64 protein-coding genes, 5 pseudogenes and 3 riboswitches are annotated in these 55035 nt (G+C 46.0%); of the genes and pseudogenes, 46 read left to right on the top strand and 23 right to left on the bottom strand.

The genetic code is table 11. The annotated features are described in order from the left end of the window. Nucleotides 1–303 precede the first annotated feature (303 nt). Nucleotides 304–582 (top strand): hypothetical protein, encoded by a 279-nt coding sequence (locus H4Q31_RS02885; RefSeq protein WP_041052590.1) that lies wholly within the window; start codon nt 304–306, stop codon nt 580–582. Between the two features lie 140 nt (nt 583–722). Here H4Q31_RS02885 and H4Q31_RS02880 read toward each other — a convergent pair whose 3' ends face one another. Continuing rightward, on the bottom strand, nt 723–962 hold the full coding sequence (locus H4Q31_RS02880) for a helix-turn-helix domain-containing protein (RefSeq protein WP_041052592.1): 240 nt from the start codon (nt 960–962) through the stop codon (nt 723–725). Between the two features lie 373 nt (nt 963–1335). Between H4Q31_RS02880 and H4Q31_RS02875 the strand changes: the two genes are divergently transcribed. The 15 genes from H4Q31_RS02875 (at nt 1336) to H4Q31_RS02805 (ending at nt 13877) form a co-directional block, all read left to right on the top strand. Beyond that, entirely contained in the window at nt 1336–1695 is a 360-nt protein-coding gene (locus tag H4Q31_RS02875) for a response regulator (protein WP_041052594.1), read from the top strand. Between the two features lie 29 nt (nt 1696–1724). Beyond that, nucleotides 1725–3593 carry a flagellar assembly protein A gene (locus H4Q31_RS02870; protein ID WP_185177556.1) on the top strand — a complete coding sequence of 623 codons (1869 nt, stop codon included), beginning with the start codon at nt 1725–1727 and terminating at the stop codon, nt 3591–3593. Then, a complete protein-coding gene (locus H4Q31_RS02865; RefSeq protein ID WP_311771669.1) occupies nt 3590–4597 on the top strand; it encodes an HD-GYP domain-containing protein in 1008 nt (335 codons plus the stop codon). Before H4Q31_RS02870 ends, H4Q31_RS02865 begins: the two co-directional genes overlap by 4 nt. A 249-nt stretch (nt 4598–4846) precedes the next feature. Then, entirely contained in the window at nt 4847–5131 is a 285-nt protein-coding gene (locus H4Q31_RS02860) for a hypothetical protein (RefSeq protein WP_185177555.1), read from the top strand. Between the two features lie 49 nt (nt 5132–5180). Further along, nucleotides 5181–6131, top strand: coding sequence for a DUF3991 domain-containing protein (locus H4Q31_RS02855; RefSeq protein ID WP_185177554.1), 951 nt, complete (start codon nt 5181–5183; stop codon nt 6129–6131). 161 nt (nt 6132–6292) lie between these two features. Beyond that, nucleotides 6293–6583 carry a type II toxin-antitoxin system Phd/YefM family antitoxin gene (locus H4Q31_RS02850; protein WP_041052551.1) on the top strand — a complete coding sequence of 97 codons (291 nt, stop codon included), beginning with the start codon at nt 6293–6295 and terminating at the stop codon, nt 6581–6583. Continuing rightward, the gene (locus H4Q31_RS02845) at nt 6561–6878 is read left to right on the top strand and encodes a type II toxin-antitoxin system RelE/ParE family toxin (protein ID WP_185177553.1); all 318 of its coding nucleotides are present in this window, start codon (nt 6561–6563) and stop codon (nt 6876–6878) included. The genes H4Q31_RS02850 and H4Q31_RS02845 overlap by 23 nt, the downstream gene beginning before the upstream one ends. A gap of 283 nt (nt 6879–7161) precedes the next feature. Further along, the gene (locus H4Q31_RS02840; RefSeq protein ID WP_185177552.1) at nt 7162–7521 is read left to right on the top strand and encodes a plasmid mobilization protein; all 360 of its coding nucleotides are present in this window, start codon (nt 7162–7164) and stop codon (nt 7519–7521) included. A gap of 14 nt (nt 7522–7535) precedes the next feature. After that, nucleotides 7536–8960, top strand: coding sequence for a relaxase/mobilization nuclease domain-containing protein (locus tag H4Q31_RS02835; protein WP_185177551.1), 1425 nt, complete (start codon nt 7536–7538; stop codon nt 8958–8960). After that, nucleotides 8869–9765 (top strand): PcfB family protein, encoded by an 897-nt coding sequence (locus H4Q31_RS02830; RefSeq protein ID WP_185177550.1) that lies wholly within the window; start codon nt 8869–8871, stop codon nt 9763–9765. The genes H4Q31_RS02835 and H4Q31_RS02830 overlap by 92 nt, the downstream gene beginning before the upstream one ends. Further along, nucleotides 9762–10670 carry an ArdC-like ssDNA-binding domain-containing protein gene (locus H4Q31_RS02825; protein WP_185177549.1) on the top strand — a complete coding sequence of 303 codons (909 nt, stop codon included), beginning with the start codon at nt 9762–9764 and terminating at the stop codon, nt 10668–10670. Before H4Q31_RS02830 ends, H4Q31_RS02825 begins: the two co-directional genes overlap by 4 nt. Before the next feature lie 47 nt (nt 10671–10717). Further along, entirely contained in the window at nt 10718–10909 is a 192-nt protein-coding gene (locus H4Q31_RS02820; protein ID WP_054819089.1) for a hypothetical protein, read from the top strand. A 100-nt stretch (nt 10910–11009) separates the two neighbouring features. Continuing rightward, complete coding sequence (locus tag H4Q31_RS02815; protein WP_245347212.1) at nt 11010–12665, top strand: VirD4-like conjugal transfer protein, CD1115 family; 1656 nt, start codon at nt 11010–11012, stop codon at nt 12663–12665. 5 nt (nt 12666–12670) lie between these two features. Next, nucleotides 12671–12970: a glutamyl-tRNA amidotransferase gene (locus H4Q31_RS02810; protein ID WP_425351434.1), complete on the top strand. Its 300-nt coding sequence runs from the start codon at nt 12671–12673 to the stop codon at nt 12968–12970. A 67-nt stretch (nt 12971–13037) separates the two neighbouring features. Then, on the top strand, nt 13038–13877 hold the full coding sequence (locus H4Q31_RS02805; protein WP_185177546.1) for a VirB6/TrbL-like conjugal transfer protein, CD1112 family: 840 nt from the start codon (nt 13038–13040) through the stop codon (nt 13875–13877). Between the two features lie 2 nt (nt 13878–13879). Here H4Q31_RS02805 and H4Q31_RS02800 read toward each other — a convergent pair whose 3' ends face one another. Beyond that, entirely contained in the window at nt 13880–14131 is a 252-nt protein-coding gene (locus H4Q31_RS02800; protein WP_041052544.1) for a helix-turn-helix domain-containing protein, read from the bottom strand. A gap of 169 nt (nt 14132–14300) precedes the next feature. Between H4Q31_RS02800 and H4Q31_RS02795 the strand changes: the two genes are divergently transcribed. From H4Q31_RS02795 to H4Q31_RS02780, 4 genes are read left to right on the top strand one after another with little or no spacing between them, the layout of a single operon-like run. Further along, entirely contained in the window at nt 14301–14486 is a 186-nt protein-coding gene (locus tag H4Q31_RS02795; protein ID WP_185177545.1) for a Spo0E family sporulation regulatory protein-aspartic acid phosphatase, read from the top strand. Between the two features lie 28 nt (nt 14487–14514). Next, nucleotides 14515–14868 carry a hypothetical protein gene (locus tag H4Q31_RS02790; protein WP_185177544.1) on the top strand — a complete coding sequence of 118 codons (354 nt, stop codon included), beginning with the start codon at nt 14515–14517 and terminating at the stop codon, nt 14866–14868. Between the two features lie 34 nt (nt 14869–14902). Next, entirely contained in the window at nt 14903–15268 is a 366-nt protein-coding gene (locus H4Q31_RS02785) for a PrgI family protein (protein ID WP_185177543.1), read from the top strand. Beyond that, complete coding sequence (locus H4Q31_RS02780) at nt 15261–17585, top strand: VirB4-like conjugal transfer ATPase, CD1110 family (protein ID WP_185177542.1); 2325 nt, start codon at nt 15261–15263, stop codon at nt 17583–17585. The genes H4Q31_RS02785 and H4Q31_RS02780 overlap by 8 nt, the downstream gene beginning before the upstream one ends. A 170-nt stretch (nt 17586–17755) precedes the next feature. Here the strand turns inward: H4Q31_RS02780 and H4Q31_RS02775 are convergent, their stop codons facing one another. Together H4Q31_RS02775 and H4Q31_RS02770 are read right to left on the bottom strand one after the other, a co-directional pair. Then, nucleotides 17756–18208, bottom strand: coding sequence for a putative iron-sulfur cluster-binding metallochaperone (locus tag H4Q31_RS02775; protein WP_185177541.1), 453 nt, complete (start codon nt 18206–18208; stop codon nt 17756–17758). A 51-nt stretch (nt 18209–18259) separates the two neighbouring features. Beyond that, nucleotides 18260–18982: pseudogene (locus H4Q31_RS02770) on the bottom strand (IS1595 family transposase); the annotation flags it as partial. An 826-nt stretch (nt 18983–19808) separates the two neighbouring features. Next, nucleotides 19809–19894, top strand: a riboswitch (cyclic di-GMP riboswitch). A gap of 88 nt (nt 19895–19982) precedes the next feature. On the opposite strand from H4Q31_RS02770, the gene H4Q31_RS02765 reads away from it, so the two are divergent. The 6 genes from H4Q31_RS02765 to H4Q31_RS02740 all read left to right on the top strand — a co-directional run bounded on the left by H4Q31_RS02765 (nt 19983) and on the right by H4Q31_RS02740 (nt 25745). After that, nucleotides 19983–20696 (top strand): response regulator, encoded by a 714-nt coding sequence (locus H4Q31_RS02765; protein ID WP_185177539.1) that lies wholly within the window; start codon nt 19983–19985, stop codon nt 20694–20696. A gap of 231 nt (nt 20697–20927) precedes the next feature. Further along, on the top strand, nt 20928–21485 hold the full coding sequence (locus H4Q31_RS02760; RefSeq protein ID WP_185177538.1) for a hypothetical protein: 558 nt from the start codon (nt 20928–20930) through the stop codon (nt 21483–21485). Nucleotides 21486–22095: 610 nt separating this feature from the next. Continuing rightward, nucleotides 22096–22515, top strand: a complete 420-nt coding sequence (locus tag H4Q31_RS02755) for an RNA polymerase sigma factor (RefSeq protein WP_185177537.1) — start codon at nt 22096–22098, stop codon at nt 22513–22515. 117 nt (nt 22516–22632) lie between these two features. Beyond that, on the top strand, nt 22633–23040 hold the full coding sequence (locus H4Q31_RS02750) for a DUF6075 family protein (protein ID WP_185177536.1): 408 nt from the start codon (nt 22633–22635) through the stop codon (nt 23038–23040). 32 nt (nt 23041–23072) lie between these two features. Then, a complete protein-coding gene (locus H4Q31_RS21325) occupies nt 23073–25040 on the top strand; it encodes a C40 family peptidase (protein WP_209703534.1) in 1968 nt (655 codons plus the stop codon). A 276-nt stretch (nt 25041–25316) separates the two neighbouring features. Then, entirely contained in the window at nt 25317–25745 is a 429-nt protein-coding gene (locus H4Q31_RS02740; protein WP_185177535.1) for a hypothetical protein, read from the top strand. A 146-nt stretch (nt 25746–25891) separates the two neighbouring features. Here the strand turns inward: H4Q31_RS02740 and H4Q31_RS02735 are convergent, their stop codons facing one another. From H4Q31_RS02735 to H4Q31_RS02720, 4 genes are all read right to left on the bottom strand, one after another. Beyond that, nucleotides 25892–26686, bottom strand: coding sequence for a GGDEF domain-containing protein (locus H4Q31_RS02735; RefSeq protein ID WP_185177534.1), 795 nt, complete (start codon nt 26684–26686; stop codon nt 25892–25894). Continuing rightward, complete coding sequence (locus H4Q31_RS02730; protein WP_185134752.1) at nt 26683–27036, bottom strand: hypothetical protein; 354 nt, start codon at nt 27034–27036, stop codon at nt 26683–26685. The genes H4Q31_RS02735 and H4Q31_RS02730 overlap by 4 nt, the downstream gene beginning before the upstream one ends. 45 nt (nt 27037–27081) lie before the next feature. Next, on the bottom strand, nt 27082–27897 hold the full coding sequence (locus H4Q31_RS02725; RefSeq protein WP_245347211.1) for an EAL domain-containing protein: 816 nt from the start codon (nt 27895–27897) through the stop codon (nt 27082–27084). Further along, nucleotides 27878–27961: riboswitch (cyclic di-GMP riboswitch) on the bottom strand. It overlaps the preceding gene by 20 nt. Before the next feature lie 278 nt (nt 27962–28239). Further along, on the bottom strand, nt 28240–28584 hold the full coding sequence (locus H4Q31_RS02720; RefSeq protein WP_079913921.1) for a helix-turn-helix domain-containing protein: 345 nt from the start codon (nt 28582–28584) through the stop codon (nt 28240–28242). Nucleotides 28585–28771: 187 nt separating this feature from the next. Here H4Q31_RS02720 and H4Q31_RS02715 point away from each other — a divergent pair, with 187 nt between their 5' ends. Continuing rightward, nucleotides 28772–29089, top strand: a complete 318-nt coding sequence (locus H4Q31_RS02715; RefSeq protein ID WP_079913920.1) for a hypothetical protein — start codon at nt 28772–28774, stop codon at nt 29087–29089. A 132-nt stretch (nt 29090–29221) separates the two neighbouring features. Here H4Q31_RS02715 and H4Q31_RS02710 read toward each other — a convergent pair whose 3' ends face one another. From H4Q31_RS02710 to H4Q31_RS02695, 4 genes and pseudogenes are all read right to left on the bottom strand, one after another. Beyond that, complete coding sequence (locus H4Q31_RS02710) at nt 29222–30376, bottom strand: Ger(x)C family spore germination protein (RefSeq protein WP_185177533.1); 1155 nt, start codon at nt 30374–30376, stop codon at nt 29222–29224. Further along, nucleotides 30373–31932 carry a spore germination protein gene (locus H4Q31_RS02705; protein WP_185177532.1) on the bottom strand — a complete coding sequence of 520 codons (1560 nt, stop codon included), beginning with the start codon at nt 31930–31932 and terminating at the stop codon, nt 30373–30375. The genes H4Q31_RS02710 and H4Q31_RS02705 overlap by 4 nt, the downstream gene beginning before the upstream one ends. A gap of 6 nt (nt 31933–31938) precedes the next feature. Beyond that, nucleotides 31939–33021: a GerAB/ArcD/ProY family transporter gene (locus H4Q31_RS02700; protein WP_185177583.1), complete on the bottom strand. Its 1083-nt coding sequence runs from the start codon at nt 33019–33021 to the stop codon at nt 31939–31941. Between the two features lie 94 nt (nt 33022–33115). Next, a pseudogene (locus H4Q31_RS02695) lies at nt 33116–33461 on the bottom strand (MarR family winged helix-turn-helix transcriptional regulator); the annotation flags it as partial. 210 nt (nt 33462–33671) lie between these two features. Here H4Q31_RS02695 and H4Q31_RS02690 point away from each other — a divergent pair. The 3 genes from H4Q31_RS02690 to arsC are packed head-to-tail and all read left to right on the top strand — an operon-like array spanning nt 33672 to nt 35516. Further along, nucleotides 33672–33995: an ArsR/SmtB family transcription factor gene (locus tag H4Q31_RS02690; RefSeq protein WP_185177582.1), complete on the top strand. Its 324-nt coding sequence runs from the start codon at nt 33672–33674 to the stop codon at nt 33993–33995. A gap of 16 nt (nt 33996–34011) precedes the next feature. Continuing rightward, on the top strand, nt 34012–35067 hold the full coding sequence (gene arsB / locus H4Q31_RS02685) for an ACR3 family arsenite efflux transporter (RefSeq protein WP_185177531.1): 1056 nt from the start codon (nt 34012–34014) through the stop codon (nt 35065–35067). A 20-nt stretch (nt 35068–35087) separates the two neighbouring features. Then, nucleotides 35088–35516, top strand: coding sequence for an arsenate reductase (thioredoxin) (arsC, locus tag H4Q31_RS02680; protein ID WP_185177530.1), 429 nt, complete (start codon nt 35088–35090; stop codon nt 35514–35516). 702 nt (nt 35517–36218) lie between these two features. On the opposite strand, the gene H4Q31_RS02675 is transcribed toward arsC, so the two are convergent. The 3 genes from H4Q31_RS02675 to H4Q31_RS21885 all read right to left on the bottom strand — a co-directional run bounded on the left by H4Q31_RS02675 (nt 36219) and on the right by H4Q31_RS21885 (nt 39988). Then, nucleotides 36219–37979 (bottom strand): SulP family inorganic anion transporter, encoded by a 1761-nt coding sequence (locus tag H4Q31_RS02675; protein ID WP_185177529.1) that lies wholly within the window; start codon nt 37977–37979, stop codon nt 36219–36221. Between the two features lie 175 nt (nt 37980–38154). Continuing rightward, complete coding sequence (locus H4Q31_RS02670; RefSeq protein WP_036684721.1) at nt 38155–38484, bottom strand: ArsR/SmtB family transcription factor; 330 nt, start codon at nt 38482–38484, stop codon at nt 38155–38157. Nucleotides 38485–39649: 1165 nt separating this feature from the next. After that, nucleotides 39650–39988 (bottom strand): phosphatase PAP2 family protein, encoded by a 339-nt coding sequence (locus tag H4Q31_RS21885; protein ID WP_376698202.1) that lies wholly within the window; start codon nt 39986–39988, stop codon nt 39650–39652. A gap of 285 nt (nt 39989–40273) precedes the next feature. Here H4Q31_RS21885 and H4Q31_RS21880 point away from each other — a divergent pair, with 285 nt between their 5' ends. The 10 genes and pseudogenes from H4Q31_RS21880 (at nt 40274) to H4Q31_RS02610 (ending at nt 45028) form a co-directional block, all read left to right on the top strand. Continuing rightward, nucleotides 40274–40549, top strand: coding sequence for a sulfurtransferase TusA family protein (locus H4Q31_RS21880; protein ID WP_185177527.1), 276 nt, complete (start codon nt 40274–40276; stop codon nt 40547–40549). 15 nt (nt 40550–40564) lie between these two features. Further along, nucleotides 40565–40792: a sulfurtransferase TusA family protein gene (locus H4Q31_RS02655; protein WP_185177526.1), complete on the top strand. Its 228-nt coding sequence runs from the start codon at nt 40565–40567 to the stop codon at nt 40790–40792. A gap of 298 nt (nt 40793–41090) precedes the next feature. Beyond that, the gene (locus H4Q31_RS02650) at nt 41091–41882 is read left to right on the top strand and encodes a sulfite exporter TauE/SafE family protein (RefSeq protein ID WP_185177525.1); all 792 of its coding nucleotides are present in this window, start codon (nt 41091–41093) and stop codon (nt 41880–41882) included. Between the two features lie 123 nt (nt 41883–42005). After that, nucleotides 42006–42482, top strand: coding sequence for a DsrE/DsrF/DrsH-like family protein (locus H4Q31_RS02645; protein ID WP_185177581.1), 477 nt, complete (start codon nt 42006–42008; stop codon nt 42480–42482). A gap of 69 nt (nt 42483–42551) precedes the next feature. After that, nucleotides 42552–42818, top strand: coding sequence for a metal-sensitive transcriptional regulator (locus H4Q31_RS02640; RefSeq protein WP_185177524.1), 267 nt, complete (start codon nt 42552–42554; stop codon nt 42816–42818). A gap of 36 nt (nt 42819–42854) precedes the next feature. Then, nucleotides 42855–43172: a rhodanese-like domain-containing protein gene (locus H4Q31_RS02635; protein ID WP_185177523.1), complete on the top strand. Its 318-nt coding sequence runs from the start codon at nt 42855–42857 to the stop codon at nt 43170–43172. A 30-nt stretch (nt 43173–43202) separates the two neighbouring features. After that, on the top strand, nt 43203–43553 hold the full coding sequence (locus H4Q31_RS21875; RefSeq protein WP_376698201.1) for a rhodanese-like domain-containing protein: 351 nt from the start codon (nt 43203–43205) through the stop codon (nt 43551–43553). A 28-nt stretch (nt 43554–43581) separates the two neighbouring features. Next, nucleotides 43582–43971 carry a rhodanese-like domain-containing protein gene (locus tag H4Q31_RS02625; RefSeq protein ID WP_185177521.1) on the top strand — a complete coding sequence of 130 codons (390 nt, stop codon included), beginning with the start codon at nt 43582–43584 and terminating at the stop codon, nt 43969–43971. Nucleotides 43972–44023: 52 nt separating this feature from the next. After that, a pseudogene (locus H4Q31_RS21505) lies at nt 44024–44560 on the top strand (class I SAM-dependent methyltransferase). An 80-nt stretch (nt 44561–44640) separates the two neighbouring features. Further along, nucleotides 44641–45028 (top strand): annotated as a pseudogene (locus H4Q31_RS02610) (DUF302 domain-containing protein). A gap of 60 nt (nt 45029–45088) precedes the next feature. Here the strand turns inward: H4Q31_RS02610 and H4Q31_RS21870 are convergent. The 6 genes from H4Q31_RS21870 to H4Q31_RS02585 form a co-directional block, all read right to left on the bottom strand. Continuing rightward, nucleotides 45089–45247, bottom strand: a complete 159-nt coding sequence (locus H4Q31_RS21870; RefSeq protein ID WP_338043641.1) for a rhodanese-like domain-containing protein — start codon at nt 45245–45247, stop codon at nt 45089–45091. 15 nt (nt 45248–45262) lie between these two features. Further along, a complete protein-coding gene (locus tag H4Q31_RS02605; protein WP_185177518.1) occupies nt 45263–45520 on the bottom strand; it encodes a phosphatase PAP2 family protein in 258 nt (85 codons plus the stop codon). A 24-nt stretch (nt 45521–45544) separates the two neighbouring features. Continuing rightward, on the bottom strand, nt 45545–45904 hold the full coding sequence (locus tag H4Q31_RS02600; RefSeq protein WP_185177517.1) for a fluoride efflux transporter FluC: 360 nt from the start codon (nt 45902–45904) through the stop codon (nt 45545–45547). A gap of 6 nt (nt 45905–45910) precedes the next feature. After that, complete coding sequence (crcB, locus tag H4Q31_RS02595; RefSeq protein WP_185177516.1) at nt 45911–46336, bottom strand: fluoride efflux transporter CrcB; 426 nt, start codon at nt 46334–46336, stop codon at nt 45911–45913. Between the two features lie 30 nt (nt 46337–46366). Further along, nucleotides 46367–46429, bottom strand: a riboswitch (Fluoride riboswitch). A 406-nt stretch (nt 46430–46835) separates the two neighbouring features. Then, a complete protein-coding gene (locus H4Q31_RS02590; RefSeq protein WP_185177515.1) occupies nt 46836–48746 on the bottom strand; it encodes a DEAD/DEAH box helicase in 1911 nt (636 codons plus the stop codon). A 302-nt stretch (nt 48747–49048) separates the two neighbouring features. After that, nucleotides 49049–49909, bottom strand: coding sequence for an Abi family protein (locus H4Q31_RS02585; RefSeq protein ID WP_245347222.1), 861 nt, complete (start codon nt 49907–49909; stop codon nt 49049–49051). Between the two features lie 216 nt (nt 49910–50125). Between H4Q31_RS02585 and H4Q31_RS02580 the strand changes: the two genes are divergently transcribed. From H4Q31_RS02580 to H4Q31_RS02565, 4 genes are all read left to right on the top strand, one after another. Next, a complete protein-coding gene (locus H4Q31_RS02580) occupies nt 50126–50464 on the top strand; it encodes a helix-turn-helix transcriptional regulator (RefSeq protein WP_245347210.1) in 339 nt (112 codons plus the stop codon). A gap of 114 nt (nt 50465–50578) precedes the next feature. Continuing rightward, entirely contained in the window at nt 50579–50767 is a 189-nt protein-coding gene (locus H4Q31_RS02575; protein ID WP_185177513.1) for a hypothetical protein, read from the top strand. A gap of 91 nt (nt 50768–50858) precedes the next feature. Then, complete coding sequence (locus H4Q31_RS02570) at nt 50859–51017, top strand: hypothetical protein (protein ID WP_185177512.1); 159 nt, start codon at nt 50859–50861, stop codon at nt 51015–51017. Between the two features lie 98 nt (nt 51018–51115). Further along, nucleotides 51116–52549, top strand: a complete 1434-nt coding sequence (locus tag H4Q31_RS02565; RefSeq protein WP_185177511.1) for a DUF5067 domain-containing protein — start codon at nt 51116–51118, stop codon at nt 52547–52549. A 7-nt stretch (nt 52550–52556) separates the two neighbouring features. Here the strand turns inward: H4Q31_RS02565 and H4Q31_RS02560 are convergent. Next, nucleotides 52557–53514, bottom strand: a pseudogene (locus tag H4Q31_RS02560) (IS30 family transposase). Nucleotides 53515–53880: 366 nt separating this feature from the next. On the opposite strand from H4Q31_RS02560, the gene H4Q31_RS02555 reads away from it, so the two are divergent. Together H4Q31_RS02555 and H4Q31_RS02550 are read left to right on the top strand one after the other, a co-directional pair. Continuing rightward, nucleotides 53881–54345: a hypothetical protein gene (locus H4Q31_RS02555; RefSeq protein WP_185177510.1), complete on the top strand. Its 465-nt coding sequence runs from the start codon at nt 53881–53883 to the stop codon at nt 54343–54345. Between the two features lie 2 nt (nt 54346–54347). Further along, nucleotides 54348–54671 (top strand): hypothetical protein, encoded by a 324-nt coding sequence (locus tag H4Q31_RS02550; protein WP_185177509.1) that lies wholly within the window; start codon nt 54348–54350, stop codon nt 54669–54671. Between the two features lie 103 nt (nt 54672–54774). Here H4Q31_RS02550 and H4Q31_RS02545 read toward each other — a convergent pair. Continuing rightward, nucleotides 54775–55035: transposase (locus H4Q31_RS02545; RefSeq protein ID WP_185177508.1), on the bottom strand; the 261-nt coding region annotated here is incomplete at its 5' end.

The following is a 55035-nucleotide window of genomic DNA, read 5'->3' as shown; positions in this document are numbered from 1 at the left end:
CAGATTGAAAGCGCTAGCGAGGAGATATACGTGCGATTTTTCCAGCAGTAAAATTATCTCCGAAATATTCCGATGATGGCGAGTTGGGGGTTGCACCATCAACCGATGATCTCAACAATACTACTCTCTCTAAAGCTCCATTGGTGAGGATGCCGTATGAAATTTGGTTCAAGGAACTGTTGGAGATGGAGAGTTAAGAATCAGGAAAGTAAACTGTAAACATAGAAGAGTTCCAATAATTACTTGAGATACCCCTCCTGTCGCTGTAACATCGGTACATTCTGAATGAAAGGAGGGTTAAATATGCATCATATAGGTCCAGAATGGTTAAGACCAGCTTTTGATCAACGCTTTATTGAAGTTGCTAAGGAAGCTGGAAGTCAAATGGAGGTTGAACAATTCCGATTTAGGCAGAACGAAATACAAAAGCTGCTTAAGGATGAATTATCACAAGCCCATTTGGATCTTCTTCTCGAGTGGGAAGACATTTTTAACCATCGGTGTACACTTGAAAAAGAGTGGGTATATTTTGCTGGTCTAAAGGATGGAATGCAATTATTGCGGAGATTCAGTAACATCTAAGTCGATCTACCGGTATAAGTAAGAAAATCGCATTGTCGGGGTATCAATTCCCTACAATGCGATTTTTTTACTAAGGAACACAGGGGGCAGAGTCAAATCTTCGATCTTCTTGTTGTACTCAAATGCGTTTATTATTGCTGTTATGATTCATTCTTATTTTCGCATTCAAGCTCGACAAGTTGAATTATCACGGAAGCTTTGATGTTTAGAGCTTTTGACAAGGCAAATAAAGTGGAAATGGTCGGCTGATGAATACCTCTTTCCAACATTGAGATGTAAGTTCGATCAAGATTACTTCTAAAGGCAAGTTCCTCTTGGCTCAACTTATTATTAATCCTCAACGTTTTTAGAATTTTAGCAAACGATAGTTCAATTGCCATAGTTGCCCCCCTTTAAAGCTTTATCTTTAGTTAGTATGGGGGGGATTACTACGGAGTATACTCTACAAAATGGGTTTATTTAGATGAATATCTGTAGTAATATTGAACCATACAAATATTACGTCGATTCTTGTCGTTTTTGTGTTAGGTGATGTTAAAACTATACTTGGATTTTGACAAATTTTTGAGCTGTTTTCGTTTTGTAAATATAAAAGCTAACTTTAAAGTTCTCATAAACGAAACGGAAACGCTATTGAAAAGAAGGGGGTGAAATTTTGGGACTAGGGAAGACAATTCTACGGTAGCCAAGTTACCGAAGGTGAGTTGAGCCTCTAAAACATTACTTTCTTGATTTTCTATTGGAGGGATGCCTATGGCGAGAATTATGATCGCAGACGATAATCCTTCTGTTCGATTATTGATTTCAGCCCTAGTTACGGATGCAGGTCATGAAGTCGTTTTACAAGCGAAGAACGGTCAAGAGGCATTAAACGCTTATTTCAATGCAAAACCCGATTTGTTGATAGTCGATTATCGAATGCCAGTCATGGATGGCATTTCACTTATAGAAGAAATCACAAAAGTTGATCCTGAAGTCAAAGTCTTGCTGTGCACTGCTTCCACTGATGCGTTAGGAAATGATTCTAGATTGATTAAAGGCATTGCGGTTATTTCAAAACCATTCGACAACAATGAATTTTTAGGATTAGTTACAGTTGCTCTAGAAAATTAGTTCTCACTGCTGTCGATGAGGTGATTCGTATGTCAGACTTTATCAGTGAGCAAGAAGTATTGAAGCTAATGAAGAAACTCGACCAAGATTCCCAAGAGTCGGAAAGTGAACGGATGGGGTCATCTTCTGTAAGGGGGATTAACAATGGTCAAGTAGTGGATGGATATATCAGAGTTGAACACGGTAAAATCATCGTCGTAAATCCCTTAAATGGGGGTAAGATTCCGACTATCGAGGCCCATTCACCTGTGATCCTATTTGTGGATGGTCAAGAGATCCACAAAAGGATTAAAGTATCATCAGAAAGCGTCATTGAGTGGAAGATTGAAGAAAAGCCATTATTCGAGATTGAAGTTTCAGAAGATAAGTTAACAGCGTATTTAATTGTTCATCGTCCACAGAGGTATGCGTGGGTGTTATCTGATAATACCTCAACTTTAGATTTGACCCTTACTGCCAAAGAAGATTCAGCGATTATTTTGGAAACACTAAACTTGCAGGATATTCTCGCGGTTGTTGAAAACATGAATATCAAAATGAATCTTGATGTTGCAGTTATTCAAACCGAGATTATTCAACCTACATATAGACCAGTGACCATCGCCAGAGGAAAAGCTCCGGTGCAGGGTCAAGATGCTCGTTTAGATATTTTCTTTTCGGAAAATATCGAGAACATATTTACAGAGGTAAGAGGTTTTGTGGATTTTAAGAATCATTTGAATATTCCTTCTGTCAAAAGCGGAGATGTAATAGCAAAGAAGACACCCCCCGTAGACGGTCAGGCAGGGTATGACGTCTTTGGAAATATATTACTTCCTGAACCTGTTCACGATATTCGCATTGCTGGGAAAGAAAGTGTTGAAATAACACCAGACGATATCGTGATTGCTCGGAAAGAAGGAAGACCGCGAATAACTGGTAACAAGATAAAGTATTTCGATATTAACACCGCCTTCATTGTACCAGGGAATGTTGATTTGCAAACAGGTAATATCGTTTTTGCTGGAGACGTTATTGTGTATGGCGATGTCATGGACAACATGATTATTGAGTCACTTGGGAACATTTATATATCTGGCAGTGTCTTCAACTCAACCTTAACGGCCACAGGAAGTATTGCAGTGAAGGGTAATGTAATTGGAAGCAATCTTTATTCGGGATATTTCGGCATGCTTTTCAACAGACTTTATAACGGTTCCAAACAGTTGTTGGGTTTCCTTGAAAAAATGGCAGAAAGTGTAAAGTTGTTAATGAATGAAATTAGTAAAAAGAAACTACAAGTTAAGTATGGACAAGTATTATTGTTAGTAATTGAGAGCAAATATCAGCAGGTTTGGGAAGTTGTGAAGGAACTGCTTGGCGTTATTTCCAGCCTTCAGACTTATAATAAGGACGCTATGCAGCAATTGAAAGATTATTTGGAATTATTCTTGTTGCCGACTAAGATTGTTGAAGTGATGTCAGCTCCAAGAATGGAAGATTTCATTCGAGTATTGAAAGAAGCGTACATGAGAGTTGTGTTAAGCCAAGAATCACAAGTTCAGATAAATATTAACCAAGCTCAAAACTCTACATTAAAGTCAAATGGGGATATTTTGATTCGAAGAGAAGGTGTTATTCAATGTGATCTCTATTCAGCGGGCAATATCGTATTCTTCCTAGATAACTCTGTATGTAGGGGATCAAAACTGGAGGCTGGAGATACCATTTCTGCAATGTATGTAGGTGGATTCACTGGAGTTGGGACAAGCCTAAAAGCAATAAATAAGGTAATTGTAAAGAAAATGTTTGAAGGCAGAGTAACTGTTGATCGGTATAGTACTGATATCTTTGAACCAGTAGAAGAAATGACTTTTGATCGTACTAGTATCAAGCGACTGGCTCAGGAAAGTGGGTGATTCTTATAGACAATGCATCTTTTATTGGGAGAAAATTAAATAACAATATTTATTCTAAGCAAGGCAGTTTGCTTTTACCAAAGAACAGTGTATTAAGTGACCATAATCTTGACCTATTGTATCAACATGGTATTAATTTGTTGGACGAGGACACCCAACTTGTTACCGAATTTATAATAGAAGAAACAATCTCTGAGGTTCAATTTATATACGAAAAGATAAAACATAGCACCGAGAAGCCTTCAAATCAAATGATTCGTCAGAAGGTAATGCCAAAGATCCAGGAATTGTGTTCCAATTATAATTTTTCAAATGTAATATTGGGTTTAAGAAAGAAAGATAATTATACGTATCGACATTGTATTGGCGTTTCAGTGCTATCTTATTTTATTGGAAAATGGTTAGGCCTGAAAGAGAAGGAGTTAAATGACCTTGCTGTTGCGGGACTGTTACATGATGTAGGTAAGACAAAAATCTCTGACTCCATTTTACTAAAGGCAGGTAAATTAAGTTCGGATGAGTATGCTGAAATGCAGCTTCATACGGTGTTCGGGTATGAGATGATTCTTAGACTCCCAAACATGACGGATCAACAAGCTCTGGTTGCCCTACAACATCATGAACGAGAAGATGGTAGCGGCTATCCTTATAGGAAGTCTAGTGAAGAAATAGAATATTTTAGTAAGATTGTGGCTGTTGCCGATGTGTTTCATACGATGGTTTCAGAGCGGGTATATAAGAAAGCAATCCCATTATTCCAAGTATTACAGGAGATTTATCAAAGAGCATTCGGATTGTTTAACCCTGTGATCGTACAATGCTTCATTACTAACTTGATGAACAGAATGATTGGAGATTCAGTTCTGTTGTCAGACGGTAAAGTGGCTCGAATTGTGATGCTCCATCCAGATGACCTGATCAATCCGTTGGTTGAATCGCAAGGGAAATATTATGATTTAAGGCTGTCTAAAAGTAAAATTATGGACTTTGCCAGTATCCAATAATAATACAGAAACTAGTTTATTTTGATAGGTTCATTTAGAGATGTATCTTTCGTGCTTTTCGACCTAAAACCGGATACATAATTTTAGAAAGCTTGTTGCGCTTCATCGCGCGGCAGGTTTTTTTGTAGTTTGGGGAATTATGACTTCGATGCGTAGCATTTACAGGTCGAACATAGGTCACTTGTTAAAATCACATGACGAAATGGACTCCGATTTTGGGGTCCTTTTCTCATTTCTGGAGGAATGAACATGTTGTATGCCATCCCAAGCGGCGGATGCTTTTGTCCTATTCTACCGCCTTTTTGTTATGGAACCGGCTTGATCGAGGAGGGAGAAGCCGTGCCAACATTGGAGTTGATATCCAAAGAGAAGAACGGATTTGGCGACACGTATTATTACATCCGCGACTCAAACGGGGTGACCAGTCAAGTTTATGAAGGCGATTTAGACGCATTCATGAAAAAGAATGGCGTTACAAAGTTGAAGGAAGGCAGCGCTTATACGTACCCCAAAAAGCGGGGGAAGGCACGATGAACAATATACCCATCGGACGCTGCTTGGATTTCCAAAAGGGGCTGCGGCAATGAGCTACGTAAACAAGGAACAGATTGAACGTGCAAAAAGATTGGATTTGCTCACGTATTTGCAAATGTGCGAGCCTGCGGAACTGGTACGTTGCTCCCGCAATGTCTATACCACCCGAACAAATGACAGCTTGAAAATTTCCAACGGCAAATGGTACTGGTGGTCAAGGGGAATCGGCGGGCGCTCGGCGCTGGATTACTTGATCAAAGTGCGCGGCATGTCTTTTCCCGATGCGGTGCTTCGGATTGAAGGCGTTCATCCCGGCAAAATTCTTATGGTTTCGCAATCATGCCAACAACGCACATCTACGGCGCGGCTGGAGCTTCCAGAACCGTATGAAAACTCTCATCGCGTCATCGCTTATTTGAGTAAACGAGGCATCCACCGCTCGGTGATCGACTACTGTCTGGAAACGGGAAGGTTGTATGAAAGCCGCCGTTACCACAACGCGGTATTCGTCGGATTTGACCAGGAAGGGACGCCGCGCTATGCGGCGATACGCGGTACGACAAGCACCCGTTATATGGGGGAAGCCGCCGGCAGCGACAAGCGGTATTCGTTTTCCATTTCGGCCCCGGGAAACTGTACGGAACTGCATCTGTTTGAGAGCGCCATTGATCTTTTATCTTACTGCACGCTGGAACATCTCGCAGGCCGGGATTGGCGGCAGGCGCATAAGCTGTCGCTGGCCGGCATATACAGGCCCAGGACAAATGGGGAGGACTCTACTCCTCCTTCTGCCCTAACGCATTACTTGCAGTGCTTTCCCCAGGTGAATCGACTTGTCTTGCATCTGGACAATGATGAGCCGGGGCGATTGGCGGCAGCCACGATACAGAAGCTCCTCTCCCCCGCCCTTCTCATATCCGATGAGCCGCCTAAGTTCGGAAAGGATGTAAACAACGAATTGATGGAATTCCGGCGAAGACGCGGTGAACCATCCCGATAGCGGTAGACGCTGAACGGTCAATGTCTTTTTTGGGGTTGCGAAATTTTTCACTGTATGTGGATAAGATGTGAATAGATTGAGGATAAGCGCAACCGCATTGATTGTATAGCATGTAATAGGTATAATAAAATCAATATACAGCTATGCAAGGAGTGACCAAGATGATTATCAAGCCTTCCGCCAGTATCCGGCAAAACTATAATGAAATCGCCGATCTATGCAAATCTTCCGGGGAACCGGTGTATCTGACCAAGAACGGTGAAGGCGATCTCGTCGTGATGGACATTGAGACGTTCTCCCGTCGCGAGAAGATGTTAAAGCTGCGCGAAGAACTGCTCGCTGTGCAAGAGGATCGTTTGGCGGGCCGTGCTGGTGTGACGCCGGATGAACTGGACGCTTACCTGGAGGGCATTATTGACGAGGTTCAGCATGGAAAAGATGCCCCGATATAAGATCGTCGTTTCCGATCGCGCCCGCCAAATGCTGGCGACTCATGTGCGATTTCTCGCGGAGAAACATCCGGATGCGGCGCGAAGAACGAAGAACGAATTGCTGAATGCGATACGTTCCTTGGCGCGATTGCCGGAACGCTATCCTTTTCTGGAAGCGGAATTTATCCCGTCAAACAAGTATCACAAGATGTTCGTGGAAAAATGGTATTTGGTGTTGTATCAAATTCAGGATGAAATCGTGTATGTCGATTTCATTGTAGACTGCCGCCAGGATTACCGCTGGTTGGTGAGATAACAAAAAAGTATTGCGGAAGACGCCCGAGCGGATCGGCGTCTTTTTTGTGTTTTTGGGGTCCTCCCTATTTCCCGGCAGGTGCTTTTGAAGGCAACGCGAGACGACTGTCTCGTGTTGCAGCAAGCACTGAATTTGGCTAGCCAAATTCCTTGTTAGGGGCAGCGCCCCTAAGACCCCTCCGTTTGAACGCAAATGTTTCATGACTAGATGGTGGGTTAGACGTATTGCTTTATCAACGAGCAGGATTGTTTTACAAAGCCGATATCCGGATGGAGGTCATGCGATGAGGAAACGCAGCATCCCAGTTTTGGTTCGTCTTAATGAAAAGGAGCAGCAGTACCTCGCGAGCCAGGTGAAAAAGTCGGGGCTTTCTCAGGAAGCCTTTATTCGTTCCTTAATCAATGGGTATGTCCCGAAGGCGCTGCCGCCGCCGGATTATTATGCGATGATGCGCGAGCTTCACGCCATTGGCAACAATCTCAATCAACTGGCGGCGAAAGCGCATGCGACAGGCCATCTGGATCGGGCTGCTTTTCAGCAGGAGGCCGATCAGTTGCGCCGCGCCGTCCAACAGATTCAACAGGCCGTTACTGCGCCGGAACGAAGAACCGAGCAAGCGACTCCACATGCGCATCCGATGTAAAGGGGGCGTCACATATGGCGACGACGGCGATATGGGATGTCGCCGACCGCTTGAAGCGCGTGATTGATTACGCCGCCAATCCTGACAAAACAGCGCAAGATCGCGCCGAGAAGAATGAAGGTTTGCGACAGGCGATCGATTATGCAGTATCGGATGTCAAGACAGAGAGGCAGCTTTATGTGAGCGGAATCAATTGCGATCCGCTCACCGCTTACGAGCAAATGCAGCGCACCAAACGTCAATTTCAAAAGATGGATGGCATTGTCGCGTTTCATGGCTACCAAGCGTTTGCACCAGGTGAAACGACGCCGGAAACGGCGCACGCCATTGGCGTCAAGTTGGCGCAGGAGCTATGGGGAGATCGATTTGAAGTCGTCGTATCGACCCATCTGGACAAGGAACATTTGCACAATCACTTTGTGCTAAACTCCGTCTCCTTTATGGACGGCAAACGGTATTACGATAACAAAGCCTCCTACGCTCTTCTAAGAAGAACATCCGACCGGTTATGCCGTGAACATGCATTGTCTGTGATCGAGCAACCCGAGCCGGGCAAGGCCAAACACTACGGAGAATGGAAAGCAGATCGGAAAGGCAAGCCGACTTGGCGAGGATTGATTCGGAGCGATGTGGATCAGGCGATTGCGGCATCGATGACGTGGACCCAGTTTATCGCCTCTTTGCAGAAGCGGGGCTATGAAGTGAAAACGACCGTAAAGCATGTGGCGGTGCGTCCACCGGGCAAGGAACGCTTCGTTCGTTTGCGTAGCTTGGGAGACGACTATACGGAAGAGGCCCTTAAACAGCGGATTTTGCGAAACCGCATTCCCCGTAAATCACAGCCTTTGCCAATGCCGCGACGCAGGCGCGCCGTCTGCAAAGGAACGCTTCGATCCGGCAGGAAGTTCAGCGGCTTGCAAGCATTGTACCTGCGCTACTTATATGAGATGGGCATACTGCCTCATTTTCGCGCGTCCGTGAGAAGGACGCCTTTTTTATTACGGGAAGACTTGCGTCACTTGGCGGTTATTACCGCGCAAACCAAGCTGCTCTGCCAGCACCGTATCTCCAGCAAGGAACAGCTTTTGGACTATGTATCTGTTACCCGGCAAGAGATGCGCTTGCTTTACGGCGAACGCAAAGCGCTATACAACCGCCTCCGCCGCTGCAAGGAGGAAAGTCAGATCGCCGCTTACAAAGAGCAAATAGCCGCGCTGTCCAAGCGGCTTGTCAAGCTCCGAAAGGAGGTGAAACTTTTTGCGGGTATCCTTGCCCGGTCGGGTGAAATGATGACCAAACTTTATGGGAACGAGCAGTACAAGCCATATCGAAAGGAGGACGCCATTCATGAGCAGTGGAGCCGAGGCGGCCGATCAGGTCGTCAACATGAGTCTGCGGGGCATCGAAGTGATGGCCAAGATTTCCGGCGAGGGCGCTAAGCATCTGGCCGTCTATTTGTTTGCCGCCCTGCAGGGGCAGAAGCGGACGAAGGGCAGCATCCGTTTGGAAAGCCTGCTCCGCAGCGGCAAGGAATTGAAAGTATTTGCCGTCAAAAACGAAGACTTGCCTACCTTCTGCAAGGAGGCCAAACGTTACGGCGTTCTGTACTGTGCCCTGCGGGACAAAAAGAATGTCGATGGGTTATGCGACGTGATGGTGCGGGCCGAGGACGCATCCAAAATCAACCGCATTGTCGAGCGCTTCAAACTGGCGACCGTGGATACGGCCAGTATTAAAAGCGAAATTGAAAACTCCCGCGCCGGGAAACAGCAGGACCATCCAGCGTTCGGGGAGCGTCAACAACAAGCATCGGACCAAACCCGGCAGAAGACGGAGGTACAAGGAGCGGCGGTCAAGGGAACTTCTGTGGAGAAGAGCACCGACGATTTTTTGGACGAACTGATGCAGAAGCCCGAATCGACGCAGCCCACTTCCCCGGAAACTGGCAACCCAAACCCCATGACGGCGACGACGGAGCCGCCCCATCCGTCCGAGCCTATCTCCGGGCGCAGCGAAGCATCCGCAAGGGGTATGATTGAACCGGAAGCCGGGACAACGCCGCGGCGGCCATCGATCCGTGAACTGCTGCGCGAGATCCGGGAAGAAAATCGGAAGGCGGAGAAAGAACGACGTCAGATCATCAAGGAGCCGTCGCTGACCAAGCGAAATGAGCGACATATTGAAAAAGCGAAGACGGGCAAAACCAAACCAATCGGAACCCGAAAGCGAGGGAAAGCCAAATGAGCAATTTGGACGATTTATTCCTTCAGGAAGCATCCGGCCATACTTCCGCGAAATCGTCCGAGCAGCCTTTTGATAAGGAAGCGTGGGCGCAGAAAAAGCAGGAACTCAGGCAATGGGCCTATGAGACGATTGATGCAGCCACGATTGCCATCTCGCACAGCGGCAATGAATTTCAGCGGTATCTGGATGTACAAAGCCGTTTCGACCGCTACAGCGTTTCCAATGCGCTTCTGATTCTCATGCAGCGGCCGGAGGCGACCCGCATCGGCGATTTCGATTCTTGGAAGGAACAAGGCGTCTTTATTCGCCGCAAGGAGACCGGCTTTTACATTTTGGAGCCGGGCGAGGAGTACCGGAGGGAAGACGGCAGCACCGGCATCAGCTATAACCTCAAAAAGATGTTCGACATCGCACAAACGACGGCCAATCCAAAACGGGAGCAACCGACCTATCCGGACGACCGAGTGCGCATCAAAGCGCTGATGGATCGCGCTCCTGTTCCGATCGTTATTGGCGATGCGATGCCGCCGGAAATGCATGCACTATACCAGCCGGACACGAGAAATATTGTCATCCGCCGCGGCCTGGATGCCGGGGATATTTTCCGGTCGCTCGCGCAGGAGCTGGCGCATGCGGAACTTGATCGCGGCGATGGCCGATACAGCCGTTCCGATTTTACGTTCCATGCATATTGCGCCTCTTACATGCTGTGCAAACAGTTTGGCGTGGACACGTCTTCCTTTCGCTTCCATCGTATGCAGGAGAAGTTGAAGGACATCGAGCCGCAGCAAGTTCGCGCCGAACTGGCGGTGATGAAGGATACTGCGCATGACATGACACTCAGAATGAATCGGATGCTGGCGCAGCAGCAGCGGCAGCAGCATCGGACTGAACCAGCAAGATAGGAGCGCCGCGCGGGACATGCTCAATTTTTGTTCAGGAGGGAGCGCCTGTGAAGGAAGAAGAACGGATTTTATGTTTGGATCATTACGAGCATGGCATTGTGGTGCATGCGCTGAATGCGCTGCGAAACGATTTGATCGGCGAGAAGCGCCCCACCGATGCCGTCGATGATCTGTTGCTAAAAACAATTGATGCCCCTTATCAAAAACATAAACGACGGAGCCATCATGAGGCGCGTTGAAACCGCAAGGAGTCATTTGATACTCTTTGCGGTTTTTTTGATTCCCGTCGTTTGGGCGGCATTGCTCACCGCCCCTGCACTTTCCGGGGGGCTGCCAGCGATGGTGGAGCATCTCAGTGCGGCGATCAACCACCCGTTCAACATTCAGTGGGTGGACGATACGCCCCGCTGTCTGCTCTTTTTTACACTGGCCTATGGACTCGGCGTCGGCGTTTATCTGGATTCTCCGCGAAACTACCGGCGCAGGGAAGAGCACGGCAGCGCCCGTTGGGGCCGGGCAAAAAGCATATGCGCCAAATATCGAAGCAAGCAGCAGGAACAAAACAAAATTTTAACCAAGCAGGTTTGCATCGGACTCGACGGCCGCAAGCATCGCCGGAATGTGAATGTGCTCGTCGTAGGCGGTTCCGGCTCCGGCAAAACGCGTTTTTATGCCAAACCGAACGTCATGCAGGCGCATACGTCCTTCGTTGTTCTCGACCCGAAAGGCGAAATCTTACGGGATACCGGTCATCTGCTCAAGGCCGAAGGGTATGACATCAAGGTGCTCGATCTGATCAATCCTCACCGCTCCCACGGCTACAACCCTTTCGCCTATTTAAACGACGACAAGGATGTGCTGAAGCTGGTCACCAACCTGATTCGCAATACAACGCCAAAGGGCAGCAATACGAACGACCCGTTCTGGGAACGTTCCGAAACGGCGCTGCTGGAGGCACTCATGTTGTATTTGCTTTATGAAGCCCCCCCGGAGGAACAGAATTTTCCGATGGTGATGGAGATGATTGCCGCCGCCGAAGTGCGGGAAGAAGACGAAACCTACCAGAGTCCGCTGGACGAGTTGTTTGAACGGCTGGCGATGCGCGACCCGGAGCATTTGGCGGTCAAACAGTACAACATCTTCAAACTGGCGGCGGGGAAAACAGCCAAATCGATATTGATCGGCCTAGGCGTTCGGCTGGAGAAGTTCAACTTGCATTCAATCGCCGGAATGAGCTTGGTCGATGAAATGGAATTGGCTGTCATGGGAGAAAAGAAAACGGCCCTGTTTGCCGTCATTCCCGATAACGACAGCAGTTTCAACTTCATCGTCGGGATGCTTTACACCCAGCTTTTCCAATGCCTGATGTACGAGGCTGACTACCGGCACGGCGGACGCTTGCCGGTGCATGTGCATTTTGTGATGGACGAATTTGCCAACGTCGCCTTGCCCGATGAATTCGACAAGCTGCTCTCCACCATGCGCAGCCGCGAGATTTCGGTTTCCATCATCCTGCAAAATTTAGCGCAGCTCAAAGCGCTTTACAAGGATTCATGGGAATCGATCGTAGGGAACTGTGATGTGTTCTTGTACCTGGGCGGCAATGAACAATCCACCCACAAATACGTCTCGGAACTGCTGGGCAAGGAAACGATCGACACGAACACGTACGGCCAAAGCAAGGGTCGCAGCGGCAGTTATTCGATCAACTATCAGTTGTCCGGCCGCGACTTACTGACGCCCGATGAGGTGCGGCTCCTCGATAATCGCTATGCCCTGCTCTTTATTCGCGGCGAGCGTCCGGTTCAAGACGACAAGTACGATTTGCTCAGGCATCCCCATGTCGAGCTCACGACGGATGGCAGCGGTCTCCCCTATCAGCATGGCGGCACGGAACTTGCGCTCGATTGGCGAACCGTGACGCTTGATGAAGACGGAGAGTATGAGCTTTTATCGGAAGAAGACATGGAGTCTCTATTTTTACGAAGGGAATGATGAACTTGAAAATCAAAAGGAAACGGCTGCTGGCGTTGTACATCATGCTTGTCTTAACGGGAACTGTATTCGTCTCCACCGCTTATGCCGAGGGCGATCCGATGACGACGGTCAACAATTTGTCCACTTTCATATTCGGCTTAATCCGTGCCATCGGTATGATCATCCTCGGCTTCGGCATTGTGCAGATCGGATTGTCGCTCAAGTCTCACGATCCTTCCCAGCGAGCGAACGGGTTTCTGACGCTTGCCGGCGGGATTATCATTACCTTTACGAAGGAAATTCTTACCCTGATAGCCGGTTAAACGGGAGTCGCAAATGAGGGGAACGGGCAATTTGTCCGTTCCCCGTCTACAGAAAAGGGGTGAGAATATGGCCAAAAACAGTTGGATTATTGACAACCTCGAACATGCGCTCGATACATGGAACGAGAAAATGAACGAAATCTGGCAACTCGTTACCGAGTCGCCAGCCGACTTCAAGGGAGGCGGCGTGTGGCGCGTCATTACCGACATTCACGGCGCGTTGCAGGCGACGGGACTGGCGCTTCTAGTCTTGTTTTTTGTGATCGGCGTGGTGAAGACGACCGGCAGTTTTGCCGAAGTGAAAAAGCCGGAGATGGCCGTCAAGCTGTTTATCCGCTTTGTCCTGGCGAAAGCAGTCGTTACCTACGGACTGGAGCTCATGATGGCGCTGTTTACCATTGTTCAGGGAATCATTTCCACGATGATGGGACGTTCCGGGTTCGGAAGGACGGAGGCTATGACTTTGCCGAACACCATTGCAAAAGCGATTGAAGATGTCGGCTTTTGGCAAAGCATACCGCTGTGGGTTGTCACCCTTCTGGGCAGTCTGTTCATCACGGTGCTGTCTTTTGTGATGATCCTCTCGGTGTACGGACGTTTTTTTCGTATCTACTTATATACGGCGATCGCTCCCGTTCCGCTGTCCGCCTTTGCTGGGGAACCGAGCCAAAATATCGGCAAATCGTTTCTCAAAGGGTATGCGGCCGCTTGTTTGGAGGGAGCGATAATCGTACTCGCCTGCATTATCTACTCCGCCTTTGCCTCCGCTCCCCCGGCAGTCGATGAAGGCGCAGGCGCGGTTACGATGGTGTGGACATACATTGGCGAGTTGATTTTCAACATGCTTGTACTCGTGGGGACGGTCAAAATGGCGGACCGGGTGGTGAGGGAGATGATGGGGCTGTAGCTTCATTCCGATTCTTCGCCCAATAATTCTCGGACGGAAACATCCAGCGCTTTGGCGATCGCTACGACTTCGTAGTCTTGGACAAGCCGGTACTGCCCTTCCAGACGCGAAAGACTGGTAGGACTGATGTCGAGACCAACCGTTTGCAGTCTGGCGAGAAACTCCTTCTGTTTCATCCCCTTTGCCTTGCGGATGGCAACGACTCTCACGCCGATTATATTTTTGTCGCCTGGCGGTTCTTTTCGATGTTTCATTTGTATGCACCTCACATTACAAGCAAAATTGTACGTGAGTGCATCGTTGTTTTAATGCGAATATCGAATTAAAATAAAATAAACCGATTTGCGCAATAAAATGGAGAGGCAATCTATCTTTCAGACAGCCAGGAACGCCGATCTAATGAAGACACGGGGAGGCCGACCGATGACACGTTTGCTTGGTCAATTGGAGGAGGAAAGAAGAAAGTTGAACGAACTTGGGAAAAAATCTCTTGATCAGGGAATTCCTCTGTTTGAGAATGAGGCGGTTCAGGCTCAAAGCCGGAAGGTGGACGAGTTGATCGTCCAACTGCACCGCAAGAGGGTCGAACGAGAGCACCAGTTACGCTAACACTCGTTTCACGAGGAGGGGGCAATCAATGCAATTTCCGTCATGGTTTCAAAACGCGATTCAACGGCGGTTGGATCACGTTACAGCTCGGATTGAACGCCATCCCGAGTTGCGCAGATGTCTCGATGAAGAGGAATCGGCTTTTCAAGCGATGTTTTCCGGCGTGGATATGACGCAGTTGCCGACGTTTATGGAATGGGAGGACAAGCACCATTTTAAGCAGGCGATTATGAATGAATGGTTATATTTGCAAGGCATGCGAGATGGCGCTCAACTTGTATTTGCGCTTTTGGCCGATCCCCTTCCATCCGGCGATGAGGTGCTGGCAAGATCAAAAAAGACAGAGCCAACGGTTCAACCGGAGGATGGGGCCGAGTTGTAGATCATAACGAGCATTGTTAATGGGAGGACTTCAAATGGAAGTGAAGATCAACCGGGAAATCCGGGATTATACGGAAAGCTTATTCTTTGGACTGTCCTTGCGGCAGTTCTTTTTTTCTGTGCTGGCTGTCGGCGTGGCGATCGGCCTTTATTTTGGACTGCGCGGCCGTTTTGGCTTGGAAACGCTCAGTTGGATGTGCATTTTGGGGGCCGCGCCTTGCGCAGCCTTGGGTTTCATCAACTATCACGGCATGACGGCCGAGCAGTTGCTTTGGGCGTATTTGAAATCGGAATTTCTGTTGCCAAGACGTTTCGTCTTCTATTCGACCAACATCTACGTTGAAGCGCTGAAAAAGAGTATGCAGTATCATGAGCAGGAAAGGATGAAGCGCCGTGATTAAAACGCTCAGACGCATCATCAAGCAGGACAAGGAACGATTTGTCATTCCGAAAGGCGTTCAGCAAGTCATCCCGATTCGCGCCCTCTGGCCGGACGGGATTTTTTTTGTAGGCAACAAATTCTCCAAATCGTATCGGTTCGAGGATATCAACTACGCCGTAGCGTCCAGGGAAGACAAGGAAGCGATGTTTTTGTCTTATTCCGAGATGCTCAATTCCTTTGACAGCGGAGCGACCACGAAGATCACGATCCATAACCGGCGTTTGAATCGGACCGATTTTGAAAGCTCGATTCTGATCCCGCTTCGGCAGGACCATCTTGATGTGTACCGGCAAGAGTACAACGAGATGTTGCTTGAAAGGGCCATCGGCGCGAACGGAACGATTCAGGAAAAGTACATTACCATTTCTGTCGTCAAGAAAAATGTGGAGGAAGCCCGTCAATATTTCGCGAGGGTCGGAACCGAATTGATGTCGCATTTTTCCCGTCTCGGTTCCAAATGTATCGAGTTGGATGCACCTGACCGTCTGCGCATTTTCCATGATTTCTTTCGGATTGGCGAGGAAGCGGATTTTCGTTTCCACTTGTCCGAAATGATGCGCAAGGGCCATGATTTCAAGGACTACATTTGCCCGGATACGTTCGAGTTTGAAAAAGATCATTTTCGGATGGGCAATTTTTATGGCCGTGTCATCTTTCTGCGGGAATACGCCAGCTATATTAAGGACAGCATGGTGTCCGAGCTTTGCGACCTGAACCGGAATTTGCTGCTGTCGCTGGATATAATCCCGATTCCGACCGACGAGGCCGTTCGCGAGGTGGAGAGCCGTTTGCTCGGCGTGGAGACAAACATTACCAACTGGCAGCGTCGACAAAATCGGAACAACAATTTTTCCGCCGTAGTCCCTTACGATATGGAGCAGCAACGCAAAGAGAGCAAAGAATTTCTCAACGACTTGACCACCCGCGACCAGCGGATGATGTTCGGCCTTCTGACGATGGTCCACATCGCGGACAGTAAGGAGCAACTCGACAGCGATACGGAGGCGCTACTCACAACCGCCCGCAAGCATTTGTGCCAGTTTTCCACGCTTACCTACCAGCAAATGGACGGTCTTAATACGGTACTGCCTTACGGTTTGCGGAAGGTTCATGCTTTGCGGACGTTAACGACGGAAAGCACGGCAGTCTTTATCCCATTTCGGGCGCAGGAGGTCATCCATCCGGGCGGTATTTACTACGGACAAAATGTAATCAGCAAAAACATGATTATTGCCAACCGCAAGCAATTGCTGAACGGAAACAGCTTTATCCTCGGCGTATCCGGTTCCGGCAAAAGCTTCACCGCGAAACGGGAAATCGTCAACCAGATACTGGCCACCGACGACGATATTATCCTGATCGACCCGGAACGGGAATACTCCGCACTGGTAAACGCATTGGGCGGCGAGACGATTCATATATCCGCCACTTCGCCGAACCATATCAATGCGATGGATATGAATCGTCAATATGGCGATGGAGCTAATCCAATCATTCTCAAATCGGAATTCGTCCTCTCGTTATGCGAGCAGTTAATTGGCGGATACCAACTGGGAGCCAAGGAAAAGTCGCTCATTGACCGCTGCACCGCCAGTGTGTACAGGAAGTATCTCCAGAGCAACTATAAGGGGCAGCCGCCGACGTTGCAGGACTTTCACGCAGAACTGCTCAAGCAAGCGGAGCCGGAGGCGCAGGACATTGCGCTGGCGATCGAACTGTTTACTTCGGGCAGTCTGAACACGTTCGCCAAACCGACCAATGTCAACGTCCATAACCGTCTCATTTGCTACGACATTCTCGACTTGGGCAAACACCTCCTCCCGATCGGCATGCTGGTCGTCTTGGACAGCATCTTAAACCGGATTACACAAAATCGGGCTAAAGGCAAAAATACATTTATCATTATCGACGAAATCTATCTTCTGTTTCAGCATGAATACAGCGCCAATTTTCTGTTCACGCTTTGGAAACGCGTCCGAAAGTATGGCGCTTTTTGTACGGGCATTACGCAAAATGTGGATGATTTGCTGCAAAGCCATACGGCCCGCACGATGTTGGCGAACAGCGAGTTCATTGTCATGCTGAATCAGGCAAGCACCGATCGGATGGAACTTGCTGAGCTTCTCAATATTTCGGACCTGCAACTCTCCTATATCACCAATGTAGACGCAGGGAATGGACTAATTAAGGTAGGCAGTTCCCTTGTGCCGTTTACCGACAAGTTCCCGCGGCACACAAAATTGTACAGCTTGATGACAACTAAGCCTGGTGAATAGGAGTAAGTGGCGAGAAGCGGCTGGTCTTAGATGAGGTCAGCCCCTTCTTGTCGGTTTATAATCATGATCTCGACAACCAAATACGGTTGCTTGATTCTTAGAAATCGTACTTCATTTATTTCATCTTGGCTCTTTTCGTAAAAATTGTTGCTAATTGAAACGACAAAAGGTTATCTCTTGTCGAGACTACGAATGAATGTATTGATATTGCCCAGACAACAGGCACCTTGCGGGTTATTGACTTCACACCCACAGCGATTTGCTTGAACTTGTTCACGTATATGGTCAATTGGACGCTGATTCTGCTGAACAGCTTGTATTAAGCGTTCTCTTGTCCATCCAAAGCAGTAACAAACAGGAACATCTAACGCATCGTCTTTTTGGAACACCGAGACTTTGAGCATATCCTTGCCAAAGGTCTGCTCATCGCTAAAATACACAACACCGCAAAACGCATTATTGCAAAAATTGTAAGTCATTTCGGGATGAATAGTTTCTAACGCTGTTGGTTGAAGCATAGCCTTGAGCGTAATCAATTGAATACTTTTCCCCTTTTGATGGCAATTGGGGCATTGAGAAGGTGTTGCGGGCTTCTCAGTGGATATTTGACAACAGCTATCCATTTGTGTCTCTCCTTATCCGGTTTTGAATGTGCGAACAGGTGTAAAATTGGCTTTCTTGTAGTTTGTCGCCGAGTCCGTACAAAGAACTATTTTCATTACAAGACATTTGCCTAATGTTTGCTCGATATCGTTTGCTGTAATACGCCCACGTCCAGCTAATTTAAATATGACATTGCCGTTACGGTCATGGGCAACAACTATGCTAATTTGTTCTTTGCTGATGCCACGTTTATTAGCTTTTCCTCCTCGTTTCCGAGGCTTTCGATGCGAGATTGATTTCTTGCCCTTATCGCTCTCCAAGAAGTAGGTTTCATCACTTTCAATGACTCCACGCAATGTTGAAAAACCAAGGGAACGCAGAGCACTTAGGATTTTGTGTCTCCAATAAAATGCGGTTGAAACATGTATATCTAATTGTTCTGCGATTTTAGGCAAGGTTACTCCCTTGACCATCAATTGAAAATACTTTAGCCATTTGTGGGGGTAATGCGTTCCAGAGAGTGGGATTGCGGTCGTATTATTAAACGAGCTACCACAGTCTTTACACAAGTACCTCTGACGAGAACGATTCATCCCGTTGCGTTTAATGCAAACACTACCGCAATGGACGCATGACAAACCGTTGCTGAAACGGATTTCACGAATTTCTCCAACCATATTTGTAATATCCTCTTTCGGTTCAGGAAAGAGAGTTTCTTGAATAGCTTGGAATAACCGATGCTGTTCTTCCTTCGGTAAATTGCTAAAATCTCCATAAACAGAACGCCAGTCCATTGCTTTTCATTATTTGCAAACAAATGTTCTGGTTCAATTATATCATATACCATATAGAGCAACAATCTTTAAGAAAAGAGCCTTCATCTTTGGAACGAGTTGAATAAAAATGATTACTTCCATATCATTGATGTAGAGGCATTTGTTTGCCGTCAGTTGTGGATTCGACCGTTTCGGATAGGGTGATTGATTCCCGAAGACGCATCGATCCACGCAGGTTTTCTTTCACCAAAAATATATAACATTGGATTCAAAACGCCGGCGAGAAAGTGTTTGCCTTGAAGAAGGCAAATCACAACAAGGGAATCCAGCAGTTTTTTCAGGACGATCCGGGAAGCAGAATATGGATGCCCTGCGAGAGCAACTTTCGTCGTTCCGTTACATCGAGAAACAGCTCACGTAGAATCGGGTCGCAGCGCTCGGAAAGAAAAACGACTAACTCCGGATGCAACTGGTTTGGTCAAATAAAATGAAGACTTTGGACATGGCGACCTGCTGTTTGCAGATCAAAGTCAGCGATCCTGTATCTTTTTACGGGCTGAAAGCATCGTCGATCCCAATATCTAATCGAATTATTATCAAAATGTCAGACCGTCGGCAGCAGCGGGAATCCGGCGGAAAGGCAGAGCCATGAAGAGGTGAACCGACCGTATGCAGGTTATTTACGCTAAAGCCCGGATGGAACGAGATTATCGCGTATACGGCAACTACGAATTTCCCGCCAGCAGTGGCACTTACGAATTGGATTTATCTAGGATATAATGAAAGTAACAATAACGGACATGGGCAGCATAGCGAATGACCCAAGTTCCCCCATATTAATATGACAGGAAAAAGGCAAACCAGATCGAAAGACTGGGACGCAAAGCCACGGGTCTTCTGCATGCGTGCAATGATCGCCGGGTTACCCTCTTTAACATGCTGTCAGGACAAGGCACGGCCACTTGAGGGTACGTGTCTTTTTTCGTGTTTCCAGAACAATCAACGAGGTGATGAAAAGATGGAGGAGCGTGCAAGTTATGCTGTAGAAGTTGATGAAGTCGTGCGTTGGAAAGAAGGCAGGATACAAGTATTGCTGGTGGACAGTGACCCCATTTGGCAACAACGGACGGCGGGGCTGATCAATGCAGAGCCAGATATGAATATATTTCATATTGCAACAAACAAGGAATCAGCCATTCGAGCCAGCGCGCAATTGGATTTAGACGTAATGATTCTTGATCTGGTATTACATTCATCGCAACAGGATGGACTCCATACAATTTCCGAAGTTCTGAAAATTAAATCGATGCCAATCATTATCTTGACCTCCCTCTACGAGCCTGAAATCATTGTGGAAGCTGTGCTAGCCGGGGCGATCAATTATATTACCAAGATCAACTATTCGGATGTCGCAAATGCCGTAAGGGAAGCCTATCGGGGGCAATCTTCTCTTCATGCCGATGTTGCATCCATTATCCGTAATGAAATTGGGCTTGATAAGCGGAAAGAATTACATCGAATGCTGACGCCCACTGAAAAAGAGATCTTGCAGTTGATCGGTTGGGGCTATAGACAGCCGATGATTAGAGAGTTGCTAGGCGTCACAGCTAACACCATGAAGTCGCACGTTCGTAACATCATTCGAAAATTCAACGTTTGTTCCGTTCATGAAGCAGCGGAAAAAGCGAAACGAAGAGGCTTGTACGATCGGCAAGATCGGATCACTTGCTAGCGATTCGCACTCGATTCGAGGCATTTTGCGTTTATTCGACACTTATTGAAATGATAGCGTGATGAAAAAATCACCCTCCATATTTAATCACTTTATAGGTAAAATGATAGGTACAGATGGATATTCTTAGGAGAATTTTACCGGAGGTGAGAGTCGTAAAAAGAGGAGCGAAGGTTGTGAAAATAGTACCTTGTCAACTTCTGCGAATTTAGAAAAGAAGGGTAGATGACGATGGAAATGGAGAGTGAACAATGTACAACGAAGTCGATTGACTGTCCAAACTGGCGGAAAACTTTAAGAAAGCATGCGCAGCAAGGAGGGATTTGTGATGTCGCGGACCTAGTCCCCATTCCCTACGAGAAAGTTGAATCATGGCTGAAGTCCTATAAGGACTGGAAAGCGAGATTGAAGTATGTACAATCCGAACTCACATACATCCCAGAATTGACGCGAACGCTGCATATGGTTGCGGCTCATAGCAGAGGCAGAAAACAGGAAACGGTATTGCGAACGGTCATACAACGCATACAAATCACCGAATATGAAATCCCATTGTTACTATCCAGAATCGGTTTGATCGACTACGCTTTCTCGGCTCTCACCCCGGAAGAAAGCAAGTTTGTCCGGTTGCGATATATGGATAATCTGGCGCTTTCAGACGCCATGAGCCGCCTGGCACTGTCCCGTCGCGCATTTTTCTATCATCGGAAGCGGATTTTACACAAAATCTATATGAAAATCAAAGATCGGGCAGTTTTGTTGGATTTGGAGTCGTCTCAAGCAGATTGAATGAATTCAGAAGATGCATTGCGCATAGATTTGCCTCAGTTATGCAAATTTGAGGATTGGAGCGCCGGAATTGTATCGAACATGCACCAAATGCTGCACCGGATTTGCCCTTTTTTTGCACGAAGTATGCACACGATATGCACATGTTTCGTGCTATGATGATAACGTGGACAGACAGTGCAGCAGTAGCAACAAGAAAACTCTGTGGTTACTCTTTATCAAGCGTCGTTTCTTTCCCTGCTACCCAGCGGAAAGGATTACGGCGCTATTTTATTTTGTCAATGCAGTCGTTGGCTAAATTCCGAACGCCAAGGAGCTGAACCAAGCATAGGGCAGCGCCAAACATCATAGCCCGCATAGTTTCTCGCACGGTGTTGCCAGGTGAGAAAGAGGGTGAAGGTGATGTATCCCTATTGCTCATAACTGCAAACGGCGAATTAATCGGCAAGAATATAATCCAATTTTACAATCAGGCCTGGTCGCAATCGAGCGTTGGCGCGCTCTGCGGCGAGGTCTTTTTTGTTGTGCTTCCTACTTGCCGGGGAGCGTTGGCTGTCGCTCTCCCCCCCTCTGTTTTGGTTTGCCAACAAACCAAAATGGAGGGATTTGAATGAAAAAGATAAATTTGCGGGATATGTATCCTTTTTTTAAGACGGATGTATGGGTTGATGTAGATGAAGAAGTTGCCCATGAAATCCGCCTCTTCGACTTGGAAGAAAGCGCCTACAGACTGCGAACGTATCGCCATCGGGCCTATTTTTCGCTTGATCGCAACGACGGGATTGAGCAGCATGTTTTATTTCTCTCGATTTCACCGGAGGAGTATTACGAGCGCAAGCTTTCACGGCAGCAACTCTATGAAGCTATGTGTCTGTTGCCGGAGAAATCCGCCAGACGGATTTATGCCCATTATTTCTTGGGTATGAGCAAAGTCGATATTGCCAGAGCCGAGCATGTCGATGAGCGGGCGGTTCGTAAATCGATTCAACGAGGCTTGAAACAAATGGAATCCTTACTCAAAAACATGTAATCGTTTCGCGGAAGGTCCGATTTTCCTGCCAAAATGAACGGTTATATAGAGGACTGTGTTCAAACAGCGGCTGGTTGCAACCAGCCGCTGCACTCTACACGAAAGGGGTATGTGACGATGAAACAGGTTCGGTTTCGAGATGATGAACACGAGAGGTTTTATGTTCAGATGATGGATGAAAGGAAATGCAACGATGGCTATCACCGAGCATTGTTCTATACATTGGGCATTTCCCGAGAAACCAGAAGTCATATCCGTGATTTGTATGATTTTGCAAATGGCGGCATTAAGCCCGAAGGCCTTTCGGCCCCTTGGCAAACCGGCAGTTCCACTCGGGTATGCCGGCTCGCCTTTAATTTGTGGAATGGCTGGACCGAAGCGGGGGGCGAACATCACTCCACTCCCCATGAATTATTTGATTGCAGCTATGCCCCCTACTTTTTTGAAGCGATTCGTCTTCGTTACCCCGAATATTGCCGAAGTCACGAGAGAACGTTCAAACGGCTGGCCGAACAAACCCGCTGAATGGCTGCCAACATTGGGAGTTGATTGGGACAATGAAAGAGATTAAAACGAGAGATGTTGTGAAAGACATCAAACGTTTGAATAGATTCTCGAAGGTGTTGCCTCGTGTAAAGCGTTCAAGTGACTGTGTCAAACGGCAGGTTGATTACGACAAGAAGACCTCTCAGTCTCCAGTTGAATATGCGCAGCGACATTCCGCAGCGGCTACGAAAAAAACGATACGCGTTCAAATGGGAATGAGTTTGCGCATCAACAAGAGATTAATCCGACACGTTCTAAAAAGGCGGCTGTTGCCAGAGGGTGATTCTGTCGCAAGTGATAGCTCGCTTGATGTTAATGCGGAGCCTTCGCTTACGCGTACACCGCGACTTGCCCGTAGCTTACATCTCCGTAAGCCGGTTGATGGAAAATACGTCTTGTCTTCTGGTTCGCATTCAGGAAAACAACGTTTTATTATTCGAAACCGGGTCAATGCCCGGCTTCTGTATCGTTCTCGAAGAGGTGGCTATCCTGAACGGATGCAAAAACGGGATTTCGGACATCTAAAACCGGCCGGGAAGAAGGAAACATTCTCCGCCGCGGTAACTCGTTCAGCAATTGGGTACGTGAAACCGCTAAACCGAGCCTCGTCAACAATAATCAAGCAATCAGGTCATGCAGTTAAACGAAAAGTACGAAACTTCAAGACGTTATCGCCATTTATAAAAAGTGGGCATCGGATAGATCACGCTAACAATCATTCGGATGCTCAAACTGAAGGGAAAATGAATGCCGTCAAGGAAGCACAGCGGGCTGCGCAGATGGCGATGTCTGCTCGCCGGTCCATCCAGACTGCACGAGCTGCCGCGAGATTGAATCGTCTTATCGTTAAAATGGTTGAAAGAGCCGCCGCGTTGCTCGTCAAGGGATTGACGGCGCTTTTGGGATTCAGCGGTTCGGTAATTGTAGTTCTATGCATCGTTATGGCGATAGCCGCTGTCATTTCCTCTCCGTTCGGTATCTTTGCGTCCGGTGAAAATACGGATGCCGATGTCAAGCCGCTTTCCCAAATCGTTCAAGAGCTGGACGCTGAATTTACAGCCAGACTGGCAGAGATACAGCAATCCGCTGGCCATGTAGACCGGGTGGAATTTCATTATCCCGGCAGCGCGGACAATACGCGAATCGATAACTGGATGGACATTATTTCCGTCTTTGCCGTGAAGACCGTCACGGATGTAGAAAACGGAATGGATGTGGCCACGCTCGATGCAACAAGAATCGGTATCATCCGATCGGTGTTTTGGGATATGAATTCACTGCAATCTCGTATTGAGACAATAGACCATAAGGAAACGGTTACGGTCGAACAGGAGGATGGGAGCATCAGCGAAGAGACGGTTACCCGATATGAGCGCATTTTGCATATTACGGTCATTAGCCAAACTGCAGAGCAACAGGCAGAAATATATCACTTTACAAATGAACAGATAGATTTAATGAAGGAAATGCTATCCGAGGAGTTTCGCCCGCTTATGTTTGCGATACTTGGTAAAGATGCGGATATTGGTTTGACGCCGGAGCAGCTTGATTTGGTTCAACAGCAGTTGCCTGATGGCGAACTGGGCAGTGAAGCCGTTAAGTTGGCGCTGACTCGTCTAGGCGATCCGTACAGCCAACCGAAGGCCGGTCAGGACCACTTTACGGATTGCAGCTATCTCGTCCAATGGGCTTATCGACAACTGGGTATCAGCTTGCCGCGAACCGCCGCGGAGCAGGCCAGATTTTGCGTAGAGAATGGCCTGACCGTAAGCGCGGCCGATTTGGTTCCGGGCGACCTTGTATTTTGGAGCTATGAGCGTAATGGAAGATTTATGGATATTACTCACGTTGGAATTTATGCGGGTGATGGCAAAGTCGTAGATGCCTCCTCAAGTCGTGGGCAGGTGGTTTATCGCGGGGTGTTCGATTCGGATAAACAAGTACTGTTTGTTAGACCGCATCTTTCAAACGCTAATTGATGTTCTGAAGAGTTTTCTTCCCCATTCCTAATACGCAGTGGATGGATAGAACCGCTGGTAAACTTGTTGGAGAAGCTCACCTTGCTAAGGAGCGGGTGAATGGTGTTGGAAAAAGGGAAAAAATCCACCCCGCAAATCGGAAAATGATGTATTTGGCGGTTACTCCGACGGCTATTTCCCTCTCCGGTGCGGTTGTTTTGCAAGCATGGTTCAGCGAATTTCTGACCGTGTCGTTTTAATTCCATTTGCAAACCGTGCGGAAAAAGTGAAAAAAGTATGGCGATGACTTTGCTAGCCGTCATCGTGACGCTTGTGTCGTCCAATCCGGTTACGCTGCTGCTATTGGGGGATCTAACGGGAAATTATACCTATCCTTTCCTGATAGTCGCCAGATACATCAACCTGGCCGATTTCTTTACCCATCTGGAATCGCTTTTTGGCTATTTGGGTGTTGGGTGCATTTGTAAAAATATGTGTTATCTTTTATGTGACGGCTATGGTCGCCGCTCAGTGGATGAGCCTGCCATCGGCTTCTTGCTGCTCTTAATGAGCATTTGGGTCGCGCCCAACCTGCAGGAGTTGACGCATGCTTTATCCACTTCCATCTTTCTTTCGGCGTTAATGGTATTGGTATGCATTCCTGCGGAGCTACTCGTTGTGGCCTGGATCAGAAGACGATGGGAGAAGAAAAATATGCAGGATTGAATCGCGGGGACAGTTGGACGCGTGCTGATATGATGAACATCCGTTTCAAAAGAATAGCGCCAACCTTCTGTTCACGCTTAAAAAGCGTGTCAGAATGCTTGACGCTTTTTACCGCTCTCAAGTTTAGCGAAAAGTCAGGTTTTCTATCATGCAAAAGATTTTTGCTTCAAAGAAGTGGATAGAAGACTGGCTCTGCTGATCAGTTCTCGAAAAGACAGCGAAAAAAAGTCAGGTACGAGATAGCCGTTTATGATTCCCACCGATGCGGATAATGTAACGTTTTGAATGACGACGGGTTGGGACAGGGCCGCCTCTAATTGCATGGCATCGTTCTCATTCCGGCATGTAATCACAATAAACTCATCCCCTGCATACCTGCATACATAATCCTGTTCGTTGGTTATTGTACGCAAGCGATTGGAGAACTCGACTAGAAAATCGTCCCCTACCGGATGCCCATGAAATTTGTTGATTTCACCGAAGTTATTGAGATCAATAAAGAGCAAACGGAAATGTTGGTGACGGTTCAGAAAATGTTCGCCGATATGCTGGATATAAGGTGCACGGTACAAACCCGTTAGCGGATCCACGATTTGGTTCAGCTTGCCTTGAAGCGCTACTCGGGTCACGATCCCGATTGCCTGTTCTTCATGAGTGACAAGCAAACGTTCAATGCAATGTTGTTCCATCACTTCTAATGCGTCCCAGGCAAATCGGTCAGGCGAAATGCTGATCGGGTTTGGGGTCATCGCATCTGCCGCAATGCGATTGGGGTGGGAAGATCGGATATCCCGAGACGTAATGATCCCTACGATTGATCCATGATCTGTGACGACCAGCGAACCAATTTTAAGTTCATTCATCATGTCGGAGACGAACTGGACGCCTCGTTCCGATGAAACTGTGTAGACCGGGGACGACATGAATTCCGCCACCTTCATGACAACTCCACCTCCCGCTGAACGGACACCGAAATTTTCAGTTCGGAACGAAGGACCATGTTGTCGCTGATCAACCGGTCCGCTTCTTCCATTATGATTTGCATCAGCAAACGTTCGTCCAACATTTGAAGAATGGAGTTCCGAATCAAGACCGCTTCAATTTTGGCATGGTCCAATTTCACGATTGTAAATTGTTCCGGCGATAGCGCCTGCGCCATTCGCTTTACCGCTTCCGGCCCGATCGGGGCTTTTTTCCCGATGATCAACAAATCCTGCATGGGTGGAACTTCAAACTCTGAAATTTTTAAAGAGAGCGTTGCTTTGCGGAAATAGTTCAGTTTATCCTGCATCCTGATTACTCCTTCATGTTCGGGTGAGACTTCACGTTCAACCGTTTACGTTAACCGATTCGGTTTTCCGAATAAATAGCCTTGTCCCATCTTGATACCCAAAGACAGCGCGGTATCCAAATCCTCTTCTTTTTCGATTCCTTCCAGGATCAGATTGGCCTCGTCATTGCAGTACTCGGCAAACAGTGCGACAACTTTTTGTTTTTTCCTGGATGTACTCAAGTCAGAAGCAAAGAAGCGGTCGATTTTGATAAAATCAGGCGAGACGTCCACAATATTTCGAAAAGAAGTTGTTCCATCTCCTACATCGTCCAGGGCTATCAGGAAATTCAGTTCACGCAGCAATCGGATGGCATCTCTGAAAGAAGCGCTTTTCCATAAGAGGCCCTCATAAATGGACTCGTTAATCTCAAATACGATTTGGTTTCTATATAGCTCGAATCGCTCGGCAAGGGAGTCGAGTAAGTCGATAAATAAAGGCGAGACCAAAGTTGAAGGGAATATGTTAATAAACAACAGGTTATGTTCCCGTGAGCCCGGAAATTCAAAGTAGGCTGAAATCGCCTGGAAAATTGAAAAAGAATCGACTTCGAACAACTTGTTCTGCTCCATGGCGCGCTGAAATAAAAGATCCGGATTCATGTTGGAGTTACTGCGAATGAGGGCCTCGTAACCAAGGATTCTCTTTTCGGGAAACCCCAAGATGGGCTGGAACACATGATAAAAATCGTTTTGTACTATTAATTGTTCAATATTCGGCATCGAGGCTACTCCCTTTGCTGGAGAATCAAAATAAGAAGCCACCCCGATTTGGGGCAGCTTTGAGCTCGGAAGCAATAATTTCGGCAACCCAGCTACCATAGATATCATCCTTAGGCCTGAAGTTTTGCGCCCCCATTTTTCAATGGGTTTGCCGTTTCGTTTTTTATGATCCTGAAAGAAAGGGATCAGCCTGAGGACCTACGAATAGAACCTCCCCCTTTTGAATGAAGTTGGATCATTTACGACAAAATCCTTCTTTATACCCAATAATTCGCGCAAAAAGCGCCAACTCCTTCCAAACGGGTGTTCCTAAGAAACCGTATTTATCCAAAAAATCGGTAAAGACTTGCCATTTAACATAGAGAATCGCGGTAAATAAGCAGCAAGCGGTTGATTCAGATCGTCCCAACCGCTTGCTTTTTTCATAGCTTGAATCACTTTTTACGAATCTTCGGTTGCCGGTTCCAACAGTTCCCGTAAAATACGATACGCTTGTCGCTGTTTGGCATCGTTGTGTTTGAGCAATAAGAGAATGCTGGCCCATAACCATTTTTTTTGTTGCAAATTGGCCTCTTTCTCGTCGCTGAATAAATCGTATACGCTCATATGTAATGCCAAAGCAATTTTTTCAATTGTCTGAAGTTTGACGTTTTTTTCGCCGCGTTCAATCTGACCAAGATATGTCGCGGCCATGCCGATCGATTCGGCTAGTTGTTCCTGAGTCAAATTTTGCTCCATGCGGTATAGGCGAATTTTTGCTCCGACTATTTGTGCAAAGGTAGACATAATGTCCCTCACAACCCCTCTCTATAGTAAAGTGTAGTCAAAGCAGTCGGAGGGATGGAGTACTCTTAAACTACAGTCCATTCAATTTATTGTACCTTTAAAATCTTTGCGATATAATTTTCCAAAGCGCTTATTTTGTCACAAATTCCTTTAAGCCAATATTTTCGATAAAAAGGAGTCAGAAGTCATGCATCATGTCATGATCGCTGCGCAGACTGTATTGTTTGGGAAACGGCAGGAAATCGGCTTGAGCCATAATCAAGTGGTCCAGCTTTCCAAGGAGATTACAAGACTGACTCGATTATTGGAAAGCGTAAGTCAACAGACTGAGAATGGAATGCGAGAAATAAGGGGAAGGGTTGCCACGAGGCTGCTCAGCAAGGAACAACTGCTCGAATGTATAGCGACAGCTTGGGACATGGGACTTGAAGAAGAGTTTGTTGCTTTTTTATTCAAGGAACTGCTATGGATGGAATCCGATACGGAATTGTCCGAAATGGAATAGGAGGTTGTCTTCAGAGAGAAAGCTTGATGGATGTAAAATGGTTACGGCATTGCTGCCGACGTGGAAGCGCGATTGATCGGATGTATCAATCGCGCCGCGAATCCATGATTTGAAAATCGGAATTTCCAACATCTAGGCTTGACTGGGCTTTAACTTGTACCTCCCCGTATTGGTCAGTTGAACATGGATTCGTATGTTTCGTAAAGAATCCTCATGCAGCACAAAATGATTTTCGTCTTCAATCCGGTGCCATACCGTGGGATCGCGTCGAAACAACGACTCGCCGAGATTATAAACATCGACCTTCCGCTCAAAGCCTTTCCGGTAAGTATGGCGGATTTGTTCTTCAATCTTTCGTTCGGTCAGATCGATCAATTCTTTCTCGGACATTTCCTGATGCAATTCGTTAATGCCTGCCTTTACCGTTACCTCGACGTCAAAATAAACGCGAAGATCTTGAGCCGACGGCTTGATGCGCACTTTTGGCTTCTCCATGACCAATACAGCCGCTAACGATTTTCCACGTTCGAGAGAAAGCGGCACGCGAACCGTCTTTTTATGCATCCAGGGCAATCCCTGCAAATCGTCCGGATCCAATTCTCCATGGTACCGATTGTTCCAAAACACGGTTATACCTGCATATTCTAACAACGGATGCGTTTTTCTACTTACTTCCCACTGATTTTTCTCAATCCGTAGAGCAGGCAGGTAACTCATCCGCGAATCTTCTTTCAGCGTCATGACAAATTGATACAACCTGATCGGTGAAATGATCGATCGTTGCCGATACTGGTCCTCCGGATTGTGCAAAATGGACATCATCGGAGACTCATTAAAGAACGGAGTCGAGTTGAAAATATCTTCAATCGATTCTTTGGTACTGAAAACCCAAACCAAATAGCGGATTTCCCTGTAACGGTTCAGCAAATCGAATACATCTTGAAATTTATTCTGTTTCAGAATGTGTTCGCTGAACACGAGCGTGGAAACATGCCCCCAAAACACCCTTTGTTGCGACGTTTCATATAAATTGTTTGCCGCTTCCGTAAACGATGAGCCTGTGCCTTTACCAACCCATACAGGCGCTTCCCTCGATTTTTGTTGTCCTTCCAACTTGGCGACGCTGGAAAAATCAATAAGTTGCAAATACACAATGTACTTTCCGTCACGATAATCGAACCCGATGGCGGTTGCATAGCTGATATTTTGGATTTCCTTCATATTCCAGCAACCGGTCGTGATGACGAGCAAAGCAATCAAGATTCCTGTTATTTTCACGCCTTTCATTCTGATTGTTCTCCCCGGTTTGTATCGTCAATCGTATGAAGCATCTTCGGACGCTTTCGTTTCCACGCCAAAGGCAACCGAAAAAAAGCATAGGGCATGTCTCTGAAAAACGGAGGAGACACGGGAGCCAGATACGGAACCCCGAATGATTGGAGAGCCGCCAGAAGAACCAGCAATAAAAATACGCCCAGGAAAAAACCGTAAAGACCGAAAATGCAAGAAAATATAAACAGTATAATTCTCAGTATGCTCACCGCACCTCCTAACGCCTGATTGGTTAGCGTTGCGCCGAATACATGAGTAATAGCGCCGATTACCACAATTCCGGGTGACAAAATTCCGGCTCGAATGGCTGCATCGCCCAAGATTAAGCCTCCTACAACTGTAAGCGTCGAACCGATAGAGGTAGGGAGGTGGACGCCCGCCTCGCGCAACATTTCAAGAAAAATCAAGGCAAGAAACATTTCCAGACCGGTGGATAAAGGGATCCCGAGACGATTCACGGTCAACGTCGCCAGCAAGTAAAAGGGAAGCTGGTCTTGATGATAAGAAAGCAGGCAGAGCCAAAATGCCGGAAGCATGAGCGACACGAATAAACCTAACAACCGCAACATTTGTCCGAACGTTGAGGATAACGCTGTAAAATGAATGTCTTCCGGCGTTTTGATCAGGAGCATCAAGTTAGCCGGGCCAATTAATGCCGCCGGCGTTCCGTCCACCAATATAACAAATCGCCCGTTCGTCAAGCAGTTGACGGTAAAGTCCGGTCTTCCGGTATACGCCATAAGCGGAAATAGCGCCCATGTCGGTTCGATCATTTCTTCAAGTTCCGTAGCGCTGAATACCCCGTCAATGGTTATCTTTTGCAGGCGCTGTTTCACTTCCTGTATGACCTTTGGATCGGCGATATCATACATATACATCAATCCGATCCGGGTTTGCGTACGTTCGCCAAGCACGATTTGCTCATAGGCTAACGAAGGCGATTTAATCCGTTTGCGGACAAGCGCGGCATTGGTGGCCAACTCTTCCACAAAACAATCCTTGGCTCCCCGAACGGAGACTTCGACATTGGATTCTTCCGGTTTTCTCGCCGGCAGCTTGGCAATATCAACGGAACAGATGATCCGAAGCGCAGGAATATAAATGAGCAATTTGCCATCAAAGACTTGTTGCGTTGCTTTCCGTTGCCAATTATCATCCGACAGACGTTCCATTTGAAGCTGACTCGCCGATTGCAGCATGCCCGCATCTGTAAAGCCGTATGTCTCATAAAAACGTTGCAACCGGGGAAGCACCACCTCATGAATCATATGCTGGCTGTCGCTCATCCCTTCGCAGAAGACGAACAGTACGCTTGAACGTTCCTCCAGTGCGTTCAAGGTGTATGTATGATGCTTGACATCGGCGCAACGGCTGAACAAATTTAAAATAGCGGAAGCATCGGCCAGTTCAACGGATGGACGTTCGGAAGTTGAAGTGTATGGTTGAAAAGAGCTGTCAACCGACCCGGACGATGGTCTAAAAATAAACTTCTTCAACCACCTTTTTAACATAGGAACTCACCTTCTCATTTTGTTGGAAATCCAGATTTTCGTTACAAGCAATGCCATCAAGCCCAAAGCGAAATAGACTGACGCCGGAAAAAACACGTTTCTCAGAAAATCCAGAAACAAGGCGTCGCTAACGGGCATAACAACGGAAGCAATCATCAGCGCGCCGTAAAATATGAACCATGGCAATCGCTTGCCCGGTTTCCAAATGTCAACCATAATAAACAGGGCCAGCGAGACACGAACAAACGTGCCGGAAAGCCACTGGTAGATGGAGAAGAAATCAAGGTGCGAGATATATTGCCCGAGTTGAACCAAACGCCATTGCTCATAAGCAGGGTAACGCTGATTTGCCGCCTCAGCAGGTCCAAACACGGCGATGGAACCCATCAGCGGTCCCAGAATCAAACCGGCCAGCAGCACATTCACGAACATGAGAGTGCCGAATCGAGGTCGTTTGGTTAAATGCTCCTGATAAAAGAGAATGCAGATTAACTCCAGTAGCCCTCCCGCGGCAAATATAACGCCTTTCCATACAGGCTCCCACCCAAATTCGATGACTGGAAACAGCAGGCTGTAATCCTTGTACTTGTAATTTGCTGTCATCACAAAATCACCGAGCACGATCACAACCGGGAGCAAAATGCCTGTGACGATTGCAATTACTCGCAACCCGGCATACGCTGCCAAAAGATTGCACGCGACTCCCGCCAGCACCAACGCAAAAGCCGGTGTCTGTGGCAAATAGGAGGCAATCGTCCAGGTGATGGTGTCTTTGAGTGAAATGGCGCCCATTGCGAACAGATACAACGTGATTAAAATAAGCATACCGTTTGCCGGAAGTTTGCCGAAATGACGATACAGCCAGGTTTTGACCGGCGTCCCATTCATGTTTTTAAGAATATAGAATAAACAGGCGATCCAGACTTGCGATACTGCCAATACGGCTAAAACGGTTACCCAGGCATCTCTTTTGGAAGCAGTCAGCAAAAGCGGGATAATAATCACGTGGTTCAGAATCCCGATCGCCATCAGGATCAGCATGTATCCTTGAAGCAACGATATTTTATGATTGGCCGGTGCGATATCCATCACCACTTTCCGAATGAACCTCTTCTTATGCTTTCCAAATTTCCCCTTGCTAAAACAACATGTCTGACAACAAAAAAACGTGATCAAAACCAAATGAGAAGATTTCGTTTAAATAGTCATTCATTTGCTGGTCAATCGACGCCGCAACATATTTTCCTTCTGTCGTTAAGGAAAGCAGATTCACCCGCCGGTCATCGGGATCGGGCGTTTTTTTACTAATTTCATCTTGATTAACGACTGGACTTGTCGGCTGAATGTCGTGATATCGGTCCCTAATGCCTCTGCTACTTGCTGGATGGAAGGCTTGTGCTGGCGATCAATTTCGTAAAGAATATGGCTTTGAATAAAGGAGATGTCGCAGCCACCGGCAGAACAGCAGTTTTATCCAGAAAGCCAAAGCGACGAGTCATAATTTGAAATAATTCGCGTACATTTTCCACGGTGCTTCACCTCATGAATCAGTTATACAACAGTCATTTGCAAGTAATAATTTGCTTGCATTGCAAAAAAATAAGTACTCCGGAAAGGGTTTGTCTTAGACAGGCTATTGTAGAGGAAATATAAAAGTATCATTTTCCATATTGACTTTTTATCATACATAAATAACAATATGGTTATAAGGTTTTAAGTTTGGGGTGATAAGAATGCCAATGGAATTTGAAAAGATAGCGGATATTCTGAAAGCTCTTGCCGATCCGACAAGGCTGAAAATCCTTTCTTTGCTCCGTATTCGCGATTGCTGCGTGTGTGAACTGGTTCCCATCTTTAACATTTCCCAGCCAGCCATTTCCAAACATGTGAGCCGTCTAAAAACGGCTGAACTGGTCCGCGAAACGCGAAAGGGACAATGGGTGTTCTACTCCATCAATGAGAAGCGGTTAGTGGAAATTGGTTATGCCCTGTCCCATTTGCCTGATTTATCCGAGGAACTGAGGAAATTGGAGCAACAAGGACTGACGGTTACATGCGAGTAAAGGGGGTGTACAGCAAGTGAGTAAACAAAAGAAAAAGCGACTCTCATTTCTGGATCGCTTTTTGACGTTATGGATTTTTGTTGCGATGGCGATAGGAATTGGCTTGGGTTACGTATTTCCTAACTTTGTCGCCGGTTTGAATGAATTTCAAGTTGGAACCACATCGATACCGATTGCACTTGGCCTCATTTTAATGATGTATCCGCCGCTGGCGAAGGTACGATACGAAGAAATTGGTCGTGTCTTCCGAAATGGCAAAGTGTTAACCATTTCATTGATTCAAAACTGGCTCGTTGGCCCGATCTTAATGTTTTTCCTGGCTATTATTTTCCTCCAAAGCTATCCGGAATATATGGTCGGCCTGATTATGATCGGTTTAGCCCGTTGTATTGCAATGGTCATCGTTTGGAACGATTTGTGCAGAGGGGATGCCGAGTACGCGGCGGGACTCGTTGCTTTCAACTCGATCTTTCAAGTTTTGTTTTATTCCGTCTACACCTTTATCTTTGTTACGATTTTGCCGGGATGGTTCGGGGTGGAAGGTGTCGTTGTTGACATTACGATGGCCGAAGTTGCCAAGAGTGTGTTCATTTATCTAGGGATACCGTTTTTGACCGGAATGATTACTCGCTATTCTCTTGTAAAAGCAAAAGGACGGTCCTGGTACGAAACGGTCTTTATTCCGAAAATCAGCCCCATTACGCTGATCGCGTTATTGTTTACGATCATCGTCATGTTCTCGCTGAAAGGCGAAATGATTATCCTATCGCCGTTCGATGTCGTGAGGATCGCGATTCCGCTATTGATTTACTTTGTCGTCATGTTCTTGATCTCGTTTTTCATGGGCAAAAAAGCAGGGGCTGGTTATCCGGTGACTTCTACACTGGCTTTTACCGCCTCGGGGAATAACTTCGAGCTGGCGATTGCCGTTGCCGTCGGGGTGTTTGGTATTCATTCCGGCGCAGCATTTGCGGCCGTCATCGGTCCTCTTGTGGAAGTCCCCGTGATGATTGCCTTAGTCAACGTCGCGCTCCGATTCCAGCGGAAGTATTTTTCAAAGCAAGCAGCTTAATATAAACAGGAGGACTCATCATGTCAGAAAACAAAAAACTCGTTTATTTCCTTTATACAGGAAACTCTTGCCGCAGCCAAATGGCGGATGGCTTTTTGAAGGCTCTCGGTACTGATCGCTACGAAGTAAAAAGCGCCGGGTTAGAGGCACATGGGCTGAATCCCCGTGCCGTCCAGGTGATGAAGGAAGCTGGCGTCGATATTAGCAGCCATACATCTGATGTCATCGATCCGGAGATTTTGAATCTGGCAGACTATGTGATTACGTTATGTGGCCATGCAGACGAACATTGTCCGGTGATTTCGAATAAAAACGTCGTGAAATGGCATTGGGGCTTCGATGATCCGGCCAAGGCGACCGGCACCGAGGAAGAAATCAAGAGCCAATTTCGAGCGGTTCGGGATGCGATTAAGTCGCGTATCGAAAAGTTTCTAGCCGAAGGTCGGTAAATTTGAACGGGAATGTAAAGTTGTAAACTAAACATTGTCATTACTCCATGGGCAGGATTAAATGAGTAAAGAAAGAAATGTATCCTCACCCTTAAGCCCATTCACGTCTACATGAGGAGTGGTTTAGGATGGATTGCTGTACATGTTAAAGCTTCTGCTTTAGAAACCATTCATCCCGACAACTCTTATTTATTTTGTTCGAACTCTGCTTACGCAACCGTATATTATAGTGGGAATCATTCGCAATCATTTGCCGAGGATGACTTGAAAGTGGCTGTGTAACAAAAGAATCCGAGCATGGGCGTGTCTGTATGTTACTGTTTCAGTTGGACGAGAGAGTGCCTCGCAGTCGATCTCATTTTTGCTTAAATAAACGATAAGATTGTTAGAACACTTTTTTATTTATCCGCCCGACAATCATGGTAACCTTTTAATTTTCGATATTGTCTAGAATCTGTTCTTGTCGAAACAATATGAATAGTGTTTGAGATTCACGTGACCTTCTGACAAGTCAACACAAAACAATATTTTTAAATCTTTCATTGTCTTGCACTGAATAAACGCCGCGAGTCATAATACGCGAATGATGCTCATTGACACCTTTTGCAGCGGATGAGCCATGATCACTTTGTATTGCTGAAGTGCAAGTTGCATAGCCATTCACCTCATTTCGTCTTTGGGGCGATATCGAATGAGAATAGGCTATGTCCTTGCTGAATCAGGCTTTAAACTGGTGATCGCTTCTTTTTGAGACTCCTTGTTTGATAACGCCGCGCATTCACGGAAAGCAAAATGTTTACAACCTAGACATTTATTCAAATCCAGTTGCAATAGCGCGAAGTTAAGTGCCTCACCGGTATGTCCAAAAAAATGTTCAGCCCCAATCAGCGTATACAACCCTGTTCTCTTCAATACATCTAGAGGCTGAGTTTGAATTCCGGATACAAGAATAATCCCACCAAATTTCTCGAAATGCTTCACCAAACTGGACAGATTTGATTCACCCGTCGTATCCATAAAGGGCACTTTTCCCATGCGAAGAAGTAGCACTTTCGGTCTTAAATGAATCGTATCCATGATGGACTTTTCAAACATGTTTGCTGCGCCGAAAAAGAGAGGGCCTTCGATGGTATAGATCCCGATTTGTGGACAATCGTGGCCTTCGGTTACCATATGAGCTTTCACTTTTTCATGTTTAACTGTTGGGTCAGGCAATACCTTGGAAACCAATAACCCATCACTCATTCGTTTCACAAACAGTATAACAGCCAAAATTAATCCGACTTCAACTGCAGTCGTTAAATTCGTAAAGACCGTTAGCAAAAAGGTAATAAGGAGGACAACGGAATCGCTCGTTTTGGTTTTCAAGACGTGAGCGAATTCTTTTCGTTCGCTCATGTTCCAGGCAACGAGCATCAGAATCGGTGCCATACTAGCAAGTGGAATCTCCGATGCGAAAGGTGCAAACAAAAGGAGCACCAGCAGCACAACAATGCCATGTATAATACCCGACAGAGGTGAGACCGCACCGTTTTTGATATTGGTTGCTGTTCGTGCAATGGCTCCTGTCGCTGGAATGCCTCCAAAAAGAGGGGTTACCATATTGGCGACGCCTTGCCCAATCAATTCCCGATTGCTGTTATGACGACTGCCGGTCATGCCGTCGGCAACAACCGCCGATAATAAAGATTCGATGCCGCCCAACATGGCAATAATAAAGGCGGGACGAATCAAATTTTCAATGCGATCCCAGGTTACATCAGGGAAATGAAAATGGGGTAGGGTGCTTGGAATAGGTCCAAATGACGATCCAATCGTTGCAACTTCCCCTTTAAAGAATACGGTCGCCACTATAGTGGATACGACGAGCCCCACCAAGGAACCAGGGACCTTCGGTAAAAATTTCGGTGTTAGGAGGATAACTGCCAAACAGACGACCGCTGTGATAATACTGTAGAAATTCGTAGTTGCGAGATGCATTACAATTTCCTTCATATTGGGTAGAAAATTCTCATGTTTCTCGATACCGCTCAAACCTAAAAAGTTGGCAATTTGTCCGCTGAAGATGATGACGGCAATTCCAGCGGTAAACCCGATGGTTACTGGGCGAGGAATAAATTTTATCAACGCACCGAGTTTAAATAGCCCCATGAGAACAAGAATAATTCCCGCCAAAAATCCTGCAAGCAATAAATTTTCATATCCATATTCCATGACGATCGCGAAAAGGATCGGAATAAATGCACCGGTCGGGCCGCCAATTTGAAATTTAGAACCCCCAAACAAGGAAATACAGATACCGGCAACGATGGTGGTATAAATGCCATATTCCGGTTTTACACCAGCCGCAATAGCAAACGCCATCCCTAATGGAATGGCGATAATACCAACAATGAGGCCTGAAATGATATCCTTGCGGAATGCGGCCGCATGGTATCCTTCAAATCTTCCCGTCCATTTCATCTGAATTACCTTCTCTTATTCATATATTTGATTATTTGAATATAAGTGAAATGTTACTCCTGTCATCGAATAATGTCAATCATAATAATCTCGTGTCGCTCCGCATGTTTCCGGCTGCAAAACAAAAAAACAAGGTGATCCTTGATGTTACTCATGGAACCCCTTGTTTTTCAGTTTAAGATTCATTTCGAATGACCTCAAGTAATGAAATGGCATCAACGAGATGATTATCGAAGATCTGCTTTGTGACTGCGAGTAGATCTTTAATTAACGGGTCACGTAACGAATAAATGACAGAAGTACCATCCTTTAAGCCCGTCACCACATTTTTATTTCGCAATACTGCCAACTGCTGAGAAACGGCTGAACCCTCTGAGCCTAAAATACTCTGTATCTCATTTACGTTTTTATCTCCTTCACTCAGAACCTCCAGGATTCGAATCCGCATGGGATGCGCCAGCGCCTTAAAAAAATCGGCTTTAAACTGTTGGATGTTTTGATTCATGGCTAACGCCCCTCCTTGATCGCTATACTTTTGAATATATGAATATCATAACACAACTTCACCCAAAAACATTCTGAAAAGAAGGGCATACCGAGGCATGGATTGTGATTTGGTTGCAACTCCTATATAATTCACATTATATTCAAATATCTGATTATTTGATTAAAAGAACATAAGAGGTTGGTACGAATGCCGGACTCTACGAGTAATGACTCATCATATCAAGATTCGTCATCCTCTCACGAATGGCCTACACCTTTCATGCAAGTAAGCAGACAAACCGTCATAACAATGGGGTTTCATGCGTTACATGAGATCGGGTCCAATTCCATTTGTAACGTTTGTATCGCCAATGGAGGTTCCTGTTGTCAAGGGTGCCGACATCTTGTCAAAGGTATTGGATGCCAAAAACGAAATACAAGTTGTACGGCATGGTTATGCGGGTTTTTAAAGTTCTTTTTGTATGAAACTGGTCTACTACGAGAATGGAATGACTTTTGGGAGCAAGTCCCGGGACAAGATTACCGTGAGGACTTTACGCCAGAGGTCTTTTATGTGACAAAGTCGTTACACCTTCCGGATCTTCGCAATTTGAGTGAGGCTCTTGCTACCGATCTTCATGAGTTGGCTAAATCTCACAATGTGATCGGGTTTATCCTAACCCTACGGGAAAAATCGATAAACAGATAGATCAGCTCCATGAGTGTCAGCATAATCGGAACAAGAAAACCAAACTAAAACGGAATATAAAAATGTTATTCAGTCCTTTCCAGCGCTTTCAGAAAGAACTTCATGAATATCGACTAAAATTTCCGATTTCGTAGCAATAGCAATAATTGAAGGGTGGGAATATTGGTGTTTCATCGTGTATTGCAGTCAGTGGAACGTATGTACCCTAACGAAAACTGACAAATGATGAATTGGAAAAAAACCTGGTGGATACCAGTCATGAATAGATCTTACAGAGGATAGGCATTCATGAACGCTGAGATCATTTCACTTATTCCTGCCTCTTAAAATCTGTCGTGGTAATTACTGAACGCTGTGATGGCGATAATACAAGGTTACTTTCGGTTCGCACAATTCAGTAAAATGTATTATGTGGCTTGAATGCCGTCCAATTCCGGCATTCGGATGTCCATAAATTATAATGTCGAAATCCTTCTCAAGCGCGGCATCTACTGGCTAAAGCCAACATAATGTAGCCCCACCATCCGAACCGGCGTTTACGAATAAGTACCGTTAATGCAAGTGCGAATGCCCCCGATGTATGATCACTTGGAAAGGAAGCATCCGCTGCGTGAGGGAACAGTAAATGAACCGGATGGCTTACAAACGGCCGAGGCTCAAAATAGAACTGGGTAATCACATAATTCAGAAACAAAGCCAGCATCCCAGCGAAGCCCGACTGCACAACAATATGTCTCCTTCGATCACCAAGTACACACACGAATCCAAGCCATATAGCAAATAACTCCAAACCCAATTTGCTTACAGGTACCATAATCGAATCGAGTCCAAAAAGATGTCCAGACAACTCGTTAATAAATTCCAGAAAATAAATAAATTTGGATTTTGGATGGTGAAGTCTGCCTTTTTTATATTGGTTTCATAATTAATAATAATCTTTATATCTTTTGAACCCTAGTTAATCCAAAGTTGACAACAATACATTACGCGATTTATTATACGTATAGGGGTATACGTAATGATGATTTTGAAATCATTTGGGTAAACTCGAACAGGATAGGTAAGCTCCGGAAAAACACCAATATAGGAGGGTTGCGATTTGACTGCACATCCAGAAATCAAAGCCGATCAGACGCTTGATTGCAAAGGTTTGGCCTGTCCGATGCCTATCGTCAAAACCAAAAAAGCGATGGATCAGCTGCAATCCGGGCAGGTCATCGAGGTTCAGGGGCGGACGGTAACCGTGAATTTGCCGCCTCAACCGAACGCCTATCAAGAGATTCGCCAAACGAACATGGGTAAGATTACACCGAACGAAGACGAGCAGCGCGAGATGGAAATCGGTCCAAACCGCTGCGCGGTGCATGATAAATAAGGCAGGAACATGAATATGAATACAAATATCACGGTGGATGCGAAAGGTATGGCTTGCCCGATGCCGATCGTCAAGGCAAAGAAAGCGTTGGATAGCCTGCAGACGGGTCAAGTCATGGAAATTCTGTCTACGGACAAAGGCTCCGTCAAAGACTTTCAGGCGTGGGTCAAACAGACGAGCCACGAACTCATTCAGCACGTCGAAGAAGACGGCGTTTATAAATTTTACGTTCGCAAAGTATAAAAAAAAGCGGGACCCGGAAGGGCCCGCTTATTTCGCCTCGTCATATACGATAGTGACGCCAAGGGAACAGTAACTTTCTTCGGTATAATGCCCTTGGGGGCAAGTTTTCGTGCTGCATGCCATGTCGTTTTTCGCTTTCAACTTTTGATTGCACACCGGGCATTTATCTTCGAAAAGGCTTTTTAATTGTTGAAGCAGTTGGATCACCTTATTTGTGATGAGTTTACTTGGATTTCATTATAACTTGTATCTACCTTGATGTCACGCCTTATAGAAAACTTTACGACAGGAGGATGTCATGGATTTCTTACTGCTCATTGTCATGGTGCTCATCGGTCTGGTCGGCTCTTTCTTTTCTGGGCTTCTCGGTATTGGCGGCGCGATTATTAATTATCCCCTCCTACTGTATATTCCATCCCTTTTCGGTGCGGCTCACTTTACCGCCCACGAAGTTTCCTCCATCAGCATGTGCCAAGTTTTTTTCGCTTCACTTGCGGGTGTTATCGCGTTCCGGAAAAAAAGCAACAAGGGAGGAACGGGTGTCGTCAATAAACAGTTGGTCCTTTACATGGGAAGCAGCATTCTTGCCGGCAGCGTGGTCGGCGGCTTTGTTTCGGGTATGTTGAACGGGGATGTCATCAACCTGATTTACGGCATCCTTGCGGTACTGGCCGTCGTGCTGATGCTCATTCCCAACCGGGGGAAACAACAGGAAAAGGACGCCCTCCGTTTCAACAAAATCATCGCCATTACTGCGGCATTTGTATTAGGTATTGTTTCCGGAATCGTGGGGGCCGGCGGCGCATTTATCTTAATTCCCATTATGCTCACCGTTCTCAAAATTCCCACGCACACAACGATTGCGTCCTCGCTCGCGATCGTTTTCATTTCGGCCATCGGAGGCGTCATCGGGAAAATCATGGGCGGCGATATCCCTCTGTTGGCGACGGTATATACCGTCACCGGCAGTTTGATCGGAGCACCGATCGGCACGATGGTCAGTTCGAAAATCAACGTGAAGGTGCTTCGATATGGTTTGGTCATCTTGATCGTACTCACGGCCATTAAATTATGGTCGTCGATTTTGTGAATGATAAATCGTATCTGCAAATATTTGCCGCGGCAAAAGGGTTGCAATCTATTTTATCGACCTTTACCCTACCTATAGGGGTATATGTAAAATTCATGAGAGAGAAGGTGTGTGACGTTGGAAATGGCAAAAAATAAAACGACAATCGTGCTCTTCAGCGGCGATTTGGATAAAGCCATTGCGGCATTCATCATTGCGAACGGAGCTGCGGCGTATGATCACGAAGTGACGATCTTCTTCACGTTCTGGGGATTAAACGCGCTTCGCCGCGACGAATCGATCAAAACGAACAAAGGCTTGCTTGAAAAAGCTTTCGGATGGATGATGCCGCGCGGCGCGAAGAAGTTGGGCTTGTCGAAAATGAACTTCGGCGGCCTGGGACCCCAGATGATCAAGCATGTCATGAAAAAGCACAAGGCCTTGTCGCTGCCCGAGTTGATTGAGTTGGCTCAAGAACAAGGAGTGAAAATGGTCGCCTGTACGATGACGATGGACTTGCTCGGTCTGAAACAGGAAGAATTGATCGATGGTCTTGAGTATGCAGGAGTAGCCGCATATCTGGGTGACGCCGCGAACGGCAAAGTAAACTTGTTCATTTGAACAAGCGGGTATGAACTTATTATTTTTTTCTTTATACTATACCCATACACGTATAAGGAGATGTGGACTTTGAACTACGAATACAGCGAAGAAATCAAAACCCGGCTGCGCAGAATCGAAGGACAAGTTCGCGGGGTGCTGCGTCTGATGGAGGAAGGGAAGAGCTGCAAAGAAGTCGTTGCACAGTTGTCCGCTGTTCGCAATGCATCGGACAAGGCTATCGCTCAGATCGTTGCGGAGAATCTGCAGCAATGCATTCTGGCGGAACAGGCCGCCGGTAACGATACGGGAAAGATGGTTAAAGAAGCTGTGGAGCTTCTGGTAAAGAGCCGATAAAACGCAACAAATAACAATCTGAGGGAGAGAACAAACATGGCATTCAAGATTCCCAAGCAAATTACTCCGCAAGAAGTTGCAGTTCGTCTGAAATCAGGAGAGTCCCTGATGTTGCTGGATGTACGCGAACCGGCGGAATGGGCGGAAGGACATGTAGTCGGAGCCAAACATATTCCCCTCGGTCAATTGGGCGAACGTCGCAACGAACTGGACCCCAAGCGCGAAACCATCGTGATTTGCAGAAGCGGCAACCGGAGCGGACTCGCATGCGAACTGCTCAGCGAACAAGGATACAACGTCGTTAACATGACGGGCGGACTCAATAATTGGACAGACGAACTGGTTCGGGATTAAACGAATAAAGGAGGAGGAAGGTTGGCGATCGTGTTTGCTCTGGTCGTTCTTGTTCTGGCTTCATGGGGACTCCGCCGAATTTGGCCGGCCAAAGGGCTAAATTGGGTGGATTCCCAATCATGGAAAGAAGCCATCGACCGGAATTCTGAAATGAAACTGTTGGACGTTCGCGATGCCATGGACTATGAAGCATGCCACGTGAATGGCTCCATTAACATATCTTTAGGCCGGCTTCCGGTGCTTTGGAAGAAGGAGTTGTCGCCGGAGGATTCCGTTCTCATCATCGCGGATGGCGATTACGAGCGAAGATCCGCCGCGCGAATCCTCAGACGACGCGGCTTCCGGAAGTTATATACCGGAGAAGGCAAAGGATGCGCATAAAAGCCAAGGCGAAAGGAGGCCTTTTTAGTTGAACAGCGACCTTTGGGTAAATATCATTCTCGTCGTTCTGGTACTCGTATTCTTTTATTTCCGATTCGGTCCGACGAAAGGGCTAAAGACGCTTAGTGCGGCAAATTTCAAACAAGAGCTTGAGGAGTCCAAGCAAACGGTTCTTATTGACGTTCGCGAAGCGGGAGAGTTCAAGGGAGGACATATCCAAGGGGCGAAGAATATCCCTTTGTCCCAGTTGAATCGCCGGCTTGGCGAAATCCCCAAGGATCGGGATCTGTTGCTCTATTGCCGAAGCGGCATGAGAAGCAAAAGTGCAGCGCGGATTCTGATGAAGAACGGTTTTACCCGGCTGGCTCACTTGCGTGGTGGTATCAGTGCTTGGACAGGCCCGGTGTCGAAGCGATGAACGGGAGGGTTAATCCTTAATCGTATGGGTAATCATAATCCGGAGAGTACGGATGGAACTGCTAAGGAGGAGAGACCCTATGCATGATCGAAGGTTCAATCCGGAACATATGGCGAAATTGGAGAGTCCTGAACGCAAAGCGGCCACTCCTCCGGAGCCGATGCTTGATAAACTCGATTTACGTGATCCTTTTTCGCTTCTGGACTTGGGGGCCGGCACCGGTTATTTTACGCTTCCAGCGGCGGAGCGAACGAGCGGTATCGTATTCGCACTCGATATCGAACCGCGAATGCTGGATGTCATCCGCGGCAAGGCGGAAGCGCGTTAACTGCACAATATTCAGACCCTGCAAGGACAATTGGAAAACATTCCGCTGGAAATGGAATCCGTTGATCGGGTGCTCGCATCCCTCGTGCTCCATGAAGCAGAAACCGTCGATCAGGCCGTTGCAGAAATGCATCGTGTCCTGAAATCCGGCGGTATTTGTCTATGTCTTGAATGGGAGAAGAAAGAGACGCTCCAAGGGCCTCCTCTCCATCATCGCATCAGCGCGGATGCATTGAAGCAATCCATGGAGCGGCATGGATAATCGATTATGGAGGTCATTAGGCCGACAGATGTCCAATATGCCGTGATTGCCCGGAAAGCATGACAAGGGAGGACATTAAAATGACATTTCATTACACGGTTGAAACGGAGAAAACGCCGGGAACAAGCCATTGAGAAATTGACGGAAGCCCTAAAGGAAGAAAAGTTCGGCGTGCTTTGGCAGTTGGATATGAAGGCTAAACTTCAGGAGAAGGGAGTGGATTTCAACCAAACTTTTCACATCCTGGAGGTCTGCAACCCCGTCGAAGCCAAACGCGTGTTATCTGAAAATTCCTTAGTCGGCTATTTCCTTCCATGCAAGATCGCGGTTTATGAGGAGAAGGAAAAAACCCGGATTGGCCTCCCAAAACCTACGGCCCTGACCGGCCTCGTGGAAAACGACAATCTCATGGCGATTGCAACGGATATCGAGAAACGACTCATTGCTTGCGTCGATAAAAGCAAATAATACGTCAATATGCAGAAAGAACTCTGTCATGCAGGGTTCTTTCTGCATAAGCCTCACTTTTTACTCCGATGCCGATGGGCGGAAGGAGGCAATCTCGAAGGATTTATAGCCGCCGGTCAGGTTAGCTGCGTCAAACCCATGCTGTCTTAAGATTCGAGTAGCCACGTTGCCGCGATAATCGACTTGGCAATAGACCATGAGCGGCTTGGAGGGAATCAATTCGTTCAGCCGGGCTCATCCGCTGCGTGAGGGAACAGTAAATGAACCGAATGGCTTACAAACGATCACATAATTCAGAAACAAAGCCAGTATCCCGGAGAACCCCGACTGCACATCAATATGTCTCCTTCGATCATCGCCATGTATCCACACGAATCCAAGCCAGATAGCAAATAACTCCAAACCGTATTTGCTTACAATTACCATAATCGTATCGAGCCAAACAAGATGTCCTGACAAATCGTTAATGAATTGAAACACAGCATAATTCATAGCGGCAATCCTCCTGATGTTCGTCTAGGTCCACAAATGCCCGAGTACATAACCTAATGCGCAGAAAGCAATTCCAGAAATCACACTGATAGAAACATAAGAGACAACGGAGCGCCAATTATATAGTCGTCGGATCTGTACAATTTCGTACTGGAATGTAGAAAAAGTTGTGAAGGCTCCTAAGAAGCCCGTTCCCATAAGGGCGGTAAGATGTAAATTCAAAGTCAGCCCATACAAAAGGCCGAGTAAAAAGGAGCCTGCCAGATTTACAGTCAACGTTCCGAAAGGAATCGATGATATTGATCCTTGACTAAACGCATTTACGACAACAAATCGGCTAATCGCCCCAATAAACCCACCAATGCCTATCCATAAAATATCCATTAACGTTTACTCACCTTCCTGCTGGATTTTGCCTTTCTCATAGTTACCCAGGCGTATACCTAAGCTTGTGAACAGGTAACCGCCGAGCAGGCTTGCTGCAATGTAGAGCAATGCTAATCCATAATGTGCTGATTGAAGCAATGTTACATTTTCATAACTAAAGGTTGAAAACGTAGTGAACGACCCAACAAATCCTGTTCCGAAAGAAGAGCGGAAGTGCGGATGTACCAAATATCTTGTCGTGGTCAGCGTATAGAAGAGAGAAAGCAAGAAACAACCCAATAAATTAATCGTTAGCGTGTGAACCGGAAATGCTTGTCCAAAACGTTCTCCTATCCATATGCCAAGTGAATAGCGGCTAATAGCGCCGAGCGTTCCGCCGACACCGAGATACACATAAATCAAATCAACCCCGCCTTTCCAACTATTCATATAAAAAGACAAACTCCTACCAGAATAAGAATTCTGGTAGGAGTCATTAGCCGTTACCGGCGGTTTATGGCGAACTCCATCGCCTTATGAACATGTAATTTATATTAGTTGAAATTCCCGTTCAAGTCAATCTTTATTTGGCACGAACGGAACGCCGTGAACGGAACTCCGTGAATCGTGTTTTCGTTGTGCTGTGATAATGTCACCTTGTAACTGTTCTGAAATAGCGTCACCAAGAGACAGAAGACAGCGACATTGACGAAAAGAGAATTGAAGGAGCTAATTGTGGAGAAGAGTCCCTTGACGGACAATTGGCCAATTCTGAAGGAGCAGCGGCGGCAATTGGGTTGACCCTTTGGCAAGTGATTCAGTGCAGGCGAAGGGGGTCACAGGTACTGGCACATCGCAATCGGGAATGAAATCCGTAACACGCATTATCGAAAGATCTGGTGGTGGCTTCTGCGTACTTCAATTTTCATTTCAAGCTTGAACTTAGCAGTCACAATCTGTTCACCAACGCTTTAGCGTTTGGATACTGCATCCAAAGGCGCTTATCGCCCACAACGTAAAGCCGATGTTTGGCGCGAGAAACGGCTACATTTAGCAGATTTGGTTCGAACGTTGCCCATTGAACCGCAGGTTTCTGCGTAAGGTCAGCTCCTAAACAGAGTACAACCACATTCGCCTCTTTCCCTTGGAATGTATGTACGGTTCCGACGGAGCGGTACAGCCATCTGACATACGCACTCTTCGATACGTAACCTTTCGTAATATGCGGGTAATGTTGTTTCAACAATTCAATCAAGTTTCGTTTGACTGCCGTAAATGGCGTGATGACAAACAAATCAGGTAGCATACTCTCCGCATTTTGCACCGCCATAATGGTAAATGCTTCGTTGACAAAACGGACGATCTCCATTCCCTGCTGCGGAACATACTGTTTTGAGGATGCTTCTCCACACACATCTATCCAGCGGCTTGTACCCAAATCTTCGAATGTTCTCGACATATCCGATGATGGCGGCCGTTTATCGAGCACCATCCGATTATAATAGGCAATCTCATTGCTAATATCGAACATCGGATTATCACACCTGCGATGAACCCATAACGGACTGCCAAGCCAACTATCTTTCAGCCATGTTCCTTGCGAATTCGCCGAATCCGCGAGCGTTTGAACGGAGGCTTTGGAAGACGCATATGCAGCATTTACGCCATAATGCTGTTGCAGATTGGAGAAAATCGATTCAGGTAGCGTTACGACAGGTTCGATTTGTTTTGGGTCGCCGACAACAACCGTTTTTTGAGCGCGCCATATGGCGCCAACTGCTGCTTGCGGCACTGCCTGTCCTGCCTCGTCAATGAATAGCCACCCGAAAGATTCCTTTCCAAGTCCCCGGAACATAGAGTGGACAGAAGCAAACGCGGTGGATACGACAGGAACAGCAAGGGTGAATATGTCCCAAATCGCGCGAATGACCTCGGGCTCCTCCGTGTTGAACAAGGTTCTAAGGTTCGGAAACTCATAGAAGCTCCCAATGATTTGAGGCTGAGCAACAAATAAAAACTGCTCGTGAAGCCGCAACGCCTCCAAAAATAGCAGTTCTCGGGCGACCGCCCATTTCTTTGTCATCCACGGCGTACTCTTCTGTTTCTCATCATGAGATAACTCCCAGAACGCTTCGTCCATGACAACTCTTCCAGTATTTTCTCTATCTTGGTCAATGAATTGTCGAAGTTCATCAACGCGGGCTTGCAATTCATTCATTTTCACTGTGGAGTCATTAAGCCGAGAGTCCCATTGCCTGATACGTTGCTGCAATTCATTTAACCGGTGATTGGCTTTCGTTTGTTCATGCAATTGCTCCGATAACATGATATGCGCTTCCCGATACCGTGCACGGTGAGCTTTAAACTCCTTGTATTTCCACAATCTCTCCCATAATCCATACTTCACCTTGTCGAGCGTTGCGGTAATTTCTTTCCACTCTGCCACACTTTCCTGACAACGGAATAGCATGCGTTCTTGGTGCTGATGCTCTTCCAACGCTTGCTGCCGTTGCCTTGCCAGCTCGTTATGTTCGATCCGCTTTTTATTTAATGCTTCTACCTGTAATGAATGTTCCCTTAGCGAGCCAAATACTCGGACTGCCTTCGCTTGATGTTTTTGCACAGTTTGCAATGCTTGGCGAAAAGATTCTCTTGCCTCGTTCCACGATTTGAACCGGTCTTCGCTAGTTGCGCGGGCTTGCTTTGCCTCCATCAGCCATCGTCTGAATGAATAGCCTTCATCTTCTTTTTTATACCAAAAGTTCCGGTTGAACTTAAAACGATTATTACTATTGCCCAATCTAGCCGAGATCATCCCCCAGGCGCGCTCACCGTATACGGTTTTCGCCACACGCTGCATGTGGAGACGGTTTGTTCCTTGATTTATAAGGGATTTGAGTGATGAGTGAAGGTATTTGGGGACGGATTGGGGACGCGTACGATTTCGCGTCTCCTTTATGTTTATTACTCCAAGGAATTAGTATACGGGTGTAATGATCCTGCTGTTTAAGATTATTCACGGTGAACCGTATCACAAATAGTGGTAAAGCGGAAGATAGAGCTAGTAGTAAGCTTGAATAAAATATAGGTATAAAATATGTGATCGGAATGAACAATTTAAAGTGTTTATTCCGATCACATTTTCAAACTGAATGTCCATACTCACTTTTTTTCTAACAATCGGTGCCAATCCTCATTAAATCCCAATAATCGAATATCTACTTCTCTGTACTCTGCTATTAATGTTTCTAGCTTAGTGACCCAAGTGATCCAGGTTCTATCCTTAATGAGGTACTTCAAGTTGAATATGACGGCAAAAAGTGTTCTGTTAGTTATATCCAAATTCCTATCGATTGAACGAAATTTGATATCCAAATTTAGCGACTGATTAAATAGCCTGCTGTAGTGTGCGCAGCGGTTTCTAACAACACTCAAAAGATGCAACCAATTAGATATTAAAGTGTAATCCAAACCCCTATAGAACGTTTTAGCGATGCTTTTTTGATTGTCGAGCAATAAGTTTTTAAAAAGCATGGAAATTGACGAAAATGTTAATACTTCAAAAGCAACCCATGAAGGAAATTGCCCTTGGTAGCGCGTTCGATGCCATTCTATAAATGGATCTTTTGATTTATCAATTGATTTCGTCAGCTCATTAATAAACGTTTCATGATTAATCAGATTTCTAAAATGAGAAGGATTTTGGTAACCTAATGGTCCAAAATTATGAGCTATTTCATGTGCGATATGGGTTCTAAATGCTATTTCGACATGTTCTATTATTTCCATTAAGATATTTCTTAATTTACTGTCAAATTCGTAATGGCGGTATATGGTTTCAAACGTAGTTCCGGGTGTAAAAATATCATTATTTTTGAATGTCAATGCATATGCAGTTAGACGATAATAGCTTACTCGTTTTAGAATTTCTATAGCTTCACTATCATCACCTACAATTAATCCTCGCTCCTTGAAGCGATTTAATTGCTGGTCATAAGGTAGCGGTGGCTTAACTCTGAGCATCACTCATGAATTACTCCCATATAAAAAAATGGCTCGCCCGTATTACGCATGCTTTTTTCAAAGCAGAGGCTCGGCGAGATCTGTTGAGCTAATATTAATTGAAATTGATTTGATTGTCAATTTTAAAATTTATCGGATTTGCCCATTGCATGTGAATAGCTCTTCCCCTATGAAAAAACCATCAAACCACAATTGAGAGGATCACAAATAGTGGTAATGCGAAAATTGGAGATAAGTATAGACCTTAAAATGCTTTCGGGGAAACTTAACCAAAAAGACATCGAAAGCCTATCACGCCACCTTAAAACTTTACGGCAAGTCATGAAATGGACTCAAGACGATTTGGCAAAAAAAGTGGGAGTGTCTAGGCAGACAATTACTTTAATCGAAAGTGGTAAGACTGCACCTTCTAAGACTCTAGTGCTGGCTATATTGGGGATATTTATTGTCCTTGCTGCTACGCCTATCTTCGGTGTAATGATAAAGGCAGTATTGAAGGCAAGTGGTTTAAAAAAGCTTTATGAGAAAGCATTGGATGAGAATCTTGATGATTAGGATGAATAGTAGATGAAGATATTGGAAATTCTGGTTTCGCTCATTCAATTTGTTAAAGCTACATACAAGCTGTATAGAGCAATTAAACCAAAACTAGCCTAGGGGGATGAAGAAATGGAAAGTCAGGCACACGATTTTGAGTATGAGGGTCCTTTTGGTAAGATTAAGGCTAATAGAAAAGCCGCTGTAATATTGAGTGTTGGTGCAATAGCGGTAGTTGGCTTATTTGCATATGGTATGTCCAGAAACGAAAAAATCTTAGAGCTTGCACTTGACTCTTCAAAACAGATTCCGCTTAAATAATAAATTCGTTAAATAGATTGACTTAAAAAATACTGGAACATCATCCCCTTCTACGGTAACAGCTATACACGATTACCGAGGGGGGATTTTTATGTCGATCAAATCGTGTCCATCATGGATGCAACCCGCACTGGAGCATCGATTTCATGAAGTTGCTGAAATAGTATGTCAGACCGGAGCGGTTGAATCTTTACTTGAGAACCAGCGTACATTTGAGCAACAACTCAAAGAGCAATTGAGTGATGAGTAGTAAAGTCGTTGTAAATATTACCATTCATATATACAATGTCATTGAAGGTTAATAACAAGAAATAATTTAATTAATATTAGCTTGTTGGAGGAAGGATAATGAAAATACGTACCCTAGTCATTGTATTGGCATTTGTACTGGCACTTTCGCTGTTGACCGCTTGCGGCAACTCATCTTCAAAGAACGACCTAACAAACAATCCTTCGATTGAGAGTGTCAAGGAAGCTATTTCTGACATTGAAAATATTACATTAATCGAGATAGTGACCGAAGACAACGATCCAAATAAACAACTTGGTAAACAAGGGGGATATACCGGTAGTTTGTTTTTTAAGTCATCGCTCGTAACCTATGAAACCGATGAAAGCGCAATAAAAGCTGGAACTGATGGCGGCGGTAGTATTGAGGTATATGCGAATAAATCCGATGCAGAAAAACGCAACGAATATTTGGCGAAATTTGATGGTACTGCTTTTTCAAGTGGTTCACACAAAGTGTTAGGAACGATTGTTATTCGCACTTCAAACAAGCTTAAAGCATCCCAACAAACGGAGCTTGAAACCAATATTATTAATGCCCTCACTGGCGCAGGCAACGACACGTCGAGCGAGGCAGTGCAAACAGACCTCACTGGCGACGGCAACGGCACGTCGAGCGAGACAGTGCATACAGATGATCCAACACAAGCATCACTTCAACTTGATAAAGAGGAAACAAGGGGACGCATTAGTTATCGTGTCGCCTCATCTTGGAAAAAAACAAGTGATGCTGATATGAACACATACGATGTTACAGAGAATGGTGGTATTATCGTGGGATCATTAAATACGTCTCCGATAGTTGATAAGGATATTCTTAATAAAAATTGGGATATTTTAGTGGGGAAGATGAAGTTAGTGGAGAGGATGAAGTCGAGCTACGATGATTTCAAGGTTGTCGCACGAAGAGACATAAATGGAATTCCGGTACTACAGTATGAAGCGAAACTAGATAATTCTGGTGTCATCAATTCAGTAAGCGGATTTAATTTCATATATGGTGACAGTGAATATATGCTACAAGCTATATTTCCCGAAACTGATGATTCGCAATTACTTCCTTCAACCCTAAAACAGATTATGGACAGTCTTGTTATCAAGGAATACACACAATCGGAATTAGCCTCATCGGGCGAGGGTAATATTGGTGATTATCACGTCAAAATTTTGGATGCTACCCTTACAAAGGATTACAATGGTACGCCGGCTATTGTTGTTAATTTTGAGTTTACAAACAACGCTGAGGATGCAGCGATGTTCCTATCTTCAACAAATGTCACCGCCTTTCAGGACGGTGTGGAACTTGATACTGCTATTATAATGAATAAATCTGTATATGATGCCGGACTGGCACAAAAGCAGATAAAACCCGGTGTATCTCTGGTAGTTCAATCGGCATATGTACTCTCAAGTAATAGCCCTGTAGAGATTGAAGTCACAAAGTTAATAACGTTTGGAAATGATACTGTTCTGACAAAAACATTTAATTTGTGACAGATTGTCAAGCGAAGTGCGACAGTTCGTCCATGAATGCTTCGTGAGCAGATTTCCAGTTCAGGCATTTGCGAGGCCGGTTGTTGATGAGGCGTATGGCCTCCGCAAGTTCCTCGTCTGTGACAGCGGCGAAATCGTGTCCCTTAGGGAAGAACTCTCGTAATAACCCATTGGCATTCTCATTGGAACCACGCTGCCATGAAGAATAAGGATCTGCGAAGTAGACCTTGATATCGTGAATGTTCTCAAGAGCGGAATAGCAAGCAAATTCCTTGCCGCGATCGGTTGTTGCGGTTTGGAAGGTTCCTTTTTGGATACTGACTAGCCGCTACTCCAAAGGCGATCTCCATCGAATGAGCTGTGCGATCTGGCATTTTAACGGCGAAGTAGAGCCGCGTCTTACGTTCGATGAAGGTAGCCACACAAGCCTTGCTCTGCCCTCGGCTGGACACGACTGTATCCAGCTCCCAATGGCCGAAAGTCGTCCGCTTGAGTACTTCTTTGGGACGCTGACGGATTGGAGTGCCGACGAGGAAGCGCCCCCTCGTTTCCATGGGCTTACGCCGCTTCCCTCTGTGACGAAGCACCTCCGACTCAGAGACCGTTAGCTTACCGTCGTAGAGCCAGCGGTAGATCGTTTTAAAGCACACGAATGCCTGGCCTTCACAGCGCCGTTTCTCCGCGATCTGCTCGGGCGACCATGTCAGTTCTAGCTTCATCTGAAGCTCTCTGGCGAGCTCTGGAGTGAACTTGCCTACTGGCACGCAGGAAGCTCTCCGCCGCGTATAGGCCTCTTGTGCCGGCTCAGCTTCGTAACATGAATCCGTTTGCCCTCGCTTAAGTTCTCTGGCGATAGAAGAATGATGCCGACCAAGATACAGACCAATGGCTCTCGTGGACCAGCCAAGTTTATGCAACGTCTCTAGTTGTCCACGCTCGATTATGCTAAGATGGGAGTAGCTCATGTTGGGTTCTCCTGTAGAAAATGGTTGTGTGGTAACTCCCATTTTACACGAATCCATTCATGGGCTTCTTTGTTTTTAGCTGTCGCACTTCATATTACAATCCGTCAAAACAAAAGAAGGTACAATTATATGGAATACATACTGATGGATTTATATCCAAGGAAACACAACCGTTTGTAAACGTTAGTGGACAGCACTCTTATGATGTCTTTTTCTTGGAGGGAAATATAAGAATTTATAGAAGTAGTAAAACTGGGAAACTTTTTAAAAAAAAGTGCTTGACGGGGACAAAGACTTCTTGTAGTGCTGACAAAATCAGGACTTACATGCAGCGACATAAGAAAGCTTCAGGAAGGCGAATGGACTTTGAAAGAAGCGATTGTCGCACGTAAACAAAGTATTGATGCCGAAATCGCCAGAAAACGCAATTCATTGGCATTATTATCAGAACTTCTTGACTACAATGCAGAGTTTGAAACTTTTGAAACTGACCGCTACTGGAATGCTATTGTTGAAAAGGAAGCTGCCGGCGAGAAATTCATCGATATCGAAGATATGTATGGCTATCGTTCAGTTTCGCTAATCCGCAATATCCGGTGTCCATACTGTGGTGAAGGGCATGAAGTCGATTTGGAAGATTACATGTATGACCAGAGTAGTGATGAGAGAGAAAATGGTATGGGACCGGATATTGTGTATAGCTTTAATTCTGAAAATAGTTATGAGTGTCCTCAATGCGGTATTGTAATAAAAGTTGAAGGGTGGATTCGAGAGTATCCTGTGGGCGCTTATGATTCAGAGGATATTACCGTTGAAGAATGGGAGGATTGATTATGGCATTAACGAGTGAAGAAAAGAATCTGTTAAAAAGATTAGCCTCAGGAGCATTTGATGGATTTGTCGGAGATGACTTGACTACTACCGGTGGATCTACTGTATGGAAACAGATTAAGAATGGTGTTCCGGCAATGTTTAAACAAGGCCCCAGCAGAAAATTCTTTAATGGTAAGGAGAATGAGCGCATTGCAGGTGTACTGCACGCTTTACAAGAATGGGCTACAGATGAGCAGAAGTTAGAATTTCTCAAAAAGTTCGGATGGCTTATGAAGGATGAGGCCGTTAATGCCTACAGTGCTAAGTTCAAACCAAAAAAATAACAGAAGAAGTAAAAATAAGTTTCACCATCACCGGATTCGGGTCTGTCAATAATTTTGTGTAAACTCTTTTATAGAGAATCTCCCTCATGGGGGAGATTGACCCTCACGGCAGATGCTGGCCGATACGCTCGGGGAAGAAGACCGAGAACTGCAGTAGCATTTGGCCCCAATTTTGGACTCGTCCTGTCCATTTGCGCGTAACGTCCATCGTTACGAGATAAAGCATTTTGAGCAGGGCTTCGTCTGTCGGGAAGATGCTCTTGCCTTTGGTTACCTTGCGCAATTGGCGGTGGTAACTTTCAATCATGTTCGTCGTATAGATCAGCTTGCGGATCTCCGGCGGGTACTTGAAGAACGTTGCCAG

This window comes from Cohnella lubricantis (assembly GCF_014212015.1).
Lineage (GTDB): Bacteria > Bacillota > Bacilli > Paenibacillales > Paenibacillaceae > Cohnella > Cohnella lubricantis.
This window is presented reverse-complemented; position numbering and strand designations above follow the sequence as displayed.

What these genes read in the sequence shown, in the direction of transcription:
- H4Q31_RS02860 (WP_185177555.1), top strand. Translation starts at nt 4,847, where the DNA reads ATGTTGTATGCCATCCCAAGCGGCGGATGCTTTTGTCCTATTCTACCG.
- H4Q31_RS02785 (WP_185177543.1), top strand. Translation starts at nt 14,903, where the DNA reads ATGGAAGTGAAGATCAACCGGGAAATCCGGGATTATACGGAAAGCTTA.
- H4Q31_RS02790 (WP_185177544.1), top strand. Translation starts at nt 14,515, where the DNA reads ATGCAATTTCCGTCATGGTTTCAAAACGCGATTCAACGGCGGTTGGAT.
- H4Q31_RS02750 (WP_185177536.1), top strand. Translation starts at nt 22,633, where the DNA reads ATGAAACAGGTTCGGTTTCGAGATGATGAACACGAGAGGTTTTATGTT.
- crcB (WP_185177516.1), bottom strand. Translation starts at nt 46,336, where the DNA reads ATGAATAGTTGGAAAGGCGGGGTTGATTTGATTTATGTGTATCTCGGT.
- H4Q31_RS02740 (WP_185177535.1), top strand. Translation starts at nt 25,317, where the DNA reads ATGGCGATGACTTTGCTAGCCGTCATCGTGACGCTTGTGTCGTCCAAT.
- H4Q31_RS02645 (WP_185177581.1), top strand. Translation starts at nt 42,006, where the DNA reads ATGGCAAAAAATAAAACGACAATCGTGCTCTTCAGCGGCGATTTGGAT.
- H4Q31_RS02690 (WP_185177582.1), top strand. Translation starts at nt 33,672, where the DNA reads ATGGAATTTGAAAAGATAGCGGATATTCTGAAAGCTCTTGCCGATCCG.
- H4Q31_RS02570 (WP_185177512.1), top strand. Translation starts at nt 50,859, where the DNA reads ATGTCGATCAAATCGTGTCCATCATGGATGCAACCCGCACTGGAGCAT.
- H4Q31_RS02565 (WP_185177511.1), top strand. Translation starts at nt 51,116, where the DNA reads ATGAAAATACGTACCCTAGTCATTGTATTGGCATTTGTACTGGCACTT.
- H4Q31_RS02590 (WP_185177515.1), bottom strand. Translation starts at nt 48,746, where the DNA reads ATGCAGCGTGTGGCGAAAACCGTATACGGTGAGCGCGCCTGGGGGATG.
- H4Q31_RS02825 (WP_185177549.1), top strand. Translation starts at nt 9,762, where the DNA reads ATGAGCAATTTGGACGATTTATTCCTTCAGGAAGCATCCGGCCATACT.
- H4Q31_RS02655 (WP_185177526.1), top strand. Translation starts at nt 40,565, where the DNA reads ATGAATACAAATATCACGGTGGATGCGAAAGGTATGGCTTGCCCGATG.
- H4Q31_RS02550 (WP_185177509.1), top strand. Translation starts at nt 54,348, where the DNA reads ATGGCATTAACGAGTGAAGAAAAGAATCTGTTAAAAAGATTAGCCTCA.
- H4Q31_RS02760 (WP_185177538.1), top strand. Translation starts at nt 20,928, where the DNA reads ATGGAAATGGAGAGTGAACAATGTACAACGAAGTCGATTGACTGTCCA.
- H4Q31_RS02880 (WP_041052592.1), bottom strand. Translation starts at nt 962, where the DNA reads ATGGCAATTGAACTATCGTTTGCTAAAATTCTAAAAACGTTGAGGATT.
- H4Q31_RS02580 (WP_245347210.1), top strand. Translation starts at nt 50,126, where the DNA reads ATGCGAAAATTGGAGATAAGTATAGACCTTAAAATGCTTTCGGGGAAA.
- H4Q31_RS21325 (WP_209703534.1), top strand. Translation starts at nt 23,073, where the DNA reads ATGAAAGAGATTAAAACGAGAGATGTTGTGAAAGACATCAAACGTTTG.
- H4Q31_RS02635 (WP_185177523.1), top strand. Translation starts at nt 42,855, where the DNA reads ATGGCATTCAAGATTCCCAAGCAAATTACTCCGCAAGAAGTTGCAGTT.
- H4Q31_RS02725 (WP_245347211.1), bottom strand. Translation starts at nt 27,897, where the DNA reads ATGGTAGCTGGGTTGCCGAAATTATTGCTTCCGAGCTCAAAGCTGCCC.
- H4Q31_RS02835 (WP_185177551.1), top strand. Translation starts at nt 7,536, where the DNA reads ATGGCGACGACGGCGATATGGGATGTCGCCGACCGCTTGAAGCGCGTG.
- H4Q31_RS02795 (WP_185177545.1), top strand. Translation starts at nt 14,301, where the DNA reads ATGACACGTTTGCTTGGTCAATTGGAGGAGGAAAGAAGAAAGTTGAAC.
- H4Q31_RS02800 (WP_041052544.1), bottom strand. Translation starts at nt 14,131, where the DNA reads ATGAAACATCGAAAAGAACCGCCAGGCGACAAAAATATAATCGGCGTG.
- H4Q31_RS02765 (WP_185177539.1), top strand. Translation starts at nt 19,983, where the DNA reads ATGGAGGAGCGTGCAAGTTATGCTGTAGAAGTTGATGAAGTCGTGCGT.
- H4Q31_RS02840 (WP_185177552.1), top strand. Translation starts at nt 7,162, where the DNA reads ATGAGGAAACGCAGCATCCCAGTTTTGGTTCGTCTTAATGAAAAGGAG.
- H4Q31_RS02670 (WP_036684721.1), bottom strand. Translation starts at nt 38,484, where the DNA reads ATGAATCAAAACATCCAACAGTTTAAAGCCGATTTTTTTAAGGCGCTG.
- H4Q31_RS02845 (WP_185177553.1), top strand. Translation starts at nt 6,561, where the DNA reads ATGGAAAAGATGCCCCGATATAAGATCGTCGTTTCCGATCGCGCCCGC.
- H4Q31_RS02710 (WP_185177533.1), bottom strand. Translation starts at nt 30,376, where the DNA reads ATGAAAGGCGTGAAAATAACAGGAATCTTGATTGCTTTGCTCGTCATC.
- H4Q31_RS02600 (WP_185177517.1), bottom strand. Translation starts at nt 45,904, where the DNA reads ATGGATATTTTATGGATAGGCATTGGTGGGTTTATTGGGGCGATTAGC.
- H4Q31_RS02855 (WP_185177554.1), top strand. Translation starts at nt 5,181, where the DNA reads ATGAGCTACGTAAACAAGGAACAGATTGAACGTGCAAAAAGATTGGAT.
- H4Q31_RS02650 (WP_185177525.1), top strand. Translation starts at nt 41,091, where the DNA reads ATGGATTTCTTACTGCTCATTGTCATGGTGCTCATCGGTCTGGTCGGC.
- H4Q31_RS02730 (WP_185134752.1), bottom strand. Translation starts at nt 27,036, where the DNA reads ATGCAGGATAAACTGAACTATTTCCGCAAAGCAACGCTCTCTTTAAAA.
- H4Q31_RS02605 (WP_185177518.1), bottom strand. Translation starts at nt 45,520, where the DNA reads ATGAATTATGCTGTGTTTCAATTCATTAACGATTTGTCAGGACATCTT.
- H4Q31_RS02875 (WP_041052594.1), top strand. Translation starts at nt 1,336, where the DNA reads ATGGCGAGAATTATGATCGCAGACGATAATCCTTCTGTTCGATTATTG.
- H4Q31_RS02870 (WP_185177556.1), top strand. Translation starts at nt 1,725, where the DNA reads ATGTCAGACTTTATCAGTGAGCAAGAAGTATTGAAGCTAATGAAGAAA.
- H4Q31_RS02585 (WP_245347222.1), bottom strand. Translation starts at nt 49,909, where the DNA reads ATGCTCAGAGTTAAGCCACCGCTACCTTATGACCAGCAATTAAATCGC.
- H4Q31_RS02575 (WP_185177513.1), top strand. Translation starts at nt 50,579, where the DNA reads ATGGAAAGTCAGGCACACGATTTTGAGTATGAGGGTCCTTTTGGTAAG.
- arsC (WP_185177530.1), top strand. Translation starts at nt 35,088, where the DNA reads ATGTCAGAAAACAAAAAACTCGTTTATTTCCTTTATACAGGAAACTCT.
- H4Q31_RS02720 (WP_079913921.1), bottom strand. Translation starts at nt 28,584, where the DNA reads ATGTCTACCTTTGCACAAATAGTCGGAGCAAAAATTCGCCTATACCGC.
- H4Q31_RS02885 (WP_041052590.1), top strand. Translation starts at nt 304, where the DNA reads ATGCATCATATAGGTCCAGAATGGTTAAGACCAGCTTTTGATCAACGC.
- H4Q31_RS02775 (WP_185177541.1), bottom strand. Translation starts at nt 18,208, where the DNA reads ATGGATAGCTGTTGTCAAATATCCACTGAGAAGCCCGCAACACCTTCT.
- H4Q31_RS02850 (WP_041052551.1), top strand. Translation starts at nt 6,293, where the DNA reads ATGATTATCAAGCCTTCCGCCAGTATCCGGCAAAACTATAATGAAATC.
- H4Q31_RS02735 (WP_185177534.1), bottom strand. Translation starts at nt 26,686, where the DNA reads ATGAAGGTGGCGGAATTCATGTCGTCCCCGGTCTACACAGTTTCATCG.
- H4Q31_RS02675 (WP_185177529.1), bottom strand. Translation starts at nt 37,979, where the DNA reads ATGAAATGGACGGGAAGATTTGAAGGATACCATGCGGCCGCATTCCGC.
- H4Q31_RS02700 (WP_185177583.1), bottom strand. Translation starts at nt 33,021, where the DNA reads ATGGATATCGCACCGGCCAATCATAAAATATCGTTGCTTCAAGGATAC.
- H4Q31_RS02830 (WP_185177550.1), top strand. Translation starts at nt 8,869, where the DNA reads ATGAGCAGTGGAGCCGAGGCGGCCGATCAGGTCGTCAACATGAGTCTG.
- H4Q31_RS02705 (WP_185177532.1), bottom strand. Translation starts at nt 31,932, where the DNA reads ATGTTAAAAAGGTGGTTGAAGAAGTTTATTTTTAGACCATCGTCCGGG.
- H4Q31_RS02755 (WP_185177537.1), top strand. Translation starts at nt 22,096, where the DNA reads ATGAAAAAGATAAATTTGCGGGATATGTATCCTTTTTTTAAGACGGAT.
- H4Q31_RS02805 (WP_185177546.1), top strand. Translation starts at nt 13,038, where the DNA reads ATGGCCAAAAACAGTTGGATTATTGACAACCTCGAACATGCGCTCGAT.
- H4Q31_RS02815 (WP_245347212.1), top strand. Translation starts at nt 11,010, where the DNA reads ATGGTGGAGCATCTCAGTGCGGCGATCAACCACCCGTTCAACATTCAG.
- H4Q31_RS02715 (WP_079913920.1), top strand. Translation starts at nt 28,772, where the DNA reads ATGCATCATGTCATGATCGCTGCGCAGACTGTATTGTTTGGGAAACGG.
- H4Q31_RS21885 (WP_376698202.1), bottom strand. Translation starts at nt 39,988, where the DNA reads ATGGTACCTGTAAGCAAATTGGGTTTGGAGTTATTTGCTATATGGCTT.